Genomic DNA, 57,671 nt, shown 5'->3' with positions numbered 1-57,671 from the left:
CAGCCGCACCACGATTAAAGTGCACTGGTTTTACCGACTGATGAATCAATGCTTTTTATGGGGAACCTTGGCTTATCCCCTAGTGTACATTCCCTGCTATTGGCTCGCACGCGGGGAAAACAGTTCATCATCCTTGGGCTATGCCGCCCTGCCACTGCTCTTTTTAGCACTGCTATACCTGTGCTTTCGCTGGATGGATGTACCAACTAAAGACAAGCGCCTAGATAACGACAAAGATCCCGATTAGATCTTCAGCTGCCGTGCATATTTTTGTTTAAATGCCTTATGGTTAGCCTTCACCAGTTTCCAACGGTTACAGCCGTTAAAGCGCGCATACTCAGTGACTGCCGCCTCAAATGCTGCACAAAAGTCATCATCCATGCCATCGAATCCGGCTTCTAGGGTCAGCTGCTGTAATAGCAGTAAACCGCTTTGCCGCTCGGCTTTCACATCTACTCGACCAACGAAGCGGTCACGCCACAAAATTGCGAGGGAGTAATAGCCATATTGACGTTTTTCGGCGGGCACATAGACTTCAATTTGATAATCAAAATCAAACCATTGCTTTAATCGTTGCCGCTGAATTAATAGATTATCGAAGGGATTGAGTAGCCAGACTCGGTTGGGTAGCGCAGCGGTTATTTGCAGCTCGGGGCGATAAAAATACCATTGCCCTTCGGCCTTAAAGCTCGCTAATTCACCCTGAGACTGCATTGCGGCTAATTGCTTAGACACGTGCGTTTTTATACCTTTGCGCAGATACGCCATTTGCGCCGCCGAGCCAAAGGCATGGGCATCGAGATAACGCTCAATCAAATGGCTAGCAAATTCGCTCTCACCCGGTGCTTGGGTATTGATATGACTTGGGAGCACACGCTCGGTAAGATCATAACATTTTTGAAATTTCTCCCGCCGCACCACCATTAACTCACCGCGCATAAACAACTGCTCTAGCGCCTTTTTGGCGGGTTTCCAGTCCCACCAGGCGCCATTTTTACCTTCGATATGTTCAAAGTCACTGGCCTTGAGTGGCCCTTCGGCACGAATGCGGGCACGCACTTCCTGCATCACTTTATCGTCTGGCTCGAACCAATGTTTTCCGCCATTTTGTAGCAGCTGTTTACGCTGCAAACTAAAGCGGTAATCGGCAATGGGCAGATAGGCCGCCGCATGGGACCAATATTCAAAAATCTCCCCCTGCGCTAACGCAGTATCTAGCATCATGGTTTGATACTGCGGCATCCGGCTATGCAACACATGGTGATGTGCCCGCTCGACCACATTAATGGAGTCGATTTGCACATAACCAAGGCGACTAATCAGCTCGCTAACCGAAGCGTGAGGTTGCAGCAAACCTTGCTGCTGCATATTCAGCTGTAACCACTCGCGGGGTGAAAAAGGGCTCGACATGCACTCTCCAAAGGCCAATAACAGTGAATAACAACCTCAAATTGATGCCCTTATCGGCTTATTATCCAAGGGATGGTTGTCTCACTTTTGTCGGATATTTCGCAAACTTAGCGCCAATTCGCCAGCTCACGGGCAACTTGAGTTAACATAAGCCATTTCCTCGCTAAGGGCTATCGCTTTACCTTGAGACGAACGATGCGCTCATTCAAGGTTAGCCCGTCATTAAGGATTGATGAATGAATATCTATTACCGCGAAGCCAAACTCTGCGGCCGCAAAACTGGCAACGGCACTAAGCTGCCATTTTTGATGAATATGCTGTACTCACTCGCTGAAAAGAATGGCGATTTACAACCCTTTGCCATGGAGGATATTCAGGCCGTCCTGTTTAACCAGCATCAATCCATTGGCTGCTCCATTAAAGCAGCTTTGCCCATAGTATCTTGGCGTAGCGAAGCTATTTGGTACGAACTATTCAAAGGTGAAGCGCCCGTATATCTACCCCAATGCATTACTTTTACCAATGGCGCCGTCGACTTTGCGATTGTCGTGATTGGCGATGAGTATGAGTTACGAATTTGGCCTGACGCCAATAATCGTGAGCGTGAAAGACACCAATGGTTTTCACACCATGCTGCCGTCTACTCGGATGAAACCGAAATCTTTAAGGAATGTCTTGAGGTGCTACTCAAACATATCCGCAAGGAAGATGACTACGAGGCCAAGCACCCCAAATTTGGCAAAAAGCCCCAAGCCGAGACCTAGGATTTAGCTCGTATCTGGGCAATTGCCATAATTTTGCCACTATTGATCAGCAACTTGCCCGCAACTCCTGCGGGCAAATCTGTTTTAATACCCGCCGTGATATCGAGTTAGCACCACAGACTACCGTGGCGACTCGCGCGTATTTCATAGGGAATGAAATCCATGTTTAACATTATTTTCTGGGTGCTCACGTTACTGAGTTTGGCGCTATTTGGCGGCGCCATCTATTTAGTGGCACGTGCACTCCTTAAAAAACTCAATCGTGATCAAGGAACGGATATGTCAGCACTGGAACAGCCTGCCACAGCAAAGGGAGCCGCATTGAAAAACACCACGCTATTAAAAGCCTTAACCATTGGCATACTGTCGATTGTGGCCTTGCTGCCGCTCGGGATCATTATGGACATGACGTCCGATCGCGAAATGCTTTACAACAGTGTGGTCGATGAAATCGGCCGTTCATGGGGCGAGCAGCAGACCCTCTCAGGCCCAGCGTTGGTGATCCCCTACAGTTATTTTGTGATGCAGGAAGAAGTCAGTAACGACGGTAAAACCCGCCACGAAGTGAAGCGCACCTATCAGGATGAGCTGGTGATCCTGCCGAAAAAACTCAGCCTCGATTTAGACCTAAAACATGATTTCCGTACCCGCGGCATTTACCAATCTCTGGTGTATAACGCGGCGCTTAAGGGGCAGGCTGACTTTCGCTTAAACCGTTACGACATTCCTAACCTTATCGCCTTCGATAATCAAAATGCCCGTCTAGTCTTTGGGGTTTCATCGAATCAAGCAATTGATAAAGTGGAAAAAATTGAGGTTACGGGCGATTCAGTCATACTCTCTGGCTCGCTGATGTCGGGCACAGGTTTGACAACTGGCGGCCTAGAGAAAGGCTTTAACCAAGGGATCCAAGTCGGTGAAGCGAGTGATTTTAGCGTGAACTTTGCGATGACGCTGCGCGGCTCACAGTCGATTAGCGCCCTGCCATTAGGCGAGCAAACCCTGCTGAATATCCATGCCGACTGGCCGCACCCGAGTTTTAAGGGCTTACTCCCAGCAGAGCGTGAAATCACCGCCAATGGATTTACCGCCAGTTGGAATATCAGTCACTTAACCCGTAACTATCCGCAAGAGTTTATTAAGAGTAATCAGTCGACACTTACGGAAGTGGTGGCCAATGCCATGTTGTTTGAGCCTGTGACCCATTACGGCAAGATTGAGCGCTCAGTCAAATACGGTCTGCTGTTTATCGTACTGACTTTTATCATGTTATTTATCTTCGAGTTGGGTCAAAAGACCAGCCTGAGCACAGTGCAATATATGCTGGTTGGTAGCGCCATGGCCCTGTTCTACCTGCTATTACTGTCACTCTCGGAGCATCTTGCCTTCCTGCAAGCCTATCTGATCGCCGCCTGTATTCCAGTGCTGTCGGTCTCCGCCTATGTGGGCAGCGCCACCGCCAGCCTTAAACGTGGCGCGATTGTCGGCACTATGCTGGTGAGCTTGTATGCGGTGCTGTACTCGATACTGCAACTAGAAGATTACGCCCTGCTGATGGGCACCGGCTTGTTACTCGTCGTTTTACTGATTTTGATGTTCGTGACCCGCCATCAACCCAAGAACACGGTGCAATAGCACCTACCACTCCCCCCTTGAAGACCCCCGACAGCGCACTTTTTGCTGTCGGGATTTTTTTATTGGCAAGCCCAAATGTGGCATGTAGCCTATGTGGTTTACTCGGAGGCGAATATTTTGACTCATCCAGCCTATCTTCTACGTCGCTTAGTCCTTGTCTGGTTACTGCTGGCAACCATTCCAAGCTTACTGTTACTCACTCAAAATCAATTATTTCCGCTAATCGACCTGCAATCACCCTTAGCCAAAGCCCTGTACTGGCTTACCACCACAGGCACGGCGCCCTATGGGGTCGCGACCGTGTTAGTGGTACTAGCACTCGCCTATCGCTATATGCCAAAAGCGCTGTTTATTAGCCTGTTTTTAGCCATTAGCCTCAGTCAAGTCATCAGCCTGAGCACCAGTCATACCCTTAAAGCCTTTTTTAAAGAGCCAAGACCGAACCTAGTGTATCTGTCAGACCAAGGGCTCCCAGAGGAAGCACAACTCAACCCACAGACTTTTTATCAGTTAGCCAAACCTGAGCGTTCACAGGCCATCGCCGAGGCGCTAACCGAGCTACACACCATGGAGCCAGAGGTCAAACTCGCGCCTAATATTCACCAACATTGGGAAGATGAAATCGGCTATTCCTTCCCCTCGGGTCACACGATTTTCGCGGTCACCTTAGTGCTCACCGCCAGCTATTACTTGCTACTCGCGGGTTTGCCACTATTTGCCAATGCGTTATTTACTTGGGGATTATTGATGGGCCTCAGCCGTATGTTACTCGGCATGCACTGGCCGCAGGATGTGCTCTTCTCCACCGTACTCGCCGCCATCATTAGCAGCTTAAGTGTATTTTTAGTGGAAAAGTTCAGACCAAGAAGTAAAGAGCAACCCAACGGATAAAAAGCATAAAGCCAGCCAAAGGGCTAACTCAGTGCGACAGGCGGCATCTGCAACTTATGTCGATGCCGTTTTTGTTAGGATGAGCCTAAGCGACCAATCACTTCAGCCATGCGTCAATGCCACGACATCCGTCAACAGCAATGCGGCTAATACTACAGATATAAAAAGCGCCATCACCCCAATAATCAAATGACTGTATCTTGCGAGGAACTTGTGTTCGATAGCAGCTTCTGGTTGTTGAATTGGCACAGATAAGCTCACCTTATCACCTATTTTTGGCCCAAAGCGGTTGTAGGCATGCTCGTTGTAGTTCATCAACGCGCCACAGGTATAGCGCTGCCCTCGCCAAAAATATTCAATCACCGGATGAATAAACACTTGCAGATCCCTAAAATGCTCAGGTTCGTCGCTATATCGAGTATTCTCTTGCAGCGAAACAACCATCCCTTCAACCAGCTCATAAGTGAACAGCTGCTCTTGCCTAAATCTTAATATCCCACCAATCCCAATCAGCCCAAGCACCAAAGAAAACCAAGAGATTAACAGCAGCCCGCCAATATCCTCGAAGACAAATGCGCCAATAATCACAGCAGGAATGGATAAGATAAAAGCGAGAAACAACATTAACTTGTGCATTTAACACCAGAAAAAATAGAGCGAGAAACCATTAAGATTGAATTCTATTTCTCTGTTAATAACTTATAAAGGACTTATCGAAGAACACATATGCTTAGTCTTTTTTGACAAGGCATAAGTGGCGATTAATCACAGTCATTCCAGTGACACGCAGCAAGCACATCCCTGTGTGCTCGACGGCGGCATCTGCTGCACACGGAAGTGCGAATGCCGCGATCACAGAATGCGAAAGAGCGGCCATGCCGCCAACGATCACTAACATGCCAGAGCTTAATCTCACCAATCCCTTCAGTAATCTGAACCCTTCATACAAACATACACCCTAGAAATTTAACAACAGGTGGCTTATTAATTTCCCAATATCAAGAACAACTCGAAAGAGTGATTAATAACTCTGTCTGTTACCATCGAAAGCATATTTTCGAGATAACCATCGTTAAACAACAGAGTAATACCAGCATTGTCTGTAAGACATAAATGATCACCATTCCCAGCAAATTGACACAAGACTTTAAAGCAAATAGTGAAAATCAAGCATCAATCCCTTGTTAGCTTTCCAAGAGAAAATTTAAATCTTTATGGGCAAACGCTGATAATCCCCGTCGCAACTCTATCAGTAAGAAAACCTGAAAAGTAAAAATCTCGATTTGCAGGAGGCGCTGAAAACTCATAGAACCATTCAGCACTTTGAGTACTGACAGGAAACCGACCTAATAGCTGACAGCTAATTGCCGTTGTTGCCCCTTGATTATCATCTATCCCAGTGTAGCTTGCGCCAATGCAGTCTGATTTCGCAAGACACGCAGCAGTACAATCATCATAGCCATAATGGGTCACATTATTCAGATCTGTATAAATATGTGGATATGTCTTAACGGAAATAACATATCCATTATTTGCTGTAAGAGCAGCGTTTCCTAAACTATTTGTATTCCACTCCCAAACGCTACACGCATCTTGAAGAGGATCAATGACTTCACCATTAGGGAAGTTAGTATGACGAAAGACTTCCAAATATTCCGGCTCACCAACGGCATATGATGCATAATGCTGTCGGGTGGTACTAGGTACACCGCCATTGCCAATAATACAGTCATTAACATCAACACTTCCGCTCTGATTCGTATCTTCTGTATCTACGTCTTTAACGCCATTCTCATTTAAATCCCAACAACTAATCCCTGGCGAACCTTGCAGTCCAATCGGCCCTTGTATTCCAACAGAACCATCGCTTCCATCATTTCCATCTAATGGGCAACCTGAGAGTAATAAACAACCTCCAATGAGCGATAGCGCTAATTTAGTCATAAAACATTCCCTAGCTTTTAGATAATATAGCTAATCAGTATAGTCATTACTCGCTGACATACTTCAATTAAGTCAAAAAGACCTTGAAAACTCGTACTAAAAGCCTAGTTCATAGTTACTCTAGGCATTCAATGACATGTACAGACTGTTATAGAAATAGCGCTATTTGGATTACCATTTTTTGAGATAGCACGAGCGGAGCACAAAGGATGGCAATTGTTGAAGGGCCTATGACTGCAATAGAGAAACCTATAGTCCAACCACTTCTATATCAATAACAAAACCAAGCACAGCGGCTAACTCGAGTGGAAGAAACTCCTTCAATAGCAGGGAGAATACGTGGGAACAGAATGAACACAAAATCAGGCTAAGAAGACACTATCTACGTATTACAAATATCCTCATTCATATCAATAGTATATTTAAAATAATGATGCATCGTTCGGCCTATAATCTTCACACTTAAGGCATTCAATATAACCTTACTGAAACAACAGAATACACGAGAATATAAGTGGAATAATCGTTATGGGACAGCTAGAAATTTACTCCAATGCAAGAGGGTTAAAAACAATTAAACGTGGAGCATCGGTAGCATTATTTGAAAAGTGCTCATGCTCAAAGTCCCTTCCTTGGGCTTCAATTGTGTCTGCCGCTGAGGAGAGAAACTTTGCAATTTCTCGAAGATCACTCGGCGTAGCAGAAATAGTTACTTCAATGAGTGCCTTAGGTTGTGGCTCAGCAGCTTCAGTTAGCTCTTGTGTATATCCCCAAAATTTCATGCGAGCACTTGGTCCTTGTTATTGATAACGCCTAGTTTAACGAGCCTCACACTGCGAAATTATCGGAATGCCCTAATTGTAAATAACACTCTATCAGATATACCAAGGGCTTAACTGGATTAAGCACCGTCATGGAAGTGACCGTTGGCGGCATGGATGCCGCCGTCGAGCCTATAGGGACATATTTACGGCGTGTCACTGAAATGACAGTGCTTAATCAATACCACCCAAAGTAAAATACAACTTGGCCGATTACACACACTTCTCATCCGATTTATCATCGGAAGAAAGTGCTCGGCTAATACTGCCGAAGATCGCGGTTAAAATCCCAATGCCCACATCCATCTGCCGGGCATTGCTATCATCACCGCTGGCCTCGCGTTGACTCTGATTGCCTGCTGTACCTCGCACAAAATCACAACTGGTATTGTTCATATTGCTGGAGGCACAACCACTTAGGATCAGAATCAAACCGCCAATCAAAAAACGTGAACTCACTGAACGCAAACTCACTCTGCGTAACATCCTTATACGCGAAACTGACATATTAGTTCAGCACCTCTTCCAGAGCGCGCAAACAGAGCGCGACATTCTCACGACGGGCACCAAAGCCCATTAAACCGATGCGCCAAGCTTTGCCCGCTAGAGCACCAAGACCGGCACCGATTTCAAGGTTGTAATCCTTGAGAAGACGCGCGCGTACGGCGGCATCGTCAACGCCTTCGGGGATATAAATGGCATTAAGCTGTGGTAGGCGTGAAGCTTCGGCAACCACAAATTTCAGGCCGAGTTTTTCAAGCCCAGCGCGTAGCACTAAATGCATGTCTTTGTGGCGTTGCCAAGCCTGTTCTAAACCTTCTTCGGCCAATAAACGCAGCGATTCATGCAAGGCATAAAGCGCATTAACGGGCGCAGTGTGGTGATAACTGCGCTTACCGCCGGCGCTGGTCCAATAGGCCATGACCAGACTTTGATCGAGGAACCAGCTCTGTACCGGCGTTTTACGGTTTTTAAGCTTTTCCACCGCATTTGGTGAGAAAGACACAGGCGATAACCCTGGTACACAGGAGAGACATTTCTGGCTGCCAGAATAAATAGCATCAATTCCCCATTCATCGACTCTTAATTCCACACCGCCTAGGGATGTGACCGCATCGACAATCGATAAACAGCCGTATTGTTTTGCCAGCGCGCACAGGGTTTTAGCATCACTCAATGCGCCCGTTGAGGTTTCGGCATGCACAAAGGCGAGGAATTTAGCATCGGGGTTGGCCTTAAGCGCCGTTTCAACGGCAACAGGGTCGACTGGCGTGCCCCATTCGTTATCCACAACCACGGCAATCGCACCGACGCGCTCGACGTTTTGGCGCATACGCTCACCAAACACACCGTTACGGCACACAATCACCTTTTCGCCGGGTTCAACTAAGTTCACAAAACAGGTTTCCATGCCCGCGCTGCCGGGGGCCGACACAGCCATCGTCATTTCATTTTTGGTTTGAAACGCATATTGGATCAGGCTCTTAAGCTCATCCATCATACCAACAAATAATGGGTCTAGGTGACCAACGGTCGGCCTTGCCTGCGCGGCTAATACTTCAGGATAAACATCCGATGGACCTGGCCCCATCAAAATGCGGCGAGGCGGATTAAAGGCAGAAAAATGCGGTGCTGGTAACATCATGTCTCCTTAATGCGTAGGGTCGAGGTCTGATTACTAGAGCATTCACTCTTGATTTGTTAAACCAAACTACCACAAAAAGGGGCGCCTGTGCGCCCCTCCTTTAGCCTAAGTTGTAACCTAAAGCTAAGTGATTACAAAGGCAGGTTCTTTTTTCCTTTTCCGGCATTCAAAAACAGCTGATAAGCAGGGCTTTGCGTCTCTTCTTGATAGACAAATCCCAGCTCAGTTAAAAACTGCTGAAACGGCAAAGCATCGCCCTCGGGGACTTCAAAACCCGCCAGCACCCGTCCAAAGGCCGCGCCGTGATTACGGTAATGGAATAAACTGATATTCCACTTGCTCTGCAGGGTGGTTAAAAACTTCAGCAGCGCACCGGGATGCTCGGGAAACTCAAAGCTAAATAGGCGCTCCTCTAACGGCTCTGGCGGATGACCGCCGACCATATAACGCACATGCAATTTCGCGGTTTCATCACCTGATAAGTCCTGCACCTCGAAACCATTATCTTCCAAGGTATTGATGATCTGCTCTAATTCGCCATGGCCTTTGGTCAAACGAATACCCGCAAACACCACCGCCATATCGCGGCTGCTAAAGCGATAGTTAAATTCGGTCATCACCCGCTTTTCGAGCAACTCACAAAAACGCAGGAAGCTGCCGGGACGCTCGGGCACTTTAACCGCCAGCACGGCTTCTTTTTGTTCACCCAGCTCACAGCGCTCGGATACATAACGCAGGCTGTGGAAGTTCACATTCGCGCCACTTAAAATCGCCGCGACCTTCTCCCCCTTACCACTCTCGCCTGTGGCATTGGTGCTGACATATTTTTTAAGCCCAGCAAGGGATAAAGCGCCCGCAGGTTCGGCAATGGCGCGGGTATCTTCAAAAATATCTTTAACGGCGGCGCAAATTTCGTCGGACGTGACCGTCACTACTTCATCCACAAACAGCTTGGCTAAGCGAAATGGCTCAGTGCCGATACGTTTAACCGCAACCCCATCGGCAAACAAACCAACTTGCGGGAGTGTGACAGGCTCGCCTGCCTCCATCGCCGCTTTTAAGCAGGCCGCATCTTCAGGCTCAACGCCAACGATTTTAACCTGTGGCATCACCGCCTTGTAATAGGCGGCAATCCCAGCAATTAAGCCACCGCCGCCCACGGGCACAAATACCACCTCAAGATCGCGCTGCTGTTGCAACATTTCTTGGGCGATAGTGCCTTGGCCAGCGATAACGGCTTCGTCATCGAAGGGGGCGATATACACCCGACCTTCCTGCTGCGCCATCTCCATTGCAAAGCCATTGGCCTGATCAAAGGCTTGACCGTGCAACACCACATTGCCGCCTAAACGGCGCACCGCATCGACTTTAATATCCGGCGTAGTTTCGGGCATCACAATCACCGCATCCACACCACGACTGGCCGCCGACATGGCCACGCCTTGGGCATGGTTGCCCGCCGAGGCGCACACCACGCCGCGTTGACATTCGGCTTGGCTCAACTGGGCGATACGGTTATAGGCACCGCGCAGCTTGAAGGAATGCACAGGCTGCATATCCTCACGCTTTAAAAACACTTGGCAACCCAAACGCGCCGAGAGTTTATTAAGGCTGGAGAGTGGCGTCACTTTCGCAACGTCATAAACCGACGACAGCAGGATTTTTTGCAAGTAACTTTGCGCAAGCTGACTCTTTTCTAAGGCAGAAGTGGCCGACTGCGACTTATCGGACTGAACTTGAGAGGTCTGCACCTCAGCCTGCTCCGTTTGCGACGATGCGAGAGATAACATATCAGTCCTCCAACTTACTGCGATCGCGCACCGCGCCCTTATCGGCACTGGTGGCAAGCATGGCGTAGGCTTTAAGCGCCATCGACACATAACGCTGACGCGAAAGCGGTTTCCACGCCATTGGCCCACGGACGAGCATGGTTTCACGGCGCGCCGCTAACTCGGCATCACTCACCGCAAGCTTGATACTGCGCTTGGGAATATCGATTTCGATGCGATCGCCGTTTTCAATCAAGGCAATCGTGCCGCCCGCCGCCGCCTCGGGCGACACATGGCCGATAGATAAACCGGATGTTCCACCTGAGAAGCGGCCGTCGGTGATCAGCGCGCAGGCCTTGCCTAAGCCACGGGATTTTAAGTAACTGGTTGGGTACAACATTTCTTGCATACCCGGGCCGCCTTTTGGCCCTTCGTAACGAATCACCACCACATCACCCGCCACCACTTCGCCACCTAAGATGCCAGCGACTGCATCGTCTTGGCTTTCGTACACCCGAGCGCTGCCAGTAAAGATCAGGTTAGACTCATCCACACCCGCAGTTTTAACGATACAGCCATTGTCGGCCAGATTGCCCGACAACACGGCCAGACCGCCCTCTTGGCTGAAGGCAAACTCGCGGCTACGGATACAACCTTCACGCCTGTCATCGTCCAGCGATGGCCAGCGGCAGTCTTGGCTAAAGGCTTTAGTGGTGGGAATGCCCGCAGGCCCCGCCATAAAAAATTGTTTTACTTTGTCATCTTGGGTTTGCATCACATCGAACTTGGCGAGCACCGACTTGAGATTGCCACCCGCATCGGCGGCAACGTGTGGCACATCGGTATGCAGCAGTCCAGCGCGGTCGAGTTCGCCTAAGATACCCATTACGCCACCGGCGCGGTGCACATCTTCCATATGGTATTTAGCGGTCGACGGCGCCACCTTACACAGATGCGGCACTTGGCGCGACATACGGTCGATATCGTCCATAGTGAATGCCACGTCAGCTTCCTGCGCCGCAGCCAATAAGTGCAACACAGTATTGGACGAACCGCCCATGGCAATATCCAGCGCCATGGCGTTCTCAAAGGCTTTAAAGCTGGCGATATTGCGTGGCAGTGCAGAGGCATCATCTTGTTCGTAGTAACGTTTGGTCAGCGCCATCACGCGGCGGCCCGCTTCTAAAAACAGTTCGCGGCGGTCGCTATGGGTCGCGAGCATAGAGCCGTTGCCCGGCAGCGACAGACCTAAGGCTTCAGTTAAACAGTTCATCGAGTTAGCGGTAAACATGCCCGAACAGGAACCACATGTAGGGCAAGCACTGCGTTCGATTTTAGCGCTATCCTCATCGCTTACACTCGAGTCGGCCGCCGCCACCATGGCATCGACTAAATCGAGCTTAATAAGCTTGTCCGACAGCTTAGTTTTACCCGCTTCCATCGGCCCGCCCGACACAAATACCACGGGGATATTGAGGCGCAGCGCCGCCATCAACATGCCGGGGGTGATTTTGTCGCAGTTAGAGATACAAACCAGCGCATCGGCGCAGTGGGCATTGGCCATATACTCGACGCTATCGGCGATAAGCTCCCGCGAAGGTAGACTGTAGAGCATGCCACCGTGGCCCATGGCGATACCATCGTCGACGGCGATGGTATTGAATTCCTTAGCAATGCCTCCCGCTTCTTCGATGGCGCTCGCCACCAGAGAGCCCATATCTTTTAAGTGCACATGGCCGGGAACAAACTGAGTAAAGGAGTTGGCAATCGCAATAATCGGCTTACCAAAATCATTGTCTTTCACCCCTGTGGCGCGCCATAGCGCACGGGCACCCGCCATATTGCGGCCTTCGGTACTGGTTGCTGAACGTAACTTTGGCATTGACTCTATCCTTTATCTCAAATCGAAAATCGTGCCCTTAGGGCCTTACTGCAGTGCTAATACCGCAGCCACTGGATGCTTATGCGTGTACTTTTTGTTGTTGCAAGTTTAGCGGTAACAAGACCTTGCATTGGGTGACATCAATCAATTTATTCAGTTGATTACTGAGCAGCTCGATGGCGCGCTCGCTGTCCACTTCCATATCCAGCGATAGACTCGCATCGTCGTTCATCCGCATTTGCATTTGGGTGACCGTAAAACCACGGTGACGAGTCACACGTAGTACACGTTCTATCACTTCTGGGCGTTGTTGAACCGTTAATTCTAGGGAGTGGATCATGTTTGTTTCTCCATTTCGTCCATCATATCGCTGTTTGATGCGCCGGGGGGCACCAGTGGCCAAACGTTAAAAGCATCGTCGATTGCTACGTGTAACAAATAGGGTCCCTTAGCCGCTAACATTTCGGTTAAGGCCTCTTCCACTTCGTCGGAAGAGAAAATCGTGCGGCCGGGAATATCGAAGGCCGAAGCGAGTTGCACAAAATCAGGATTGTCTGACAGATCGGTTTCGCTGTAGCGCTCTTCAAAGAATAGCTGTTGCCACTGTTTCACCATCCCCAGTTTTTGGTTGTCGATCAGCAGGATCTTCACCGGTAATTTGCGGCGCTTGATGGTGGTGAGCTCCTGCACGTTCATCATAAAAGAGCCATCGCCAGACACTGTGACCACAGTTGCATCGGGGCGAGCCACTTGGGCGCCGATAGCGGCGGGTAAACCAAAGCCCATAGTGCCTAAACCTGCGCTGGATAAATGATCTTCAGGGCGACGGAACCACATATGTTGGGCAACCCACATTTGATGCTGGCCCACATCGCAGCATACGACGCTGTCTTCGGGCAGTTTATTGGCTAAACGGCGCAGCATGGCAGGGGCGTAGATTAAGCTGCCGGGATGTTGATAATCCCATTGATGTTTACGGGCAAGGTGTTCAACCTCTGCCTGCCAAGGCGTGATGTTCAGCGCCATAGTCAAAGCGGGGAAAATCTGGCGTAAATCACCGGCGATGGCCACATCGGGCTGGCGCAGTTTGCCTAGCTCGGCGGCATCGATATCTAAATGGATGACTTTGGCCTTGTTGGCAAAGGTTGCTAAACGTCCAGTCACCCTGTCATCGAAGCGCGCGCCAGCAACCACTAATAAATCACAATCCTGCACCGCGAGGTTGGCCGCCTTTCCGCCATGCATACCTAACATGCCCAAATAACCTGGGGTGCCATGTGCAATACTGCCTAAGCCTTTTAACGTGGCGACCGATGGCATCCCCGTGGCTTTGATAAATTCCCGCAGTTGGTCGACAGCGCCCGCCATCCCCACACCGCCACCCACGTACAACATAGGCTGCTTCGCCTCTGCTAACAGGGCGCGGGCCGCTTCAATCTCACAGACGCTCGCCTGTGGCTCATTAGTTACCGCCAGCAAGGGAGTGCGATATTCCAGTTGTGCGATTTGAATATCCTTAGGGATATCCACCAGCACTGGGCCGGGTCGGCCAGATGCGGCGATTTCGAAGGCTTGATACAGGGTCGGGATCAGATCGTTGACATCCGTCACCATAAAGCTGTGCTTAGTGCAGCTTAAGGACATGCCCAATACATCGATTTCTTGAAACGCATCTGTGCCAATCACGGCGGTTGAAACCTGACCCGTGATAGCGACAACAGGTACAGAATCCAATAACGCATCGGCAAGCGAAGTGATTAGGTTAGTCGCACCAGGGCCAGAGGTCGCAAAGCACACGCCGGTTTTACCACTGGCTCTGGCGTAACCTACTGCGGCAAAGGCTGCGCCTTGTTCGTGGCGGCTTAAGAGATGTTCGACAGGGCTTCCATAGAGGGCATCGTAGATTGGCATAATGGCACCACCGGGGTAACCAAATACTGTGGTAACACCATGTGCTGCCAACACTTTTATGACTGCGTCTGCGCCTCTAATCATCTGCCCTGGTTCCATATTTCTCTCGCTACCTTGATCCTGAAATGCCGAAAATCGACTCGTAATTTGTGCTATTTCGAAACCTCATTTCCAAAACCTAGGGCCTGAAAACGAAGAACCCCCCGGTCCTTTCGGAGCGGGGGGTTCTTTCGAAACTTTTAACCTTTTAGGTCTACCAGTTTGCCATGCGCCGCCCCCGCTGTGATTTAATAATCACTACGGTAATAATCACGAGAATGAGCTTGGCAGCTTGGTTAAACATCAATATGGGTTCCTAATCGGTGTTCTGTATGTGTATCGCTGAAATTCTTATCGCTACTCACTTTTAAGCCTGAGCGATGCTTGCCTTGGGAACCTTGTCCCGCCGCGAGTTATTAGCTTTACCATAAAGCGACAGCCAAACACAATAAAAAATTATCTAATGTCAAAAAAATTCAGCTTCCCTGCCGAGACAATGCAAAACAACAAAGTGAAACGTTAACAAACGCGCGTTAGTGAAACTGATCGCTTACTAACCCATGTCGGTTTTGCCCGCTCGACAACCTACGAAGCAGGAATAAATTTGCGCCGCCGAGCCCCACATCCTTAGGGGCTCGGCTTTTATCAATTAAGCTCCAACAATGCTTTTCATATCAGTCATATAACCACGAAGTTCCGCACCGATATACTCAACTGAGGTGTGGCGAATCGCATCATTGATGGCGATTAACTGCAGGTTATCGACGTTGTTAGAACTGTCCTTCAGACCCGCACCTAAATACTCAGACGACATGGCATTCACATAGTCACGCAGCATAGGCACGGCAGCATGGTTGAACAGATAACAACCGTATTCTGCGGTATCCGAGATCACCACGTTCATCTCGTACAGACGTTTACGGGCGATGGTGTTAGCGATCAACGGCGTTTCATGCAGTGATTCGTAATAGGCGGACTCTTCAACAATACCCGCCGACACCATAGTATCGAAGGCTAATTCGACACCGGCTTTGATCATCGCGACCAGGAAAATCCCCTTGTCGAAATAGGTTTGCTCGTCGATATGCTCGCTCGAAACAGGGGCATTTTCGAAGCCCGTTTCGGCGGTTTCGGCGCGCCAACGCAGCAGGTTAGCGTCGTCATTGGCCCAGTCTTGCATCATAGTGCGAGAAAACTCGCCGCTGATGATGTCATCCATATGTTTTTCGAATAAGGGTTGCAGGATTTCTTTTAAATCTTCTGCAATTTCAAACGCTTTAATCTTGGCTGGATTAGACAGTCTGTCCATCATGTTGGTGATACCGCCGTGCTTAAGCGCCTCGGTCACGGTTTCCCAACCTTGTTGGATTAACTTAGCGGCATAGCCAGGTTCAACACCATCGGCCACCATCTTGTCGTAACCTAAGATAGCGCCCGTCTGCAACATACCGCAGAGAATGGTTTGTTCGCCCATCAGATCCGATTTCACTTCGGCGATAAAGGAAGATTGCAACACGCCCGCGCGGTCACCACCTGTGGCACTCGCATAGGCTTTCGCAATGTCTAAACCATCACCATTAGGGTCGTTTTCAGGGTGCACTGCAATCAAGGTCGGCACACCAAAACCACGCTTGTATTCTTCACGCACTTCAGTACCTGGACACTTAGGCGCAACCATCACAACTGTGATATCGGGGCGGATCTGCATGCCTTCTTCTACGATGTTAAAACCGTGGGAATAGGACAGCGTTGCACCCTGCTTCATCAGCGGCATCACGGCACTAACCACATTGGAGTGCTGCTTATCTGGCGTTAAGTTCAGCACTAAATCCGCCGTTGGGATCAGCTCTTCAAAAGTACCGACTCTGAAGCCATTGTCTGTGGCTTTTTGCCATGAGGCACGCTTTTGAGCAATGGCCTCTGGGCGCAGGGCATAAGCAATATTCAGCCCCGAGTCACGCATGTTCAGACCTTGGTTAAGACCCTGAGCACCACAACCTAAAATAACAATATTCCAATCTTTGATGTAATTGCAGCCGTCGCTGAATTCAGAACGGTCCATGAAACGACATTGGCCAAGCTGTGCTAATTGTTGACGTAAATTCAGAGAGTTAAAATAGTTAGCCATCTGAGATACCACCTTTCAGTCGGGAATTTGGGACTCAACCAATATCAACTTTTTGTTAATGACTGGTTGTGATTAAAATCACTATAACCTATGGCTATCGTTGCTTAAAATGATATATTCGAAACCTCACATTGCGTTTTATGCAATGTCATTTTCGGTGACAACACCCTTGATAAGCGGCCAATAGGACGAGGTTATGGACATACGCACCCTCAAATTGTACCTACACTTATGTGACAGTTTGCACTTCGCCAAGACAGCGGAGCAGATGCACGTCAGTCCCTCGACCTTAAGTCGCGCCTTACAACGGCTCGAAGAAGAAGTGAACGCCAAATTATTCGAACGGGATAATCGCAGCGTGACCTTAACCCATGCAGGGCGCGAGTTTAAATTGTTCGCCGAGCAGACCTTGCACCATTGGCGCAACCTGCGGCATAGTATCGATCTCAAGCAGGATGTACTGCGCGGCACCTTAAATCTCTATTGCTCGGTGACCGCCGCCTACAGCCATTTACCGCAATTGCTGGAACGTTTTCGGCAGGACCATCCCTTTGTTGAGATTGCTCTGACCACGGGAGATGCCGCCAATGCACTGGCCGAAGTGCAACAAAATCGCGCCGACATTGCCATTGCCGCACTGCCGGATCCCTTTCCTGCCACTTTGCATTTCGCCAAGATTGACGATGTGCCCTTGTCATTAATCGCGCCGACCATGCGCTGCGCGGTGCAGCAACTGATAAGCCAAGTCCCCATAGATTGGTCGCGGGTGCCCTTTATCATTCCCGACCATGGCCCGGGGCGACGCCGTGCCGATAATTGGTTCAAACAGATGGGAATAAGCCCCAATATCTATGCGCAGGTGTCGGGACAAGAAGCGATAGCCTCCATGGTGGCGCTCGGATGTGGGGTGAGCATCACCCCTGAAGTGGTGATCAATAACAGCCCAGTGCGGGATAGGATCCAACTGTTAGCCTCCCCCGTGGGCATTGCGCCCTTTGAGCTGGGTTGTTGCTGCAAGGTCAAACGCTTGGACGATCCGATAGTGAATGCGTTTTTAGAAGCGATATAAATTTAGAAGCGATATAAAAAACGGGACTGAGTCCCGTTTTTTATGATGTTGATAAGATTAGGTATCTGGCGACATTAATTTATCGTTGCCATCAATGCGGGTCACCAGCAACTGGTCGACCTTGTAGGCGTCGATATCCACTACTTCAAACTTGTAACCGGCATAGTTAACAAAGTCGGTGCGCTTGGGGATCTTACGCAGCATGTACATCATAAAGCCGGCAATGGTTTCGTAGTTTTGGTTATGGGGGAACTCCTCAATATCGAAGGCACGCATCACGTCGGTAATCGGCGTCACTCCATCCACTAACCAGGAATTGCCATCGCGGGCAATAATCTGCTCTTCGCTCTCGTGCAGCGACCAAGCCCCCATCACTGCGCGTTGCAGATCGTTGGTGGTGACAATCCCCACAACCAGGGCATATTCGTTCATCACCACCGCGAAATCGGCGCGGCTATTTTTGAAGTATTCCATGGCCTCGGACAGGCTTAAGGTATCGGGAATAATCAGAGAAGTGTGCACAAGACTGTTGTCTTTTAAGGTAATTTTCTCACCGTTAATCACACGGATCAGCAGCTCTTTCGCATCTACAAACCCTTTGACCATATCCAATTGGCCATCGCAGACTAAAAACTTAGTATGGGGATCTTCGGCAATCTTACGCTTGATATCTTCCTCGCTGTCTTGCAGCAGGAAATACACTAAGCTCTCACGGGCCGTCATGGCGGACGTTACCGAAACGGTTTGCATTTCAAATACATTTTCGATCATTTGCTGCTCGCCCTTATCGAGCACGCCCGCTTCTGCCCCCGCGTTCATTACCGCATAAATATCGTCTGGGGTGATTTCATCGTTACGCACGGTTGGGATTTGCAGTAACTTGAAGATGGCGCTTGCCATGCCATTGAAAAACCACACCAATGGACGAAGGATCGCGATACAGAAACTCATAGGGCCAACCACCACTAAGGCAACAGGCTCTGGCATCGCCATCGCGATACGTTTGGGCATGAGATCCGCAACCAGAATAAAGGCGCTGGTCACCACGACGAAAGACAGTAAGAAGCTCACTTGGCCTAACCAAGGGTCGCTCATCCACGCACTTAAAAACTGGTAAAAATACGGACGAAACGCCGACTCACCCACAATACCGCCCATGATGGCGACGGCATTCAAGCCAATTTGCACCACAGTAAAAAAGCTACCGGGCTGAGCTTGGAGTTGCAGCACTTTTTCGGCACGGCTGTCCCCTTCTTCGGCTAGCTGACGTAAACGGATTTTGCGTGATGCAGCCAAGGAGATTTCTGACATAGAAAAGAAACAACTTGCGGCGATTAAGCCCAATATTATCATCACGTTATCAAAGAAATTCATGTAACACCTTTTGTTTCACACTAGACTTACTACACCAACCCGCGCAGTGATTTTCGCGAGTCAGTTGAAATTTTTACCTAAAGAATGGGTCGAGGAACAGACGATAAAAGAACCCAGTGCTGCCAAGAAAGCCTTTGCTACACTTAAAAAATCGTCTCTTCGCCTAAAAAGTATGATGCGTATATTATATCCGCTAATCGTCTTAGTATGCGTGATTCTACTCTCGCCAGTTGCCCACGGCGCCGATGAGCATTCCCCATTTAAGTTACGTTTTTGTGTCGAAGAGACTGAATATCCGCCGTTTAATTACTTTATTCGGCAAGATGGCATTAAGACTTCTACGCTTAGCGGCTATGATATCGACCTGCTAGAACAGACCTTCAAACCTATTGGAATTGATTATGAAGTGTTGGCTTTACCATGGTTACGTTGCTTAAAAGACGTACATAATGGCAGCATAGATGCCGCTATGAGCGCATCGCTCAATCGACAACGAGCCACTGATTATACCCCATCTGTTGCTTATTATTACCTCACTCCCAGTTATTTTTATTTGAAAGCTGAACTTGAACCACAGTTTCACATCAAGGATATCAACCAATTGGCTGATTTTGGCACCGTCTGCGGCATCAAGGGTTTCAACTACGATAACTTTGGCTGGCATCACGACACGCCAATTAGCGAGATAAATTCTCTACATCATCTACCGGAAATGCTGCTGAAACACAGGTGTAAATTCTTTATCGCCCGTAAGGAGATTTTGGCAGGCACACTCGCCTTAGCGCAGGCAGGCGAACTGCCGAAGACACTCACCTCACAACCGTCGCCGAATACTCAACAGGAACCCTTTTATATGCTGATTTCGAAGCGTTCAGCTCATAAAGACTTGATTGCTAGTGAGTTTAATCGGCAGGTCAAGGCGATGCGTGATAATCACCAACTCGAAGCCCTCTACCAATACCATATTCAAAAGCTTACTCACGGGGGCGATAAGGGCAGTAATTCGCCTTAGGGCCAATTTGTGGATGGTTACGGCAAGTCTCTGGACGTTGATGATAAATGGTGCAGCGGCGGGTTTTACTGTCTAAATACAAACAGTCATCGTTGGCCATACGAGCCAGAGTAAAGATCGCGGTTTTATGATTAAAGTTGTCGATAATGCGCGCTTTTTGCAGACGTTTGGCGATAGCTTTAAGATCGCCCTCGGCTTCAAACTCATCGACTAACGTCATGCGCACTAGGTCGCTCACAGTGACTTCAACAGGCAGCGTACAGCAGGTCGCGTGGCAAGTGTCGCACAAACCTTTACGGTATTTTTGCCAAGTCGACAAATCATCGATATTGAAAATCGCCACCGCATTAGCCGTATTTTTGCCCCGTTTCGACACGCCAGAACCTACAGATGGAAATTAAAGGGCGGCAATTATAGCAGCCCCAAAGCAGAAATAAATCTGCCGCCACGGCTAGGTTGCAAACACATCGAGGCGAACCTTAATCAACAGTAACTTAACAAGTCTTGAGGCAAAGTCTCGAGGCAGTTTACGATTCGATGACCACAGTATTGCGCCCTTGCTCTTTAGCGCGATACAAACAAATATCGGCACGGCGCAGCACCTCAGAGAGGGTAAACCCGCGAACGCTTGTATCTAAGGGGAGATACCCGCCACCAATGCTGAGGGTAATTTTGCCCTTGGGAGAGCTACGATGGGGAATATCCAAGGCGGCGACTTGATAGCAGAGCTGGTTGGCTATCGCCTCCAATTGGATAGGCGTTATCTGCTCAAGAATAATCGCAAACTCTTCGCCACCGATTCGAGCCAGCAAACTATCCTGCGGCAAGACATCACACTGTTTGAGCGCCTGCGCAACCAATCTAAGCGCCGCATCGCCTTCGAGGTGACCGTAAGTGTCGTTGTAACTCTTAAAGTAATCGACATCCAACATCAGCAACCCCACGGGTTTAGCTTGTTGGAGCAAGGTTTCCAAAGTATGAGTAAAAGGGCGACGATTGCTTAAACCAGTCAACTCATCGGTTTCGGCCATCACACGTAGTTGAGCATTCACCGACACTAAAGCCTGTTGCAGGCTGAGCATCTGTCGCTCTTTTTCCTCACGCAGTAATAATTCGTTCAGAGCCGCCGCAAATTGAGTCAGCATCACCTTCTTTTGTGGATTCCAATTTAATGGACGGCTCACCATGGAAAGCGAGAGTAAACCGAGTAATTCATTGGCATTTTTAATTGCAAATGCGGCGATAGAACAAATCCCAACCGAGCGCAGCGCTTGGTATTCCGTAGGAGACTCATGCTCTAAAAAATCTATCGATTCGATGACTAACGTCGACTCAGACACAAACTTTTGTGCCAGCACAGCAACACTATCGACGGAGATATCTTGGATCTGATTTGCCTGCGACTCACAGCTCCAAAAGCTACGGTAATTGGCGTAGCGCTGGGTAAACTCAATAATACTGACCCGTTCAACATCGAATAACAGTCCAATGCGATGGCAGGCATCGGCGAGGCATTCATCCAGTTGCGAGGTATCTGTGGTTAAAAACTGCAGTGACATCTCGGCTAATAACTGATTCGCCTGGGATTGCCAATTAAGCTCTTGAGTTCGCTCGTCGACTAAACGCGCCAACTGATTCTGCTGCTGTTGTAATTCGCGTCCCTGACGCTTGTTAATGGCTAAGTCATTGCGAATGCGCTGATACATGGCCTGTAGCGATTGCGCCACATGGCCAATTTCATCTTGGCTGGTCACTACACTGATGGGCACTTTCAGTTTGGGTAATGAATTCAAATTGATTTGATTGGCAAACCGCTCCAGTGCCGACAATCGGTTGGTCACCAATAAACGCACCATAGTGAGGATCAGGTAAATCATCAGCAGGGTTTTAAGGCCATTGCCGAGGACGATGATAATCAACTGCTGCCATAATTCGTAATACAGCTTATTGGTGTCCAGACCAACGGTGAGTGACCCAATCAGCTGCTCTTGATACATTATCGGATAATGAAACGAAGTTTGGTTGTCCTCCTGCGCACCTAAGGACTTACCTAGCTGCATGGTCACACCATCGACACTTTCGAGATTGACACTCGAAACCATGGGCATCATCCCTAAACCCGACAACAGATCGGATAACAGGCTATGGTCGACATCCCAGAGCGACTTAGCAATGCTAGGCAAGATAGACTCGGAATACTCACGAATATCCGCCGTAGCCTTATCTATGCTCTCCTGATAATTCCATACCAACTGCACCAACATAGTCAGGACGGCAAAAAACGAGCTCACCCCAATAATAGTGAGCGTCATCCTGTGGCTGATGGAATGATTACGATGCTTCATGGATACCTATTCGTTATTATTGCGGTGGCAACTTATCCAAAATTTGGGATTGAAAAATTGCCGACCAATCCCTTGCCACTAACATGCGATAAAACTCTGAGCCCGGCTCAAGCACGCTAAATAACTGGACCTTGTCGTAGGGATAATATTGCCCTGTCGCCTGATAATGTTGCAGTTGCACTAACCCCAATGCGCCCGCTAAAAAATGCCCACCACCGAGTACACTGAGTTGTTGCTCTTGGCGAAGCCGTAAAATCTCGGCTGACGTATTTACAGAGCTCACCAACACATCTCGCCTTGGGTTGAGCCCTTTTTCCTTCAATGCCTTAATTACCCCCATCGCCATTCTGTCACTTGCGGTCCAAATCAACTTTAAATCGGGATAACGGGTCAGCAGCGTCAATGCTTGCCCATAGGCAATATCCTCACTCCATTGGCCATAAACCGTTTGTGTGACTGTCACATTGGGTTGCATAAAGAAATAATCGTTGGCGCCCTGAGTCCGCAGAACAGATGCGGGCGTGGACTTATCGCCCGAGATCAATAAAACCTTAGCTTTTTTAACGTCTAACCCCGTTAACAAAGCTTTAGCGGTCTCGGCTCCGATAGCATAATTATCGGGCATAATGGCGGGCAATAAATAGGTCTGCCAATGGGGATCTTGCAATAGCATTTCCCGTTCGGCCACGGAAATATCATTCAAAATAAGCTGCACATAAATGGGATGGTGATAAAGCATCTGCAACATTTTTAATGCTGATTGCTTCTCATTAACCAAAATAACCTGATTGGGAAGGGATTGTTGCGATTTTAATAAAGAGTCTAACTGGCTAATCATTTTAAAATGATTGCGATCTGAATGGATAATTTGCAAATTAATGTCGAGTTTTGCTGAGGCCACCCACATTAATTTGTCGACATCACCCCAAAAGCTATCGGCCTCGGCACCGGGATTGAAAAACGCCACATCGAGTTTGGCCCATGCTGGCATAGTAGAAAACAATATGCCAATAAATAAACAGGTTAAGCACCATAGACGCAAAGGCGAGTACTCCTCGACCATGTTTCCCCACATGTGATCCGTCACCAGAGGTCACTTTCTTATTATCGATTCACAACCGTGTTACCGCATAAAGATTTATGCCCGATACAGGCAATCACTCATTCGATTAAACCACAAAAACTTACAAAGTGTACGTTATTAATAACGAATGATGATTTTCTCTATCGTTTACTTCTAGGATTGAAACACATTTATTTTAATATGAATAAGATAAGGAGAAATATGCCCCAAGGGCAATTTAGCCCATAAGACTGAAATAAATCTTCAATTCGTCGCAAAACCCTCACATAACCGCACCCACCGAGCAACTCAGCCCAAGATTGCCTTACGCTTATACTCTGTTAGTATATGTATAAATTCACAGTGATTGAGCGCTAACGACTTGCAGCAATTGGATCTTGTTCCGATCACCGACCTCAAAGGCGTCGCCAAAAGGGTGGCGGAAAAACTCGCAAAGCTCGGCATCACAACAGTACAAGATCTGCTGTTTCACTTACCCCTGCGCTACGAAGACCGCACTCAAATTTATCCTATTGCCGCCTTAATGCCGGGTAATTACGGCACCATTGAAGCCGAAATCCAGTCGACACAAATCATTCAAGGCCGCAAACGCATGCTGGTGTGCAATGTGCGGGATAATACCGGCAGCATGAGCCTGCGCTTCTTTAACTTTTCGATGGCGCAACGCAATGCGATGCAAAATGGCTTAATGATCCGCGCCTATGGCGAAATTCGCCGGGGTAATCATCAGGCCGAAATCGTCCATCCCGAGTACAAAATTGTCTATCCCGGTGAAGATATTCATTTAAGTGATACCCTCACGCCGATTTATCCCACCACGGAAGGGCTCAAACAGGCGAGCTGGATTAAGCTCACCGAGCAAGCCCTCGAATTATTAGAAGACGGTGGTTTGACCGAGTTATTACCCGCCAATTTGCAGCCCAATAGCATGAGCTTGAAACAGGCACTGCAAACCCTGCATCGTCCCCACGCGGGGATATCGCAATTTGACTTAGAGCTCGGCCAGCATCCGGCGCAGCAACGACTGGTGCAGGAAGAACTGCTCGCCCATAACCTCAGCATGCTCCGCCTCAGGCAGCGCAGCAATCTCGACGCTGCCGTGACCATGCACGCCAGCGGCCAGCTTTTGAATCCCTTTCTCGCCTCATTACCCTTTAAACCGACGGGCGCCCAGCAAAGGGTCGTCGCCGAGATAGGTAAAGATTTAGCACAGCCACACCCCATGATGCGCTTAGTTCAAGGTGATGTAGGTTCGGGTAAAACCTTGGTCGCCGCCCTCGCCGCATTGCAAGCCATCGAAAATGGCTACCAAGTGGCCATGATGGCGCCCACCGAATTACTCGCCGAGCAGCATGCGACTAACTTTGCCGCGTGGTTTGAATCCCTCGGGTTAAAAGTCGGTTGGCTAGCGGGCAAGCTTAAAGGCAAGGCACGAGCGCAATCCTTAGCCGATATTGAATCGGGCGCGGCGCAAATGGTGATAGGCACCCATGCCATCTTCCAACAGCAGGTGACCTTTAACAAACTCGCCTTGATCATCATTGACGAGCAGCACAGGTTCGGGGTTCACCAACGGATGGGACTCAGGGAAAAAGGCATTAGCCAAGGCTTTCATCCCCACCAGTTAATTATGACGGCAACGCCGATCCCACGAACCTTAGCCATGACGGCCTACGCCGATTTGGATACCTCGATTATCGATGAGTTGCCGCCTGGCCGCACGCCCGTGACCACAGTCGCCATTCCCGATTCGCGTCGCAATGAAGTGCTGGAACGCGTCCGCAACAGCGTAGTCACGGATAAACGCCAAGCCTATTGGGTATGTACCTTGATTGAAGAATCCGAAGTCCTCGAGTGCCAAGCGGCGGAAGATACCGCCGAAGAGTTGCGCCAAGCACTGCCGGAACTGAGCATAGGTTTAGTCCACGGCCGGATGAAAAGCGCTGAAAAGCAAAAAATTATGGCCGACTTCAAGGCGGGAACTATTCATTTATTGGTGGCAACCACAGTGATTGAAGTCGGCGTCGACGTCCCCAACTCCAGCTTAATGATTATCGAAAACCCAGAGCGACTAGGCCTTGCACAGTTGCACCAGCTGCGGGGCCGTGTAGGGCGCGGTGCCGTGGCAAGCCATTGTGTGTTACTCTACAAGGCGCCATTGAGCCAAACTGCGAGCCAGCGGTTAAATGTGCTCAGGCAAAGTAATGATGGTTTTGTGATTGCACAGAAAGACTTAGAGATCCGTGGGCCGGGCGAAGTACTGGGCACTAAGCAAACGGGGCTGGCCGAGCTGAAAATCGCCGACCTTGTCCGCGATCAGGCGCTTATCCCACATATCCAAAAACTGGCGAGCCATGTGATGTCACAGGCGCCAGAGTCGGTCGATGCCATTATTCATCGTTGGCTTGGACACAGGCAGCAATACGTTCAAGCCTAAACCTTAAGCTAACCCCTTCAAGGTAAAATAAATTCAGCCTGTTCAGCTCACCGCTATGGACAAGCGCGTGGAAACTTGCACAATGAACCTGCCACCGACAACTCGTTGGCACTTGCACTTTAAATGTTAGCTGCATGTATTCACCCCGTTACCTTGACACTTAAGCGAAGGATGTAAAATGCAAGTTAATCAAGATGATAGAATTACACCTCAAGAAACCTCCTCAAGCAGTAATCGCTTTGCTTTGATTGCGATTGTGCTCGTCCTACTGCTCTCTGCGGGAGGTTATTATTACTACACCAAAGATGACTCACCCAAGCTCATCCCCAATGCGCCCATAGTGCTGCCTGAGCCGCCTTCATCTGAACCAATGACGCTCGAAACGGGCACTGAGCCTGAAACCGCACCGGTGGAAAATGAAACCCCAGCGGCGACCACGACGGAAACCGAAACCGTTGTCACGCCAACCGAGCCTGCGATTCCTGAAGAAGTCGTCCCCAGCCTGCCTGAGAGCGATGCCTTCGTGCATCAAAAAGCGCTGGCGATCATCAATAACAACGTGGTCGGCTCCTCCTTAGTGAACCAAGATTTGGCCCGTCAGTTTGTGGTGTTCGTGGACAACTTGGCCCAAGGCGATCTCGCCCGCAAAGTCAGCCCAGTCAAAGGCCCAGAAAAGCTGTTCGCTGTGTCTGAAATCACGAGCAAAGTGTATTTAAATCCAGAGAGTTACCACAGATATGACGCCTATGCGACTGTGATTGCCAACATGGATGAGCAAACCTTAATGCACACCTACAAACAGCTCACGCCGCTGTTTGACGAGGCCTTTGCCGAATTGGGTTACAGCAACGCCAAGTTCAATGACAGAATGCTGCAAGCCATTAAGATCATGCTCGCAGCTCCTATCATCGAAGAGCCTATTGAGCTGAGTTCTATCAGCGTGAACTACCGCTTTGTAGATCCTAATTTAGAGGCCTTACCGAGCGCGCAAAAACTGATGATCCGCATGGGGCCAGAAAACACCCGTAAAGTGAAAGCGGCGCTGCGTAAACTGGAAAACCAACTCGCCCAGTAATGCTCCAAACTTGTCTAAAAAGGCGCCTAGTGCGCCTTTTTTTACATCCACACTTTCAGCTCCATTTCAGCGTATAAACCCAGCTTGCTAGTCGTTCAACTCTGGTTCAGTAAGACAGTTTATAGTGCTCTTCCCCCAACTGTTCTGCTGCAACTTATGTTGCTTAACAGTGATAAATCGAATCTTGATTGCATTTTGTTAACCGTCATGATGCAAATGGCTTCATTAAAACTAAGGACTTAGTGTAGAATAAGCCGCACATTCATCGGGGAATTGGCGCGATTTATCCAACGCGTAGACAAGCTATAGGCCTATCAATTCATTAATATTTTTCGCTTAGTTAGGGATAACTAAGACAGCTTTAAATAGTGTCGAGGCAAAGTAGTGCAACTCAGATTCAGCATCCATTCTTGGGGCGCATGGGCGCCAAAGTATCCACAGCGTGATGACTGGCAAACTTGGTGCAAGCACTCGGCTGACACAAGCAAAGAAAATGACCTCGAGGGGATTTCCCCTGCACTTTCGCAAGTTCCCGCCATGCAGCGCAGACGTTTTAGCCGTTTAACCAAGATGATGCTGGATGTCAGCTTCCAATGTGAGGCAGCACCTAACTGTCGCTCGATATTTGCTTCTCGCCACGGCGAGCTGCACCGCACCATTGGCCTGCTCGAAGATATTATTGAAAAACAACCGCTTTCCCCCTTAGGTTTTAGTCAGTCGGTGCATAACACTGGCAGTGGTATTTTTGGTATTTTAACCAACAATACCGCCCCTTCGACCTCGATTGCCGCGGGAACAGAAACCCTTTCCCAAGCCATGGTGGAAGCGTTCGCCCAGCTGTACCAATCGCCTGAGCCACTGCTGTTGGTGTTTGGCGATGACCCCGTCCCGCCGGTCTATGATGAATTTACCCAAGAGTTTGAGTTGCCCTTAGCCCTAGGATTGACCCTAGCGCCTGCAGATGAGAGTGCGACCGTTACTCTCACCCTAAGCCAACTGACAACGGAGCAGCAACAGCAGGCCACGCCGCTGTCCTACGGCAAGTTGATCCACGCGCTGGCGACCTCACAGGATATTGCCGGCTGCTTGTCGCACTGGCACTGGAGCCTAACGCATGCCTAATCCAGTACCACACAATGCCGAATTTAATGTCGCTTATACGCTGCCTGAAAAACGCCGCGCGGGAATCAACTATATTCCCCGTTGGCTCGGCGGCGTCAGTTGCTACATCGCCTTTGGCCTCGGTGGACTGTTAAGCTCGCTAACCATCTTGCCTCTGCTGCGTTTTTGGCCGGGCACGCCCGAGGCGCGGATTATCCGCGTACAAAAGGCCGTGCACACTATGTTTAAAGGCTTTGTGGCCATGTTAACTTGGGCGGGAGTGATCCGAGTCAGTACCCATAATGCCGAACTGCTGCGAGATGCTAAGGGTGTGATAGTGATTGCCAATCACCCGAGTCTGGTCGATGTGGTGGTATTAATCAGTTTGATGCCCAATGCGGGCTGTATCGTTAAACAGGGGCTGTGGCGCAATCCCTTCTTACGCGGGGTCGTCTCCTGCGCGGGATATATTCCCAATCGCGGTGCCGAGCTGATGCTCGAAGATTGCCGCGGAGTGCTCGCCAGAGGCACTAATTTAATTATATTCCCTGAAGGTACGCGCACAGTATTTGGCTCAATAATCAATGAGTTTGCCCGCGGTGCCGCCAATATTGCGATTCGCACCCAAGCCGATATTTTACCTGTGGTTTTGCGCACCAATGTGCGTGGTTTGACAAAGGAACAACCTTGGTATGAGATCCCAAGGCAGACCATGGGAATGGCCGTCGAAATCGGCAACACAATTTCTCACCAAGGCTACCAAGCCCCTTTGGGTGAGCATGCGAAAATGGCTCGGCAATTAACCCGAGACCTTGAACAATACTATCAACAACAACTCGAAAATAATTATGACTTTACATAACGAAATTAAACAGTTGATCATCGACTGCCTCGACTTAGAAGACGTCAGTATTGATGATATCGACACAGATGCACCGCTCTTTGGTGAGGGACTTGGACTCGACTCGATCGACGCGCTCGAGCTGGGTTTAGCCATCAAGAAAAAATTTGATGTGAAAATCGAAGCCAACTCGGATAGCACTAAGGCGCATTTTTACAGCGTCGCCAGCCTAGCTAACTTCATCGAATCACAACGTCCGTAGGAGAGGAAGATGCAAAACCGCGAACAAATCCTCGCTATGTTGACCACGATTTTGGTGGATGAGTTTGAAATCGATGCCGATGCCATTACCCCAGAGGCGAATCTCTACCAAGAGTTAGATCTGGACAGCATAGATGCCGTCGACTTAGTGATTAAGCTGCAGCAACTCACGGGCAAGAAAATTCAGCCCGACGAGTTTAAATCTGTACGCACAGTCAACGATGTGGTTAATGCCATTGAAGGCTTAGTTAAAGACTAATGCGTGTCCTGCTACAAGTACTAACCGCACTCGCGCTGATTGCTTATCCAGTCGCCGTGTATTTAGGACTGAATTATCTGCCAGCAGGCACCATAGCCCTAGTGCTATGCCTCTTGTTGGTAGTGCGTTTAATGCTGCAAAAGCAAAAGGTTAAAACCTTAGTTTTGCCTTTGCTTGTGGGGATTGCACTCACAGCGGGCAGTTTTGTCGCCAAACGCAGCGACTGGCTCTTGTATTACCCCGTGGTGATAAACCTCACCATGTTAGCCCTGTTTAGCTACTCGCTATACCAAGGCCCGAGCATGATTGAACGGCTCGCACGGCTCAAAGAGCCCGATTTGCCGGATGAAGCCATAGGTTATCTTAAAAAAGTCACCCTGCTTTGGTGTGGCTTATTTATCCTAAACGGCACTGTGGCGGCCTATACCGCCGCGTTTACCAGCCTAGCAACTTGGACCTTGTATAACGGTTTGATTGCATACGTACTCATGGGACTGCTCCTCGGTGGGGAATGGTTATATCGCAGCTTTTGGTTGAAGAAGACATGACACAACTACTCAAAAACTGGTTAACCCAAGGGCCATTCGCCCAACAACTGATCAGCTTTAATCACCATGACATAGTCACAGGTGCCCTGTTTACCAATCAGGTTGCGCATTTTTACGAGCAGCTGCGCCAAGCGCCTGAACAAAAATGGTTACTGGCGAGTGATACCAGCGATCTGTTTGCCGTGGGTTTATGTGCCGCACTCTTGGCGGGCAAGGAAATTATTCTGCCGCCCAACACCCAAACTGGCACCCTGAGTGAACTGACCCATCAGTTTGAAGGCATATTGTCAGACAAACCACTGTGCGAGAGTCACGCCTTTATCCTGCTGAATAAAGAGCTGAGTCTGCCCACCAAACCTTGGCCAGAGAGCGACAGCTTTGGTGAACTGCTGCTCTTTACCTCGGGCAGCAGTGGCGAGCCCAAGGCGATTCGCAAAAGCTTAAGGCAGCTCGATGCCGAAGTGACAGTGCTCGAGCACACCTTCGCCGAGCATTTGCCCCATTGCAGTGTGGTATCGACCGTTTCCCATCAGCATATCTACGGCTTGTTGTTTAAGATCCTCTGGCCCTTAGCCGCCAGTCGCCCTTTTTTAAGCGAGCAGATCGAATACCCTGAGACCTTAAGCTACTACACCGCACTGTTGCCGAATTTGTGCCTCATCAGTAGCCCAGCGCAATTATCCCGTTTGCCTAAGGCGCTAGAACACGAACGCCAACTTCGCTCACCCAGCTTAGTCTTTAGCTCCGGCGGGCCATTAAGTTTCACCGCCGCCCAAGGGGTTGCCCAGTGCTACGGCCATTTACCTATCGAGATATTCGGCAGCACCGAAACCGGCGGTATCGCCTATCGTCGCCAACACGAGGCCGACGAACCTTGGCAAGTGTTTGAACAAATTACCATAGACCAAGACGCTGACGATGGCGCCCTGCTGCTGAAGTCACCCTATTTGGCTGACGATCAGTGGTTACGTTGCGAAGATAAAATCGAGCCGACGGCCAATGGCCAATTCAGGCTCAAGGGAAGACTCGATCGCATAGTTAAGATTGAAGAAAAACGTCTTTCACTGGCGCAAATGGAGACCTTGCTCTGTAGCCACGCCTATGTCGAGCATGCCGCCTTGGTCGTATTACCCCAGTTTAAATCCCAGTTAGGGGCGGTGATCACCCTGTCGCCATTGGGCCGAAGCGTGCACCAAGAGCAGGGAAAACTCAGTATCAACAACGCGTTAAAAGCGCATCTACTGACTCAGTTCGAGCGCGTGACCTTGCCGCGCCGCTGGCGTTACCCCGAAACCTTACCGTTAAACACTCAGGGCAAGCGCGTCGTCGCCCAGCTAGTTGAGTTATTTGACCATGATTAAGTCGAGTTTACCGCCGATCCTCGCATCAGAGATCGGCCCTGAGAGTATTGAACTGCGCCTTTTTGTCGCCGCCGATCTCGAATATTTTAACGGCCATTTTCCCGAGCAAGCCGTGCTCCCCGGCGTAACCCAACTCGATTGGGCCGTGCGCTTAGGTTGCAAGCATTTTGGTTACAACGCTGCGGTCGCTAATTTAGAAGTGCTAAAGTTTCAACAGCTTATTCTGCCAGGGCAGGAAGTCACCTTAGCCATTAGCCATAATGCCGCCAAAGAGAAGTTAACCTTTGCCTACAGCGATGGCGACCACCGCTATGCCTCAGGGCGTATCAGCTTTGCTAGTCAGCAAGATGATGGAGCGTCCCTGTGAGCGACGGTATGAGCGACACAATGCTAGTACCGCCGAGTGATTTAATGGGCACGGCGCTAATCAAGCTGGCACTGGTGATCCCCAATTATAATCATAGCGCCGCGATCGCCCAGACCTTGGCCGAGCTTGCCGCCCTCAATCTGCCCTGCTATTTAATTGACGATGGCAGCAACGATGAGACCCGCTATCTGCTGCAATCCTTGGCGGAGCAACACGACTGGGTGACGCTACTGCAACACCCCTATAACCGTGGTAAAGGCGCGGCTGTGATGACGGGGCTTCGCCGCGCCTATCGCGATGGCTTTACCCATGCGCTACAGATCGATGCCGATGGCCAGCATAATTTGAGCGATATCCCCGCCATGCTCGCCAAGGCGCAGTCCAAGCCGGATGCGCTGATCTCGGGCAAGCCCGAGTACGACGAGTCCGTCCCCAAGGGGCGACTCTACGGTCGTTACCTCACCCACTTTTGGGTATGGGTCGAAACCTTAAGCTTTGATATTCAAGATTCTATGTGCGGATTTAGGGTGTATCCCTTAGCCGCCACCGAGCGTCTCTTAAGCCAGCACGCCCTCACGGAGCGGATGGATTTTGATATCGAAATCCTAGTCAAACTCTACTGGCAAGGGGTGGAAATTCTGTTTCACCCCACTAAGGTCATTTATCCCGAAAACGGCGTCAGCCACTTTCAAGGTGTGGCCGACAATGTGCGCATCACTAAGCTGCACACCCGATTATTTTTCGGCATGTTAAAGCGCCTGCCACAACTGCTGCGCCGTAAACAGAAAGCGCAATCGCTCCAGCCCGATAAAGCATCAACCCATTGGTCAGGGATGAAGGAGCGCGGTAGTTATTGGGGCATAAAACTGTTAGTCGAAAGCTACCGATTCGGCGGCCATTGGTTGTGCCGCGCCATTATGTATCCGGTAATTTGCTATTTCTTCCTGACGGGCAAAGTCAGCCGCGAGGCCTCGTTGGATTTTCTGCGCCGCGTGCAACGCCTCGAGCCGCAACATCCGCAATTGAATCGCCCCATTCGCTGGCGCGATAGCCTGAACCACTTTCTCGCCTTTGGTAATGCGGCGCTCGATAGAATCGATGCCTGGTGCGACCGTATTCAATTAAGCCAAGTGGATTTTCCCGACCGCCAGGTGCTAGCCGATCAGCTAGAAAGTGGCAAAGGTGCCGTGCTGCTGGTCTCCCACTTGGGTAATCTCGAACTGTGCCGCGCGATTTCAATCCACCAGCGCAAGGTCAAAGTGAATGTCATGGTGTTAACCAGCCATGCCGAAAACTTTAATAATGTCCTCAAGCAATTAAACCCCGATAGCACGCTGAATTTGATCCAAGTAACCGAGCTTAATCCCGCCACCTCTATGCTGCTACAGCAAAAGATTGAAGACGGTGAGCTAGTAGTGATTGCTGGCGATAGAACCTCATCCCACTCCCAAGGACGCGTGGTATATGCGCCATTTATGGGTGAAGAGGCAGCCTTCCCGCAGGGGCCATTTATTCTAGCCGGCCTCTTGGATTGCCCAGTGTATCTGATGTTTTGCCTGCGCGAACAAGGGCGATATCGCGTGCATTTGGAGCACTTTAGCAACAGCCTCAAGGGCCCGCGTGCAGGGCGAATGGAACGACTACAACAGGCGGTGCATAACTACAGCGAGCGCCTCGAACACTATGCAAGGCGTGAGCCCTTGCAATGGTTTAACTTTTTTGATTTTTGGCGGGACGATAGCAAGGTTAACCGCGCGACATCCGCCCCACAAACGACAGCAGCACTCCCGGAGCTGGAGCGCACTACAGACAGGACAGAGCATTTATGAGCCACGCAGTTACTCACACGACAACCACTGAGCAGCCAATCGAATTTGGCCGTCAGTTACTCACATTAGAGCAAGTCGTCGCCGTTGCTAAGGGTGCTAAAGTCAAACTTTGTGATGATGCCGATTACCAAGCTTATATCCAAAAGGGCGCCCGCTTTATCGACAGCCTGCTACACGAAGAAGGTGTGGTCTATGGCGTCACCACCGGCTATGGCGACTCTTGCACAGTCAACGTAAGTCTCGATTTAGTCCACGAATTGCCACTGCACTTATCCCGCTTCCATGGCTGTGGCCTCGGCGAAGTCTTGAGCGTGATGCAGGCGCGCGCCGTGATGGTTTGCCGTTTAAACTCCCTCGCCATTGGTAAATCCGGCGTGACCTATGAGCTCTTAAAGCGCATCGAAACCTTGCTTAATCTCAATATAGTGCCGGTGATCCCAGAGGAAGGTTCGGTCGGTGCCAGCGGTGACTTAACGCCATTGTCTTACTTGGCCGCCGCGCTAGTTGGCGAGCGCGAAGTGATTTATAACGGCGAGCGCAGAGCCACCCAAGAGGTTTACCGTGAGCTGAACATCACGCCCCATGTGCTGCGCCCCAAGGAAGGTTTAGCCCTGATGAATGGCACGGCAGTGATGACGGCATTAGCCTGTTTAGCCTTTGATCGCGCACAATATTTAGCGCGTTTAGCCAGCCGCATTACCGCCATGGCGTCGTTAACCCTCAAAGGTAACTCGAACCATTTCGACGATATTCTGTTTGCCGCCAAACCCCATCCGGGACAAAACCAAATCGCGACCTGGATTAGGGAAGATTTGAACCACCATGTTCACCCGCGCAATTCCGACAGATTGCAGGACAGATATTCCATCCGCTGCGCGCCGCACATCATTGGCGTATTGCAGGATGCACTGCCCTTTATGCGCCAATTTATCGAAACCGAAGTCAACAGCGCCAACGACAACCCCATAGTCGATGGTGAAGGCGAGCATATTCTCCACGGCGGCCATTTTTACGGTGGACACATTGCCTTTGCGATGGATTCCTTAAAAAACACTGTGGCCAACATCGCCGATCTTATCGACCGCCAAATGGCACTAGTGATGGATCCTAAGTTTAACAACGGTTTACCCGCTAACCTTTCGGGTTCTACTGGCGCGCGCCGTGCCATCAACCATGGCTTTAAGGCGGTACAGATCGGGGTTTCGGCATGGACCGCAGAGGCGCTCAAACACACTATGCCTGCGAGCGTGTTCTCTCGCTCAACCGAATGCCATAACCAAGATAAAGTCAGCATGGGTACTATCGCCGCCCGTGACTGTATGCGCGTGTTGCAGCTGACAGAACAAGTCGCCGCGGCTGCCCTGCTCGCCATGACCCAAGGCATTGGTCTGCGCATCACACAGAACGAGTTAGACGAAGCCTCGCTGACGCCATCGCTAGCAACCACGCTCGCCCAAGTGCGCGCTGACTTTGAGCCATTAGTCGAAGACAGACCGCTCGAAGCCGTATTGCGCCAAACCGTTGCGAAAATCCAAGCGGGCGAATGGGAAGTGTGCCGATGAAATCCTTGCTCAGCATAGAAATGGACATGCAGATCCCCTTCCACGATGTGGATTCGATGGGGATCACTTGGCATGGTAATTACCTACGTTATTTCGAGATTGCCCGCTGCAAATTGCTCGACGAGTTAGGCTACAACTATCGCCAAATGCAGGCGTCGAACTACGCTTGGCCAATTATTGATTTGCAGATCAAATACGTAAAGGCCAGCACCTTCGAGCAACACATTACCGTGCGCGCCGAGTTGGTCGAGTGGGAAAATCGTTTAAAAATCAATTATCAAATCCGTGATACGGCAAGCGGCGAGCGCATTACTAAGGGCTATACCATTCAGGCGGCAGTGGATATGACGAGCCAAGAAATGTGCTTTGTGACGCCAGAGATATTCCGCAGCAAAATCGCCCCGCTACTTGCAAAGGCGGATAGCGAATGATTGCCCTCTTTACAAATTGGCCACGAGCTAAGTGGTCGCAATGGTTCTGCCAAAGCCTACTATTAAGCTGCACACTGCTGCTTGGTTCAGTACAGGCGCAGAGCCTTGCCGATTCTAATCTCAATGGTGCAAACCTCACTGACTCAACCCTCAGAGGTGCGAGCCAGTACCAAACACTATTCGCCCAAGGCGCAGATAACGCCGCATTACTCGCCCTCAGCCAAAAGCTCAATCTTGGCGAGACGGTTCGCGGTCACTTTGTGCAATCACGCCAACTTAAAGTGCTGAAAAAGCCCCTAGTGAGCCAAGGCCAGTTTGTGTTCGACAAGGCACAAGGACTGATCTGGCAACAACTAAGCCCCTTCGAATCTTTGCTGATTTTAAAGGATAAGCAACTGATCCAAAAAGATAGCCAAGGGCGAGTGCAAATCAGCCAAGCCGATGCTTCGGCAAGCGCAGCGGCCATGGGTGATTTGTTACCGAGTCTAGTGAATGCCATGCTGGGCGGCGATATTTCGGGCTTAAGTGCAAACTTCGAACTGCACTTTTTCGCCCAAGAGCCCTTAGCGCAAGGCAAGTCGCCACAAGAAGACTCAAGTTCAGGCAGCGCAAACTGGCAGTTGGGATTAACCCCTAAAGATCCGCTGATGAAGAAGGCCATCGCCCATATGGTGCTCGAAGGCAGCGATACGCTACACGCCTTAGTGCTGCTCAGTGCCGCACCCAACGTGAGTCCGCAGGATATCACCCGTATCGATTTTAGCGAGCTGCGCCAAGGTCCACTGAGTGAGGCTGAGTTAGCCCAATATGCCATCAGCCAGACAACGCCTAAAGACACTGGTCCGAGAGAATAAGGCAGAATCATGGCGCCCAAGATTGCCACACGTATTGGCCACAGCCTGATGCAAACCTCGACTAAATGGCGCTTCGCGATTTGGCTGAGCCTGATGCTGGCGGCGAGCCTGTGGACGCTACAGCTGTGGCAAAATGGGGCAAAGGTTCAAAGCGATATTCTCGCCATGTTGCCCCATCTTCAGCAGGACGCACTCACGGCGCGCGCCCTCGAACAAGTGGAATCGACACTCGCCGATCAAGTGTATCTCGCTCTAATTGCCGAGGATGAACCTCAGGCGGTTGCGGCGGCCACACTCCTGATGGAGCAGCTTAAGACTCAAAATACCGCCTTTACCGATATTCGCAGCGCCGATCTGCAGATGGGTGAAGCCCTAGGGCAATTTTATTTCCCCTATCGCTTTAAACTGCTCACGCCTGAACAAACCGAAGCCTTAAGCCATAATGGCCTCGAGCACTTAATTGCCTCAGCCACTCAGCAGCTCTACAATGCCTTTAGTTATGCCAATAGCCAACTCTTGACCCAAGATCCTTTGCTATTGTTCCCCGCCAATTTGCTCGCCCTTGCGCCTAGTTCGAAGCTGAGCGCCAGCCAAGGGATTTTACTTGCTCATCCACAAGGTGTTGATACCAAACAAGGTGTTGATAATAGTGAAGGCGTGGCCGCCATTGTGATGGCAAAGGGCACCGAAAGCGCCTTTAACCCTAATGCGCAATTACGCCAGCAAGCGGCACTGACTCAGGCGCTGAATGCCGTCAGCGCCCAATATGCCGGCATTAAAGTGTTACAGGCGGGCGCGCTGTTCCATGCCATAGAAGCTACCAATACCGCTAAGAGTGAAATCTCTGTCCTCGGCCTCGCCTCTTTGCTTGGCGTAGTGTCATTGGTTTGGCTGGCCTTTCGCTCCGTGATGCCACTCTTGCTAGCGATGGTGACAATCGGCAGCGGCCTGCTGCTGGCGGTGACTTTTACCTTAAGCGTGTTCGGGGAGCTACATTTACTCACTCTCGTCTTTGGCACTAGCCTGATAGGGATTGCCATCGACTACAGCTTTCATTTTTACTGCGAGCGCTTAAGCGATCATCAGCGTAGCGCGCAGGCGACCGTGGCCTATATCTTCCCCACAGTTTCACTCGCCTTTATCACCAGTGCCTTAGCCTATGTCGGTATCGGTTTAGCGCCGTTTCCTGGCATGCAGCAGGTAGCGATTTTCTGCGCCTCAGGCTTACTCGGCGCCTACCTGACGTTAGTGCTCGCCTATCCATTATTGGCGGGCAGCAAGTTACCTTCGGGGGAGCGTCCGTTAACCCTCGCACAAGCTTATCTTGCGAAACTCACCGGATTCTCCAATAAACTGATCTCGCCATGGGGATTGAGTCTGTTTGCCTTAGTGCTCGTGGGAATCTGCCTGTTGGGGATCAGCAAGCTTAACGTCGACGATGATATTCGCCATTTACAGCAAAGCCCTGCGAGTGTGACTGAGCCTGAAGACAAGCTCAGAAAATTACTCAGTGGCGGCACGGATAACCAGTTTTTATTGGTGCGCGCCCCCAGCGAAGAATCCTTACTGCAACGGCTCGAAACCCTAAGTCCGCAGCTCGATGCCGCCATTAAACAGCAAGAGCTGGGCAACTATGTCAGCCTCAGCCGTTATCTGCCGAGCAAGCAAAAGCAGGATGCGGCGTATCAATTGCAGGGCAAGATTTACCAGTCGCAATTAACCACAGTGCTATACAGCATTGGCCTCGATGACAGCCTAGCACCTGAGCTTTCTGCCGCCTATCTTGCCGCCAAGGATAGCTATATCACCCCGACGGATTTTTTCGAACTGGGCCTAGGCAAACAGTTAGCCCCTCTCTGGCTTGCACCACAGGGATTAGCGCCGATTGGGCACTCAACAGAGTCAGCGACCAGCCCCGATAATGCCAACCTAGGGAATGAAAGCCACGGCGCCATAGTGCTGCTCGGTGGTATTGAAGATATTACGGCCCTCAAGGCACGCTTTGCCGAGGACCCGCAGGTGCAGCTTATTGATAAAGTCGCGGATATCTCCACGATAATGGGGCATTATCGCCTGCTTACGCTCAAGTTATTGGGGCTGGCGCTCGTTATCGCCCTCTTGCTATTTAGCCTGAGCTTTGGCGTTAAAAGAGCCGCCCTAGTGGTCGCCGTGCCTGCACTGGCTGCGGTACTCACCTTGGCCATTTTAGGCTTAGTCGGCTCGCCCTTAAGCTTGTTTCATACGCTGGCGCTGATTTTAGTCTTCGGGATTGGGATAGATTACAGTTTGTTCTTTGCCTCTGCAGCGCAACATGGCAAGGCTGTGATGATGGCGGTATTTATGTCCGCCTGCTCGACCCTATTGGCCTTTGGCTTACTCGCCTTTAGCCAAACCCAAGCTATTCATTATTTTGGATTGACCCTATCCCTCGGCATAGGGTTTACCTTTGTACTTTCGCCATTGATTTTGACCACCAGTCAGGTTTTAACCACCAACAAGGTCTCGATACCTACAAGGAATGTTATTTAAATGTCCACATCTACCGCTGCAAGCTCCACACAGTCTCACTCCCTTTCCGTCGATGTGGCCATTATTGGTGCAGGCCCCTCGGGCTCGATTGCCGCTAGCCTGTTGCATAAGCAAGGCAAACGCGTATTAGTGCTAGAAAAACAACACTTTCCACGCTTTTCTATCGGCGAGAGCCTGCTGCCCTGCTGCATGCAATTTATTGAAGAAGCAGGCATGTTAGAGGCGCTGAATGCGGCGGGATTCCAATATAAAAATGGTGCCGCCTTCCGCCGCGATGGGGTATATACCACCTTCGACTTTACCGACAAATTTACCCCAGGGCCGGGCACAACCTTCCAAGTGCAACGGGCAAACTTCGACAAATTGCTCGCTGATACCGCAGCAAGCTTTGGGGTGGAGATCCGTTACGGTGAAACCGTTGAGGCAATCGATTTAAGCGCCAATCCACGCTTAAGCGTGCGTAACGAGCAGGGCGAGCTGTACCAAGTTGAAGCGCAATATGTGCTCGATGCCAGTGGTTTTGGCCGAGTATTGCCACGCCTACTCGACCTCGAAACGCCGTCTTCACTGCCGACCCGTAGCGCTATCTTCACCCATGTTGAAGATAACATCAGCGATCCCGACTTCGACCGGAACAAGATTTTAATTAGCGTACACCCGCAGCATCAGGATATTTGGTACTGGTTAATTCCCTTCAGCAACGGCCGCTGCTCACTCGGCGTCGTGGCTGAGCCACAATTACTCGCGCGTCTCGAAGGTGATTTAGAGCAGCAGCTACTGACCATAGTCAAAGAAGAACCCGGCCTGAAAGCATTGCTGGCCAATGCCAAGGTCGCTCAGCCCTGTGCGACACTCAAAGGCTATTCCGCCAACGTATCGCGCCTCGCCACCGACAAATTTGCCCTGCTGGGCAATGCGGGCGAGTTCCTCGATCCAGTATTCTCATCGGGTGTGACTATCGCTATGCAGTCGGCATCCATGGCGGCGAAATGCGTGCTTAAACAACTTAATGGCGATACAGTCGATTGGCCAGCCGAGTACTCGGCGCCGTTAATGCAAGGGGTGAACACCTTCCGCACTTATGTGCAGGCTTGGTACGATGGTCGCTTCCAAGATGTGATTTTTTACGAAAATCCGAATCCTAAAATCAAACAGATGATCTGCTCGATTTTGGCGGGCTATGCTTGGGATGTGCAAAATCCCTTTGTAAAAGATTCCGAGCGACGTCTGAATATGGTGGTCGAGCTATGTCGGCAAGAAGCCGAACTCAGCGCCGAGCCCGCCGTTAGCGAATTAGCCGAGGTGTAATTCGATGCGCTTAAGCCTTAACGCCAAAAGTCGCAAAACTATTGCGACGTGTAGCCTGCTCCTTATCAGCCTAGGTTTGATGGGATGCAGCGAGCTGCTCTATCGGCAAACCTGTGTCGGTTTGGCGAAAGATATGCGTTACTGCTTAGCACCACTGCCCCATGATTTTGGCCCTGCAACGAATAAACCGCTCAATAAGCCGCAGACGAATGACCCTAAAATTCAAGGTAATAGTCAGCAAGGTGACAGCAAAGCTGGGGTATCCTCGCCCCAGTCCTTTAGTCAGAAGGTGAGTATTAAGGTGGGCGATAACACCCACGAGCTACTCACCCAGCTCGAACTCGAAGGGGAACGGATGACGCTGGTCGGGCTCGCGCCCCTTGGGCAGGCATTGTTTACCTTGGTTTACGATGGGAATACACTCAGCAGTGAACAGAGTCTCTTGCTAGGGGATGAGTTTAAGGCTGAATACCTGATGGCGATGATGCAACTCATCTATTGGCCGGAGCAGAGTATTAAAAGCCATTTAGAGGGCGGCGAGTTAGTGACAGGACTGTGTGACACTCTTCCCTGTCGCCAGTTTTATAGCCAAGACACGCTGATCAGTCGCAGCGATAGCCAGACTCAAGTGATACAAATTCGTTATCAGCAACAGACCGACGATGCCCTCTGGCAAGCACACATTAATTTGACCATGCCACAGGCAAAGTTTGAGTTAGAGATACAACCCATTTAATCGTCTTTTGACAATGCCATAGGCACCCGTTAACAGCCTATTGATATGAGCCTTTAGCCTTGCTCAGATCAAAGGCCATAGGTATAGCAAGCAGCAATGAACAACAGAGTCGCCATTACACAAATTGGATTGTGTACCCCGTTAGGGCAAACGCCCGAGCAGGTGTTAGCCCGCTTGATTGCAGGCGATACCAGTGCCATGCAAACCAGTGATACTCTGCTATTTGGGGAGTCGACACTGGTTGCGCCCGTCACTGAGTCGTTACCGACCATTCCTGCCGCGCTGGCGCAATTCGATTGTCGCAATAATCAATTACTCCTTGCTGCCGCACTGCAAATTCGCGATGCCGTAGAGCAAGCCAAAGGTGAGTTTGGCGCCGACCGCATCGGCGTTGTCTTAGGCACCAGCACCTCGGGGATTTCGAAGGGCGAAGCCGCCTTGGCCTATCGCAATCAACACGGCCACTTCCCCGCCGATTACCATTATTTCCAGCAGGAACTCGGCAGCACCAGCGATTTTTTACGCCAGTTATTTGAGCTCCAAGGCCCTTGCTACACCATTTCGACCGCCTGCTCCTCCAGCGCTAAGGTGTTTGCCAGCGCCAAACGCCTACTCGAGGCCAAGCTGTGCGATATGGTGATCGTCGGCGGTATCGACAGCCTGTGCCAACTGACAGTTAACGGGTTTCACGCCCTAGAATCGGTTTCCAAGGGACATTGCAATCCCTTCAGCGCCAATCGCGATGGCATCAATATCGGTGAAGGCGCCGCGCTATTTACCCTGACCTTAGCGACAGACAACACTGCAAATGAAGCCTGCGTTTTGCTTGCAGGTATCGGTGAGTCGAGCGATGCGCACCATATGTCGGCGCCACATCCCGAAGGCGCTGGGGCGATTGCCGCCATGCAGGCCGCGCTTGATGATGCACAAATATCGGCGCAACAGATTGATTATATAAACCTACATGGCACAGCAACGCCTAAAAATGATGCGATGGAAAGCCGCGCCGTAGCCTCGGTATTTGGCGATACACCGCCACCCGCAAGCTCAACCAAACCGCTGGTCGGCCATACCTTAGGTGCCGCGGGCGCGATTGAAGCCGCATTTTGTTATTTACTGCTCTCACCCCATAATCACCATCTTGCCCTGCCTCCCCACAGGTTTGATGGGCAGCCAGATCCACAGGATCCCAACATAGCTTTAGTCGCGCCCAAGCAATGCGCCGAGCATGGCAGGCTTAACTATGTGATGAGCAACTCCTTCGCCTTTGGCGGCAGCAATGCCAGCCTGATTTTTTGCCGTAAAGGGGCTTAAGATTTATGTCCAGTTCTACTGACACTGCAATGGCACCCGCCGAGCCGATGTGGCTGCAACAATTAGCCGAGCAGAATATTGCCGATTTTATTCCGCACCGCGCGCCGATGATCTTGATTGATAAGATTATTCACCATCTGCTGGATGCGCTCGAAACCGAAGTGCAGATCACTCCTCAGAGTGCTTATTTTGACGAGCAACGTCAGGCCGTTCCCAATTATGTGGGTATCGAGTATATGGCGCAGAGCATCGCTGCCCTCGCCGGTGTTGAGGCCAAACTGCGCCACGATAAAATCCGAGTGGGTTTTTTATTGGGATCGCGTAAATTAGCCTTACACACAGCGCAGTACGAACTCAATCGCCGCTACCGCACTCGGGTTAAACGCCTCTATCAAGAAGAGTCGGGACTGGCGGTATTCGATTGCCAGATTTATCTGTTGCCGGAGGCGGGAGCGGAGCAAACACCACAACTCGTGGCCGAGGCCAATGTGAACGTGTTCCAACCCCAGGACACCCAAGCGTATATCGCCTCCAGTCAGGCTTAATGTCTGGCCTAGCGCTCACAAGCGCCAAGCTTTAAACCGACGCAACGTCAGTCGCACTACAAAAGGATTTAGCCCTTTGATGCATAAACAACTCATCATCAAGCATCACGGGTGGAGAAATAAAGATGAATAACAGAGTATTAGTCACAGGTTCGAGCCGCGGTATTGGCAAAGCCATCGCCCTTAAACTGGCCGCGGCGGGCTACGATATCGCCCTGCATTATCACAGCAATCAGGCCGCAGCCGATGCCAGCGCCGCAGAGCTTAGCGCCCTTGGGGTGAACGTCAGCCTATTGAAGTTTGATGTTGCCGACCGCGCCGCGGTAAAAGCCGCCATTGAGGCCGATATCGAGGCCAATGGCGCCTACTATGGCGTGATACTCAATGCAGGCATCAATCGTGACAATGCTTTCCCAGCGATGAGCGAAGCCGAGTGGGACAGCGTAATCCACACTAACCTCGATGGTTTTTACAATGTCATTCACCCCTGCGTAATGCCCATGGTACAAGGCCGCAAGGGTGGCCGTATCATCACCCTAGCCTCAGTGTCAGGCATTGCGGGTAACCGTGGCCAGGTCAACTACAGCGCCTCCAAGGCCGGGTTGATTGGCGCCACTAAGGCACTGTCCTTAGAGCTGGCCAAACGTAAGATCACCGTCAACTGCATCGCACCAGGTTTGATCGAAACCGATATGGTGGCGGATATTCCTAAGGATATGGTCGAGCAGTTAGTGCCGATGCGCCGCATGGGTAAACCGAATGAAATCGCCGCCTTAGCCGCCTTTTTAATGTCGGACGATGCTGCCTATATCACGCGCCAAGTGATTTCGGTGAATGGAGGCATGATCTAAATGACGCAGCGCAATCCCTTAGGCAGACGAGTCGTCGTTACCGGTATCGGCGGTATCAGCGCCCTAGGCCATGACTGGCCAAGTATCGCAAGCAGCCTTAAGGCACAAAAAAACTGTGTCGTGACGATGGCGGAATGGGATAAATACGACGGACTAAACACTCGCCTCGCCGCCCCTATTACAGACTTTGAGGTGCCGAGCCACTATTCCCGTAAAAAGATCCGCTCCATGGGACGCGTCTCGATTATGGCAACTCGCGCCAGCGAGCTTGCACTGATGGATGCAGGACTCTTGGACGACCCTATCGTCACCTCGGGGGAAATGGGGATTGCCTATGGTTCTTCCACCGGCAGCACCGATCCGCTGATCGCCTTTGGCGATATGCTCAAACATGGCGATATGTCAGGCGTCACCGCCACCAGCTATATCCGCATGATGGCTCACACCACTGCGGTAAACGTGGGGGTTTTCTTTGGCCTTAAGGGACGCATTCATACCACCAGCAGCGCCTGTACTTCGGGTAGCCAAGGCATAGGCTATGCCTATGAAGCCATCAAATACGGTCAGCAGACCTTAATGCTCGCGGGTGGCGGTGAAGAACTCTGCCCCACCGAGGCGGTAGTATTCGACACCCTATTTGCCACCAGCACCAAAAATGCCACGCCAGAGCTAACGCCTCGCCCCTTCGATGCCAATCGCGACGGTTTAGTGATTGGCGAAGGCGCTTGTACACTAGTGCTCGAAGAGTTAGAGCATGCCTTAGCGCGCGGCGCGAAAATTTATGCTGAGATCGTCGGTTTTGGCACTAATTCCGATGGTCAGCATGTGACTCAGCCCAATAGCGATACTATGGAAATCGCCATTCGTTTAGCCCTTAAAGATGCGGCGCTCACGCCAGATGCCATTGGTTATGTGAATGCCCACGGCACTGCGACCGATCGCGGTGACGTTGCCGAAACCCATGCAACGCACGCCGTCTTCGGTGCGGATATGCCGATTTCATCCCTTAAAAGCTACACAGGCCATACCTTAGGTGCCTGCGGCGCGCTAGAAGCTTGGGTCAGTATCGAAATGATGAATGCGGGCTGGTTTGCCCCTACGCTTAATCTCGACAATATCGACCCAGAATGTGCAGCACTCGATTACATTCGCGGCGAGCCACGTACACTCGACACTGACTATGTGATGAGCAATAACTTCGCCTTTGGCGGCATCAACACTTCACTGATTTTTAAACGCTGGAAAACGACATAAGGACATATCAATGAAACCATTAGTAGCAAGCATTTTACTCGGCATTAGTTTACTGGGCTCACCTGTGTGGGCGCAGGAATATACGGTTGAAACCTATCAAGAAATTTTTAAAGGCGACAATCAATTTAAGCAAAAACAAGCCATCGAAGCACTGACGATTGCCGGATTATCCGATCCCGCCATTTACGATGTGTTAGAGGCCAAACTGATCGAATCCCTGCCCCTTGCCACCGAGAAAAACGCCATCGACTACAGCGCTTGGTTAGTCAAAGGCTTAGCTTACTCGGGTAATGACAAATACAGCGCGACCATCAGCAACATAGTTAATGGCAGCTACCATAAGAAGCTAAAGAAGTACGCATCACAAGCCCTTGAAAATCTAGCGCAATACAAGAAGTGGAACGCCATTTTAGCGGATAAGAGCCAATATGTAGCCGAGCAAAGCCCTAAGAACAATGCCTTTGCCAACGCCTTGAAAAGCGATGATTTAGAGCTGATGCGCCTCGCCGCTAAACGCATAATGGACGATCAAAACTACGATGATTTTCTATTAGAGCGCCTTAGCGTTGAGCTGAAAAATCCACGCCTAATGAGCAACGACAAGTTAGCCATCGACACCTACGCCAATATGGCCAAGGCCCTCGCCGCATCGGGTAATACGCAATACCGCGAAGTGATTGAAAATATTGCCAACAACAACCCAAACAAAAAGCTGAAAAGCTACGCCGAAAGCTATCTGAAGAAGTACTACTAATCCCTTTGGATTCGTAAAAGCGTTAATAAAAAGCCGAGAAGCATCTCGGCTTTTTGATCTCATTTGTAGACCAACCATGGTACTGACTCGACGACACGGTGAATAGAAACCTAGGGTTTCTAAGCTTATGAACGAGAGCCATTAAACACGGATGTTTTTCAAGTCCATCTCTAGATGCTCGACTGCCCCGTCTGATGTAATGAATTCACAAATGCCGCGATTGCATGGATGCCCAAAAGCGGCAATGGGGCGGACGTCTTGCCAATCACCATGCATCGGTAACTTCTACGACTTAAAGAGCTCTCTACATAAATACCAATACAGGGTGTAAGCAAGCAACAAATGCTAACACTTCAACTCACCCTAATGTGATTTTCAACTCCCGATTCATAATTTCATTAAACAGTTATAGTACTGGATACTGAATCTGAACCATCTATTAATGCTAGAACATGGTCAAGGTACCTTTGCGCCTCCGACGAATCAGTTGACTGTCTTAAATATTGTGGAATCCGCTCGACAAATTCAGAACGAGATAAAGGCTGATGTTCCAAAAGCGCTTCAATCATTGCAGGTCGCAGCAATCGACAATCGTCCTCTGTATGAGGGCTGCCCTGCTCGATAACATGCTGCGCAAAATGTCTTAGTTTTTCTTTTAAACTCATCTCTGCTGATTGATTCAAGACGACTGATGTAACTGCAGGTCGAACTACGGTTTCTTCTGTTTCATCAACATCCAAATTCGGCACAGTCACTTTTATTGCTGACTTCAGCTCATGAAGTTCTCGAATAATTGGTGCTAACACCTCTTCTGGGTTGCCAAACCAATCAGTTGACCAAATACGGTTGATCTTCCAGCCTAAACGCTCCAATACTTCCTGTCTTAATCTGTCGCGATCCCGAGCAGACTTCGCCGAATGATAAGCTGCTCCATCACATTCAATCCCCATTAAATAGCGTCCAGGACTACCAGGATCCTTAACAGCTATATCAATAAAGAATCCTGCAACCCCCACCTGAGGCTCACATTCAAATCCCTCTTTTGTTAAAGCTTCAATTACCGCAATTTCAAAATCACTATCCGGCCCCTTCCCTGTAGAAGTCGAAATTGAATCCAACATGCCTTTTTCAGCAAATTGCAGGAAACCTTTAAGCGCGATAACACCTCGCTTACTAGTCTCACTCGTTAGCACATCTTCAGCACGCATAGAGCTAAACACATGCATTCGCTTTTTGGAGCGAGTAAACAGTACGTTTAATCGTCTCCAGCCCACATCCGAGTTTATCGGTCCAAAGCGTTGATAAACTTTACCTCCAACCTCGGCAGGGCCATATGTGAAAGAGATATAAATGACATCACGTTCATCCCCCTGCACGTTTTCTAAGTTTTTGATAAACAAAGGCTCATCATGGACACGAAGCTTACTAATTGCTGCTTCTGCTGAAGCATCTGAGCGGCAAAGCTCATCCAAAGCACGTTCAATTTGGTCCCGCTGTTTAGAACTCATAGCTACGATGCCAATTGATTCTTCAGGACGAGTTTGTGCGTGCTTTACTACTGCCCGCGCAACAACATTTGCCTCTTCGATATTGTGTTGATTCGTAAACCGTCCACCAGCCACATAGCTAAATTTGATACCGTAATCGGGGGAATCCGCATTTGGAGAGGGGAAAATAACCAAATCGCTGTTGTAGAAATGACGGTTAGAATAAGCGATTAACTTTTCATGTTGAGAGCGATAATGCCACCGTAAACGACGCATCGGAAATAGGGGCAGTGAAGCATCTAGAATACTATCGGTATCTCCTAATGCTGCAACTTCCTCATCATCATCACTTTCAATTGAACGATCGAAAAAGCTCGTGGGCGGTAACTGTTTGGGGTCACCCACAACCACAATTTGCTTGCCTCTAGCAATCACACCAAGCGCATCTTCGGGTTTGACCTGCGAAGCTTCATCCATCACTACAAGGTCAAACTCTAATCTGCCTGGTGCAAGGTAATGAGCTGCAGACATTGGCCCCATCATAAAACAAGGTTTCAACGCTAACAGTGCTTCTCCTGCACGGTTAACCAATTGCCGAATTGGGATATGCTTAGTCTTCTTACCCAACTCATTTCTTATCAGAGCAAAGTCGGTATATTCACTTTTACGGCCACCGGAGTTACCTTCTGGCACTGAGCGAGATGCAATTTTGGCTGCAATACGTTCACGTTGAAGCTTGAATAGTTTTTTATCGTAGATTTTAAATTTGGTTTGGATCGCGTTTCGTTGCGTACCTGAAACTCTAGCCAAATCTGGGTTTTGATTGATAATGTCCCTCGATAACTGATCATTCAACGCCAAATCCAAGGCCAAATCAGCTTGCCCGATATCCAAAGCACCACTAAATACCGCTTCCCAGATCCGCTCTAATCCCAGCTCATGCATCTGCATTCGATTACGAGTGAAATTAACCCAACCATTCAACCATCGAGGTTGCGAAATTGCGCGCTGATTACGAATGACTAATCCTTGAAGTGAATCATCAACAGGTCTAAACCACATCTCGACATCTAGCTCGGTTTCAGACTCAAACACCGACAATTTGTCAGCCTGATTGTTTCTTAGTGCCTTAAGTCTTGCTCCTTCTCCAAGCAATTCTTCATAGTTTTGTGCATTCTCAAGCTGCCTTATACAAGCAGCAAAAGAAGTGCAGCTCACTTGCTTTAAAAGATGCTCAGCTAAATCTAAGGTGGAGCTGATAATACCAATAGACGAACGATTATCTTTATGCACCCCAAAAGACAATGGCATAGTCTTATCTGCAAATGGTTCTAATAGGGGCCGTTTGTTAGCTAACTCTTGATGCCATTGCTGCATTTGCTTAATAGCATTAACTAATATTCCTGCTTCACTGAGCAAAGTGTCATCACTCAAGTACCAGCTTTGCAGTTGTTCTAAAGCTTGCCTCACTTCCAGACTGAGACTATCCAGCAAAGAACCTTCACCAACCCATACAAGTTGTTGCTGCTGATTTAGATTTACTGATTTTTTGGGTAGACGCTGTAATAAACTATCGATCATAGATATTGTTTCAAGCAATACCGATGAAAGCTTTTGCTTTTCTAGCTGGTGGACACCCCTAATTAATGTTGAATCCAACCCTAAAACGCTCGTACCAATAGCGACTTTGGGACCAAAACCTACACCGTAGGTTTCTCTTACTCTGATATACCACTGACGTAAGGCGGTTAGCTGTTCATAGTCAGTCTCAATACCTCTAAAAGCATTGCCTAACGAACGAGCATGATCGCATGCATCAAATTGTTTCAGCTCGGAGCGGTATTTAACTAACTCGTCAAATTGATTCTTGGCTTTAGCGAATTTAATGGCTGGATTAATGACTGACTTGAGTAATGTGCGTGCTTGTCGCCAATTGCTGTTAAACCAAGACAGTATTCCACCCTGTTGTAACACCAAAACGGCCTGACTCAGCTCTTCGGCTGTGGGTAATTGTTCCAGTAAAAAGGTTTTAGAAAGGCTCTCTTTTAAAGGCCTAAGTACGGCACATTGTTTAGATAGCGTTTTTAACGTGGTATCAACAACATCGTCATCAAATACCGAATCACGAAGAGATATTAATTCTGTCGGTAAACCAGCAATAACCTGAAGTAACTGAGCCGTAAATTGCAAGCCATTACGACTATCATCCATTGCATTAGAAATCGCCGAAGGGAGAGCTTGCTTAAAGTCACTTAACTCATTAGTCAGCATACCAAGTGTAAGTGAGGCCTTATTTAACGACTCGTACCACTTCACTAGGTCGCGAATCGTTATCCCATTTGGAATAACGAAAGTATCTAATCCCGTTTTAGGCATATCCTGCGGTTGGATATGTTCAATTGAATTGAGTTTGTCAGGATGAATCTTCTCGCTTAATTGCTGATAATGTTTTTGTAAGTCCTCAAAAACCGAAAGATAGCTTCTTACACTCTCGATAGCACCTTCAGCTTCAAAAGAACGTAGAGCTTCAAATACCTCTCCACCAGCGAGAGGCTTTAAAGAATTAAGGTCCTGTAATACCGTGTTTATCTGTTTAAGAGAGTCCATTCCATCAACATCAATGTTCCAATCACTAATAAACTGCTGGAACTCTTGAGCAAAAATCTCAAGAGACTGTTGCCACTGAGCTAAACATTCGACAATACGATCACTATCAAATATCTGAATCTCAGTATTTCTGACACCACTCCAAGGGTGTTGGTAGATTTCAACTTCATGCCCAAGTTGCTCCCGAATTTCACGGTATATCTGCTGGAATGTCGCAACCTGATCTTGTAAACGTAACTGCTTCACTTTATTCAGAGATTGACCACTGACATCTTTGACATGAAGTGAAGTTGCATCTATCTCAAGTTTGCTTCGATAACGGGTCGCAGCACTCAAAATTTGGTGGATACTTTTGCCCGTCTGCTCCCACTCTTTATTGATTAAAGCGGCATACTCGTTCAGTTGCTGCTTGAGCTCTTCGTAACGCAAAATTTGCGCATTGATTTCCATCTGACTCGGCATCGTTGCATTTAAAGTCACACGCGCCTGAATATCGTCCAGCACTTTACGCTTATGTGTTTTATGGCTATGCAGCTCTAAACAAAACTCACCAAGGCCAGCCCTATCAAGACGACTTTTAACCACTTCTAGCGCCGCCATCTTTTCAGCAACAAACAGTACCTTTTTACCATTCATTAAAGCTGCTGCGATTAGGTTAGTAATCGTCTGAGACTTACCACTGCCTGGGGGACCTTCAATCACTAAATCACGGCCCTGAATAGCGTCAATTAAAGCACTGTGCTGGGAACTATCGGCATCATCAATAAGCGGCACTTTATTATGAATATCAGTGTAAGCATCAATATCATGTTCACCAGAACTATCCCCACCAGCTGGGACTGACTCCCCTTTTTGGCTAACAAAGAAACGACGAATTACGTCATGGGAAGTGATGTTACTATCTCCCTGTGGCCATCGCTCAGGGTCTAGATCCAGATACATCATCATTTTGCCAAAGTTCAACAATCCCAAGCATCCAAAACGCTGTAGGGACCAGTTAGGCTTATTCTTTTTGATAAGCTTGTTAACTGCTGAAAAGTAATCATCAGGAGTTTGATCGTCTTCGAAATCAGGCAGAGCCAACGCAAAGTCAGTTTGTAGCTTTGCCTTCAAAGAAAGATTAGGCAGAATATCTTCGCCGGTATAAACCAGCTGATATTTATATAGGCCATCTTTGGGATCTAACTTACCGCGCTCAAGACGGACGGGAATGCTAAACAAGGGCGCAAGGCGAGCTTTATCTGAAATATCGGCTTCATACCACTCCAGGAAGCCTAGAGCGAGATACAAGATATTCGCGCCACTTTCTTCTAACGCAGTCTGGGCTTTATTATAAATGGCTCTTAGTCTGGCCTCTAATTCACCAGGGAATAGCAATACTTGGATCTTATTATCGGTATGCTTCGAATGTACTTGGGCAATTTGAACACCATTACCCGATTTGATTTGGCGTTCAAAATCCCCAAGGTCTTTGTATCCAGCTTGATGACAAGCCGTAGTCAATAGGGCTAAATCTATCCCCTGTTCAGCATAATTGGAGCGGATACCTGTTAATTTATCATTGTGTGCTAATGCATAATCAGTAATAAACTCACTTGCTTGCTCTAATAGGTGCTTATTAACTTGTGGTGATTCTTCTATAAAATCGCCGCCAGGCAAAGTGTAAGACGTATTAATCCCTAGTACTTTGGCCCACTCAATTGCAGTAGGAAAAGGCTTTAACTGCACATCCTTTTTATCTTTTCCGACTTGTAGATATCCATGCTCAATTAACTGTTCACGGGTCGGTTCGTCGACGGGGCCAAACTCCATAGTAAAATCAGAACATAAAGTATTGGAAAGCTGGTCGGGTAACTCGTCGACGATTCGCAGGGCAGAGGTTTTGTTCGTAATTGGGAAATTTAGAAGGCGATTTCTAGCGGATAAGTCAAGAAGCTTCTTGCGCATCATTTCAAGTGATGAACTAATAAAAAGGTCTGCTTTTATATCAGATGTATTTTTCGCGATTACCATTGCGCCTCCTTTGCATTAAGCAAATTCCATTCAAACAATAATTTTATAGTATTTATTGTTCTCTTAGAGTCAAACATACACTATTGAATCAATAACCTAGCCGTGTTAAACCGGTTAAACAACACTAACTTGATTGTTATCAAGCGTACTATTTAAGTTATTTAATTATCAGCTCTCAATGATGCTAAATATTAACAGATTTCCATTCAAAAAAGAGAAGTGTCTTTTCAATTTGGTAGTATATACAGCTCCAAATTTATAGCTCCGTCCATTTAGCCAGATGAAAATCGAGGATTTAGGAAGCTATAGCAAATTTGGCTATGAGCACAAGGGGCTTTCAACTCCGTTGGGGGCGCCTTGGCTGATGTGAAATCAATAGGACGAGCTGCCCTCCTTGGTCGACTCTTGATTAAAAATCAGGGGGTGAACCCCACTACTTTGACTTTGATTCTGCGTTTAGCTTTAGCTAAAGACTCTTGGCCTACCCTTTGCTTATACACCGCGGCGTTTTAACCCTAAAAACAACCAAACGCGATAACGCTATGATGGATAAGCGACAACACAGGGAATTTTAATCTTGAGAGCAACAATGAAAATAATACTAGATGATCTAAAAGGGCCTGAAATTGCAGCACTTTTAACTGAGCACCTCGAGGATATGCGAGCAACCTCGCCGCCGGAAAGTGTGCACGCATTAGACCTTGACGGCCTGCGCCAACCCAATATTCGCTTTTGGACACTATGGGATGGCCGTAATCTGGCGGGCTGCGGTGCACTAAAATGGTTAGATGCCGAGCACGCCGAGATCAAATCGATGCGGACCGCCGCCACCTATAAACAACAGGGGATTGCTTCTAAGGTATTGCAGCATTTGATCAATGATGCCAAAGCCGCAGGTGTGCAGCGCCTCAGTTTAGAAACTGGCTCAATGGCCTTTTTCCTGCCCGCCCGTAACCTGTATGCCAAATTTGGCTTCGAGCTGTGCGGCCCCTTTGCCGATTACGTGCTCGACCCCAATAGCCTGTTTATGACCAAAAAGCTCTAGGCCTCAACATACATCAATCCACTAAGGTGGCGAACCACAATCTAGACCTAACCACAGCTAAGCTTTTGCCTGTTTAGCTGTGGTCAAGGCGCGATGCTTGTGCCAGTAATGCATTAAAAATCCGATTAATAATCCCCAGAAGGCGCTGCCGATCCCCAATATACTCACGCCTGAGGCGGTGACGAGAAACGTAATCACCGCCACTTCTCGCTCGTCGTTATCCGCGAGCGCAGCGGTCAGACTGTTACCTATGGTGCCAAGCAGGGCTAATCCTGCAATCGCCAGCACCAGTTCCTCCGGAAATGCGGCGAAGAGCCCCACCACAGTTGCGCCGAGTAGACCTGTTATCAAATAAAAGACTCCGCCCCACACAGCCGCCCAATAACGAGTTGCGGGGTTAGGGTCCGCCTCTTTACCCATGCAAATGGCCGCCGTAATGGCGGATAGGTTAAAGGCAAAGCCACCAAAGGGTGCAAACAGTACGCCCATCAGACCCGTCACGGTAATTAATGGCGAGATAGGCGGGCGATAACCATGGCCGTGGAGTGCGGCCACTCCAGGCATATTCTGCGAAGCCATAGTCACCACAAATAAGGGTAGCGCCACTCCCACCACGCTGGCGATAGAAAACGTAGGCGCTATCCATACTGGGGCAGCAAATTGCAGCTCAAACTTATCGAGTTGCAATAAATTCAATTGATAACTCATCCCTATCCCCGCAACGAGGGTGAGTAACATAATGTAGCGCGGCGCCCAGGGCTTAAGCACAACAAAGACTAGTAACATCAAGAGGATTAGACTCAGCTGAGTCTGCATGGCTTGAAATAACCCTAAGCCAAACTGCAGTAAAATCCCCGCTAACATGGCCGCCGCCACCGAGGGTGGCATGATACGAATAAGCTTATCCATCCAGCCTGCCAAACCGCAGAGGGTGATCAACAAAGAGCTAATCAGGAAGGCACCAACGGCTTCGTGGATACTCAAACCCGCAAGGCTGCTGACCATCAGAGCCGCTCCGGGGGTCGACCATGCCGTAAGCACCGGATTTTTATAGTAGAGTGACAGGCCAATACTGGTGAGTCCCATGCCAACACCTAAGGCCCACAGCCATGAACTCATCTGTGCCGATGTCGCGCCAACGGCATCTGCCGCCTGCAGAATAATCACCGCCGAACTGCTGTAGCCCACCAGCACGGCAATAAAGCCCGCCGATATTTTTGATAGTCCTAAAGCCTCGCGCCACATCATCCCTACTCCTCCGCCTACCATTGTCTCGATCATCGAACCACTCACCGTGCGCTATAACGCACGAGATGGACAAGATAGCACTTGTGCGTTATAACGTACAAATAATTTTTTAAGCGTCAGAACCCAATGCAGACCATCAACAGTTATCTTGCCGCGACCCTAAAACAACTGCGCAGCCAAAAGGGTTGGAGTTTAGATAAAGCGGCACTCGAGACAGGCGTAAGTAAGGCCATGATAGGCCAGATTGAACGCGGCGAATCTAGCCCCACCATTGCTACCCTGTGGAAAATCGCCAGCGGTTTTAATACCTCACTCTCGACTTTTCTGGAGCCAACGCCCGAGAGCCAAGGCGCCGTCTTTCGTAACGCCGATGCATTACGCCAAAAGCCAGCAACCGACGGCATGTTAGTGGCGTCGCTATTTCCCTTTGAGCCACGCTTTGGTTTTGAGATGTTTGAACTCACCCTATTGCCCCACTATGAACGCCTCTCCGAGCCCCATGAGGCGGGAGTGACCGAGCATGTGATCGTGCTGAGCGGTACTATGGAAGTGTTAGTCGATGGCCAGTGGCAGCCATTACAGCAGGGTGAAGCCGTGCGCTTTGCCGCCGATAAACCCCATGGTTACCGTAACTTAAGCAACCAACCCGTAGTATTTCATGATCTAATCCACTACCACAGGGAACTGCCTGCCACCGAGTAGCGCCGACAAGCCAAGCGCCCAACAGATTGCCACTTGCACCTGTCAATTCATTAGAATAAACTTATTGAAAATTTTCTAATCATAGAGGCAAAGCTATGTTTCAATCTTTACTGGCTAAATTATCTGGTAGCAGCAACGGTGAAAAGTGTTGGCAATTGATTGATCAAGGTGCGCGCGTTATCGATGTGCGTTCACCGGAGGAGTTTGCCTCGGGTCATTTGCCTCAGGCCATCAACGTGCCGCTGCCTACGCTAGACCAATGGTTACATCAGGTTGAAAATAAACAACATCCCTTTGTGCTTTACTGCGGCGCAGGCATTCGTGCCCAAAAGGGCTGCGATATTTTAAGGGCCAATGGTTTTGAATGTGTGGTTAACGGTGGCTCGCTAAAAGATTTAGTCTGCTGCCAGCCAAGCTAGGCCTAAGCCAAGCAAAGCAAAGCAAACCAACTATGCGTGAGGAGGTGCGGATGACAACAAAGTGCCCACGCCCAACTAGCGGCGAACAACTGCCGGAGCCCAAAGTGGTTCGCGAAGCCCGCTACAGCGTGAGCCGCAACCGTGGCCAAGCTAGCACTAAGGTGCGCTATATCGAAACCAGCGCTATGTCCCTCGGTTGCAAGCTGTGCGAATAATCGCTTGCTGTAGAAACAAAAATGCCAGCATTTACGCTGGCATTTTTTATAATCTTTACGATTAAACGGTTAACGCATCGAGGCTTTGTTTCGCTTCGCTGATACCTTTTTGGTTAGCTTCTGGGCCCATGTTCAGCGCTTCGCCATAAACTACTTCCACGTCGGTGATACCGATAAAGCCGAGGAAGGTTTTTAAGAAAGGTACGATGTGATCCGTTGGACCATCTTTATGGGCGCCACCACGGGTGGTGATCAACACGGCGCGTTTACCTTCCACTAAGCCTTTAGGACCGTTTTCGGTATAAGTGAAAGTCACACCTGCACGGGCCACAAAATCAATCCAGTTTTTCAGCTGGGTTGGAATGTTGAAGTTGTACATAGGCGCGGTGATCACAATAGTGTCGTTCGCTTTTAACTCTTCAACTAAGGCGTTAGACAGGTCGAGCATCTCTTGCTGACGTGCAGTTAACTCAGCACCGCCACGTAGGCCAGAGGCAATTTCACCATCAACCATTGGCAACACATCTTTACCCGCTAAATCGCGAACTGTGATGGTCGCGCCTTGGTCTTCCCATTTACCGATCAGGTGGTCAACTAACAAGGCAGATTGTGAATAACCGCCAAGAATACTGGATTTTAACACTAGGACTTTAGACATAATCTGCTCCGAAAATTGAAATTCTTGAGAGTCTTTCAACTTGCTCTCGACTCTATGGGCTTAGTTTATTAGCCCATAAAAAAGAAAAAAAGCGGATAAAACTTGAGATTAATTTCGATTTTTTAGAAAGGTTTTACATTTTAGGCACACTGACATACAAGCCATCGAATTGGGCGCAGAGTTTGTCGTCACAAAAGAGTTGTACTTCGAGTTTGACTTTGGCTTTACGCCCCCGTTGCAACGGGCTTAAATCCGTTTCAGGCCAACGCACTTTGACCTCGGGCGCACAGGTCACGGGCGCCATGTAGCGGATATGGGCATCGGCTAACACTATGTCGCCATCCACCTGTTGAAGCAGCTGTTGCAGCCACACCATGCCCCAGCCAGTGAGGGTCATAAGGGTATAAATGCTACCCGCAAACATAGTGTTATGCAGGTTGATATTCGGCGCCAGTGGCGCACTCACGCGCAGCTCTCCTTCGACAAAGGAAACTGGCGCTATCTGCATAAACTCGCTAACGGGAATGGTGCTGTGCCAGGTTTGGCGCAATTGGTTTAATAATTCATCCATGTTCATATTCTTACTGCCGTTGGCACACTGTCTTGGGGTTATACCTGCAAATTGAAAGTAACTGGGCCATCGTTGACTAGCTCGACCTTCATGTCGGCACCAAATTGTCCCGTTTCAGTGGTCACGCCCTGCGCACGGCAAAAGGCGACAAAGTCTTCATACAGGCCAAGCGCTTGCTCAGGAGTACCCGCCCCCGAAAAGCTCGGGCGCAGGCCACGGCCAGTGTCGGCGGCCAAGGTAAATTGCGAAACCACTAAAAGCGAGCCACCCGCCTGAGTCAAATTGAGGTTCATCTTGCCATTTTCATCGGAAAACACTCGATAACTCATTACCTTAGTGGCTAATTTTTCCATCTTTTCGCGGTTATCTTCCCGCTCAACCCCAAGTAAAACTAACAAGCCTTTATCGATTGCACCTATGGTTTGATTGTCCACCACCACGCTGGCGCGGCTCACTCTTTGAATTAACGCGATCACAACTTTTCCTTTAAATTAAGACTTAACGAGGGGCATCAAGGGGATAGGACGCAGATACTGCTCCACACCTTCGGGTAATGACTGGGCAATTTCCGCTAAACCGCCATCGGTCCACAGCATAAAGCGGCGAAGTTCCTCGATTTCGACCTTATCGGCAAAGGTCACAGTGCCTTGGATTTGGATCACCGCGCCCTGCTCACGTAGCACGAATTTAGCAAAATTGAGCTTGGCATTCAGCTCGCCAATCACCGCTGGCAACTCAGGATTGGCCTGCAACTGCGGATGCACCG

52 protein-coding genes (2 of these 52 cut by a window edge) are annotated in these 57,671 nt (G+C 49.4%); 31 read left to right on the top strand and 21 right to left on the bottom strand.

Going from position 1 to position 57,671, the window contains the following annotated elements; genetic code table 11:
* Positions 1-247 carry the 3' portion of a hypothetical protein gene (locus tag K0H60_RS02140; protein ID WP_220057112.1) on the top strand. The gene continues 119 nt to the left of window position 1, outside the view, so 247 of the gene's 366 nt are visible here — the last part of the coding sequence; its start codon lies off the left edge, out of view; its stop codon occupies positions 245-247.
* Here the strand turns inward: K0H60_RS02140 and K0H60_RS02135 are convergent.
* Complete coding sequence (locus K0H60_RS02135; RefSeq protein WP_220057111.1) at positions 244-1,410, bottom strand: winged helix-turn-helix domain-containing protein; 1,167 nt, start codon at positions 1,408-1,410, stop codon at positions 244-246. The two genes, K0H60_RS02140 and K0H60_RS02135, sit on opposite strands and share 4 nt — an antisense overlap.
* A gap of 236 nt (positions 1,411-1,646) precedes the next feature.
* On the opposite strand from K0H60_RS02135, the gene K0H60_RS02130 reads away from it, so the two are divergent.
* The 3 genes from K0H60_RS02130 (at position 1,647) to K0H60_RS02120 (ending at position 4,700) form a co-directional block, all read left to right on the top strand.
* A complete protein-coding gene (locus K0H60_RS02130; RefSeq protein ID WP_220057110.1) occupies positions 1,647-2,174 on the top strand; it encodes a hypothetical protein in 528 nt (175 codons plus the stop codon).
* Positions 2,175-2,336: 162 nt separating this feature from the next.
* The gene (gene creD, locus K0H60_RS02125; protein WP_220057109.1) at positions 2,337-3,809 is read left to right on the top strand and encodes a cell envelope integrity protein CreD; all 1,473 of its coding nucleotides are present in this window, start codon (positions 2,337-2,339) and stop codon (positions 3,807-3,809) included.
* Positions 3,810-3,884: 75 nt separating this feature from the next.
* On the top strand, positions 3,885-4,700 hold the full coding sequence (locus K0H60_RS02120; protein ID WP_220057108.1) for a phosphatase PAP2 family protein: 816 nt from the start codon (positions 3,885-3,887) through the stop codon (positions 4,698-4,700).
* Positions 4,701-4,802: 102 nt separating this feature from the next.
* Here K0H60_RS02120 and K0H60_RS02115 read toward each other — a convergent pair whose 3' ends face one another.
* From K0H60_RS02115 to ilvC, 10 genes are all read right to left on the bottom strand, one after another.
* Positions 4,803-5,336, bottom strand: a complete 534-nt coding sequence (locus K0H60_RS02115) for a hypothetical protein (RefSeq protein WP_220057107.1) — start codon at positions 5,334-5,336, stop codon at positions 4,803-4,805.
* Between the two features lie 576 nt (positions 5,337-5,912).
* The gene (locus K0H60_RS02110) at positions 5,913-6,644 is read right to left on the bottom strand and encodes a hypothetical protein (protein WP_220057106.1); all 732 of its coding nucleotides are present in this window, start codon (positions 6,642-6,644) and stop codon (positions 5,913-5,915) included.
* A 545-nt stretch (positions 6,645-7,189) separates the two neighbouring features.
* Positions 7,190-7,426: an Imm32 family immunity protein gene (locus K0H60_RS02105; RefSeq protein ID WP_220057105.1), complete on the bottom strand. Its 237-nt coding sequence runs from the start codon at positions 7,424-7,426 to the stop codon at positions 7,190-7,192.
* A 252-nt stretch (positions 7,427-7,678) separates the two neighbouring features.
* Positions 7,679-7,939 carry a hypothetical protein gene (locus K0H60_RS02100; RefSeq protein ID WP_258405783.1) on the bottom strand — a complete coding sequence of 87 codons (261 nt, stop codon included), beginning with the start codon at positions 7,937-7,939 and terminating at the stop codon, positions 7,679-7,681.
* Between the two features lie 34 nt (positions 7,940-7,973).
* On the bottom strand, positions 7,974-9,107 hold the full coding sequence (locus K0H60_RS02095; RefSeq protein WP_220058101.1) for a pyridoxal-phosphate-dependent aminotransferase family protein: 1,134 nt from the start codon (positions 9,105-9,107) through the stop codon (positions 7,974-7,976).
* Positions 9,108-9,241: 134 nt separating this feature from the next.
* On the bottom strand, positions 9,242-10,900 hold the full coding sequence (ilvA, locus tag K0H60_RS02090; RefSeq protein WP_220057103.1) for a threonine ammonia-lyase, biosynthetic: 1,659 nt from the start codon (positions 10,898-10,900) through the stop codon (positions 9,242-9,244).
* Position 10,901: 1 nt separating this feature from the next.
* The gene (gene ilvD / locus K0H60_RS02085) at positions 10,902-12,761 is read right to left on the bottom strand and encodes a dihydroxy-acid dehydratase (RefSeq protein ID WP_220057102.1); all 1,860 of its coding nucleotides are present in this window, start codon (positions 12,759-12,761) and stop codon (positions 10,902-10,904) included.
* 79 nt (positions 12,762-12,840) lie between these two features.
* Positions 12,841-13,101, bottom strand: coding sequence for an acetolactate synthase 2 small subunit (gene ilvM / locus K0H60_RS02080; protein WP_011621169.1), 261 nt, complete (start codon positions 13,099-13,101; stop codon positions 12,841-12,843).
* A complete protein-coding gene (gene ilvG / locus K0H60_RS02075; RefSeq protein ID WP_220057101.1) occupies positions 13,098-14,771 on the bottom strand; it encodes an acetolactate synthase 2 catalytic subunit in 1,674 nt (557 codons plus the stop codon). Before ilvG ends, ilvM begins: the two co-directional genes overlap by 4 nt.
* Before the next feature lie 589 nt (positions 14,772-15,360).
* On the bottom strand, positions 15,361-16,839 hold the full coding sequence (gene ilvC, locus K0H60_RS02070) for a ketol-acid reductoisomerase (RefSeq protein ID WP_220057100.1): 1,479 nt from the start codon (positions 16,837-16,839) through the stop codon (positions 15,361-15,363).
* Between the two features lie 196 nt (positions 16,840-17,035).
* Here ilvC and ilvY point away from each other — a divergent pair, with 196 nt between their 5' ends.
* The gene (gene ilvY / locus K0H60_RS02065; RefSeq protein WP_220057099.1) at positions 17,036-17,908 is read left to right on the top strand and encodes an HTH-type transcriptional activator IlvY; all 873 of its coding nucleotides are present in this window, start codon (positions 17,036-17,038) and stop codon (positions 17,906-17,908) included.
* A 57-nt stretch (positions 17,909-17,965) separates the two neighbouring features.
* Here ilvY and paeA read toward each other — a convergent pair whose 3' ends face one another.
* Positions 17,966-19,282 carry a polyamine export protein PaeA gene (gene paeA, locus K0H60_RS02060; RefSeq protein WP_088212612.1) on the bottom strand — a complete coding sequence of 439 codons (1,317 nt, stop codon included), beginning with the start codon at positions 19,280-19,282 and terminating at the stop codon, positions 17,966-17,968.
* A 64-nt stretch (positions 19,283-19,346) separates the two neighbouring features.
* Between paeA and K0H60_RS02055 the strand changes: the two genes are divergently transcribed.
* Positions 19,347-20,294 carry a substrate-binding periplasmic protein gene (locus K0H60_RS02055; RefSeq protein WP_258405782.1) on the top strand — a complete coding sequence of 316 codons (948 nt, stop codon included), beginning with the start codon at positions 19,347-19,349 and terminating at the stop codon, positions 20,292-20,294.
* On the opposite strand, the gene K0H60_RS02050 is transcribed toward K0H60_RS02055, so the two are convergent.
* From K0H60_RS02050 to K0H60_RS02040, 3 genes are all read right to left on the bottom strand, one after another.
* Complete coding sequence (locus K0H60_RS02050) at positions 20,257-20,670, bottom strand: YkgJ family cysteine cluster protein (protein ID WP_011715581.1); 414 nt, start codon at positions 20,668-20,670, stop codon at positions 20,257-20,259. The two genes, K0H60_RS02055 and K0H60_RS02050, sit on opposite strands and share 38 nt — an antisense overlap.
* 151 nt (positions 20,671-20,821) lie before the next feature.
* A complete protein-coding gene (locus tag K0H60_RS02045) occupies positions 20,822-22,639 on the bottom strand; it encodes a GGDEF domain-containing protein (protein WP_220057098.1) in 1,818 nt (605 codons plus the stop codon).
* A gap of 16 nt (positions 22,640-22,655) precedes the next feature.
* A complete protein-coding gene (locus K0H60_RS02040) occupies positions 22,656-23,681 on the bottom strand; it encodes an ABC transporter substrate-binding protein (RefSeq protein ID WP_434086665.1) in 1,026 nt (341 codons plus the stop codon).
* A 403-nt stretch (positions 23,682-24,084) separates the two neighbouring features.
* Here K0H60_RS02040 and recG point away from each other — a divergent pair, with 403 nt between their 5' ends.
* The 21 genes from recG to K0H60_RS01935 all read left to right on the top strand — a co-directional run bounded on the left by recG (position 24,085) and on the right by K0H60_RS01935 (position 45,940).
* Entirely contained in the window at positions 24,085-26,160 is a 2,076-nt protein-coding gene (recG, locus tag K0H60_RS02035; protein WP_220057096.1) for an ATP-dependent DNA helicase RecG, read from the top strand.
* A gap of 178 nt (positions 26,161-26,338) precedes the next feature.
* Positions 26,339-27,235 carry a DUF3014 domain-containing protein gene (locus K0H60_RS02030; protein ID WP_220057095.1) on the top strand — a complete coding sequence of 299 codons (897 nt, stop codon included), beginning with the start codon at positions 26,339-26,341 and terminating at the stop codon, positions 27,233-27,235.
* Between the two features lie 384 nt (positions 27,236-27,619).
* Positions 27,620-28,357 (top strand): beta-ketoacyl synthase chain length factor, encoded by a 738-nt coding sequence (locus K0H60_RS02025; protein WP_220057094.1) that lies wholly within the window; start codon positions 27,620-27,622, stop codon positions 28,355-28,357.
* On the top strand, positions 28,350-29,198 hold the full coding sequence (locus K0H60_RS02020; protein ID WP_220057093.1) for a lysophospholipid acyltransferase family protein: 849 nt from the start codon (positions 28,350-28,352) through the stop codon (positions 29,196-29,198). The genes K0H60_RS02025 and K0H60_RS02020 overlap by 8 nt, the downstream gene beginning before the upstream one ends.
* Positions 29,185-29,439 carry a phosphopantetheine-binding protein gene (locus K0H60_RS02015; RefSeq protein WP_011621156.1) on the top strand — a complete coding sequence of 85 codons (255 nt, stop codon included), beginning with the start codon at positions 29,185-29,187 and terminating at the stop codon, positions 29,437-29,439. Before K0H60_RS02020 ends, K0H60_RS02015 begins: the two co-directional genes overlap by 14 nt.
* Positions 29,440-29,448: 9 nt before the next feature.
* Positions 29,449-29,697 carry an acyl carrier protein gene (locus K0H60_RS02010; RefSeq protein ID WP_011621155.1) on the top strand — a complete coding sequence of 83 codons (249 nt, stop codon included), beginning with the start codon at positions 29,449-29,451 and terminating at the stop codon, positions 29,695-29,697.
* The gene (locus K0H60_RS02005; RefSeq protein ID WP_011627439.1) at positions 29,697-30,245 is read left to right on the top strand and encodes a COG4648 family protein; all 549 of its coding nucleotides are present in this window, start codon (positions 29,697-29,699) and stop codon (positions 30,243-30,245) included. Before K0H60_RS02010 ends, K0H60_RS02005 begins: the two co-directional genes overlap by 1 nt.
* Positions 30,242-31,606 carry an AMP-binding protein gene (locus K0H60_RS02000; protein WP_220057092.1) on the top strand — a complete coding sequence of 455 codons (1,365 nt, stop codon included), beginning with the start codon at positions 30,242-30,244 and terminating at the stop codon, positions 31,604-31,606. The genes K0H60_RS02005 and K0H60_RS02000 overlap by 4 nt, the downstream gene beginning before the upstream one ends.
* The gene (locus K0H60_RS01995) at positions 31,599-31,973 is read left to right on the top strand and encodes an ApeI family dehydratase (RefSeq protein WP_220057091.1); all 375 of its coding nucleotides are present in this window, start codon (positions 31,599-31,601) and stop codon (positions 31,971-31,973) included. The genes K0H60_RS02000 and K0H60_RS01995 overlap by 8 nt, the downstream gene beginning before the upstream one ends.
* Before the next feature lie 20 nt (positions 31,974-31,993).
* On the top strand, positions 31,994-33,802 hold the full coding sequence (locus K0H60_RS01990; protein WP_220058100.1) for a glycosyltransferase family 2 protein: 1,809 nt from the start codon (positions 31,994-31,996) through the stop codon (positions 33,800-33,802).
* On the top strand, positions 33,799-35,364 hold the full coding sequence (locus tag K0H60_RS01985; RefSeq protein ID WP_220057090.1) for an HAL/PAL/TAL family ammonia-lyase: 1,566 nt from the start codon (positions 33,799-33,801) through the stop codon (positions 35,362-35,364). The genes K0H60_RS01990 and K0H60_RS01985 overlap by 4 nt, the downstream gene beginning before the upstream one ends.
* Positions 35,361-35,795, top strand: coding sequence for an acyl-CoA thioesterase (locus K0H60_RS01980; RefSeq protein WP_088212604.1), 435 nt, complete (start codon positions 35,361-35,363; stop codon positions 35,793-35,795). The genes K0H60_RS01985 and K0H60_RS01980 overlap by 4 nt, the downstream gene beginning before the upstream one ends.
* A complete protein-coding gene (locus tag K0H60_RS01975; protein ID WP_220057089.1) occupies positions 35,792-36,649 on the top strand; it encodes an outer membrane lipoprotein carrier protein LolA in 858 nt (285 codons plus the stop codon). Before K0H60_RS01980 ends, K0H60_RS01975 begins: the two co-directional genes overlap by 4 nt.
* A 9-nt stretch (positions 36,650-36,658) precedes the next feature.
* Positions 36,659-39,178 carry an MMPL family transporter gene (locus K0H60_RS01970; protein WP_220057088.1) on the top strand — a complete coding sequence of 840 codons (2,520 nt, stop codon included), beginning with the start codon at positions 36,659-36,661 and terminating at the stop codon, positions 39,176-39,178.
* The gene (locus tag K0H60_RS01965; RefSeq protein WP_220057087.1) at positions 39,179-40,486 is read left to right on the top strand and encodes an NAD(P)/FAD-dependent oxidoreductase; all 1,308 of its coding nucleotides are present in this window, start codon (positions 39,179-39,181) and stop codon (positions 40,484-40,486) included.
* Positions 40,487-40,490: 4 nt separating this feature from the next.
* The gene (locus tag K0H60_RS01960) at positions 40,491-41,222 is read left to right on the top strand and encodes a DUF3261 domain-containing protein (RefSeq protein ID WP_220057086.1); all 732 of its coding nucleotides are present in this window, start codon (positions 40,491-40,493) and stop codon (positions 41,220-41,222) included.
* A gap of 96 nt (positions 41,223-41,318) precedes the next feature.
* Positions 41,319-42,536, top strand: coding sequence for a beta-ketoacyl-[acyl-carrier-protein] synthase family protein (locus K0H60_RS01955; protein ID WP_220057085.1), 1,218 nt, complete (start codon positions 41,319-41,321; stop codon positions 42,534-42,536).
* 5 nt (positions 42,537-42,541) lie between these two features.
* On the top strand, positions 42,542-43,081 hold the full coding sequence (locus tag K0H60_RS01950; protein ID WP_220057084.1) for a hotdog family protein: 540 nt from the start codon (positions 42,542-42,544) through the stop codon (positions 43,079-43,081).
* 125 nt (positions 43,082-43,206) lie between these two features.
* Positions 43,207-43,932 (top strand): 3-ketoacyl-ACP reductase FabG2, encoded by a 726-nt coding sequence (locus tag K0H60_RS01945; RefSeq protein ID WP_011715558.1) that lies wholly within the window; start codon positions 43,207-43,209, stop codon positions 43,930-43,932.
* Complete coding sequence (locus K0H60_RS01940; protein WP_220057083.1) at positions 43,933-45,186, top strand: beta-ketoacyl-ACP synthase; 1,254 nt, start codon at positions 43,933-43,935, stop codon at positions 45,184-45,186.
* A 10-nt stretch (positions 45,187-45,196) separates the two neighbouring features.
* A complete protein-coding gene (locus K0H60_RS01935; protein WP_220057082.1) occupies positions 45,197-45,940 on the top strand; it encodes a hypothetical protein in 744 nt (247 codons plus the stop codon).
* A gap of 398 nt (positions 45,941-46,338) precedes the next feature.
* Here K0H60_RS01935 and hhe read toward each other — a convergent pair whose 3' ends face one another.
* Positions 46,339-52,047, bottom strand: coding sequence for a DUF4011 domain-containing anti-phage protein Hhe (gene hhe, locus K0H60_RS01930; protein ID WP_220057081.1), 5,709 nt, complete (start codon positions 52,045-52,047; stop codon positions 46,339-46,341).
* Between the two features lie 589 nt (positions 52,048-52,636).
* Here hhe and K0H60_RS01925 point away from each other — a divergent pair.
* The gene (locus K0H60_RS01925; RefSeq protein ID WP_220057080.1) at positions 52,637-53,092 is read left to right on the top strand and encodes a GNAT family N-acetyltransferase; all 456 of its coding nucleotides are present in this window, start codon (positions 52,637-52,639) and stop codon (positions 53,090-53,092) included.
* Positions 53,093-53,149: 57 nt separating this feature from the next.
* On the opposite strand, the gene K0H60_RS01920 is transcribed toward K0H60_RS01925, so the two are convergent.
* Positions 53,150-54,337, bottom strand: a complete 1,188-nt coding sequence (locus tag K0H60_RS01920) for a benzoate/H(+) symporter BenE family transporter (RefSeq protein ID WP_220058099.1) — start codon at positions 54,335-54,337, stop codon at positions 53,150-53,152.
* Between the two features lie 129 nt (positions 54,338-54,466).
* Between K0H60_RS01920 and K0H60_RS01915 the strand changes: the two genes are divergently transcribed.
* From K0H60_RS01915 to K0H60_RS01905, 3 genes are all read left to right on the top strand, one after another.
* Positions 54,467-55,042 (top strand): helix-turn-helix domain-containing protein, encoded by a 576-nt coding sequence (locus tag K0H60_RS01915; RefSeq protein WP_220057079.1) that lies wholly within the window; start codon positions 54,467-54,469, stop codon positions 55,040-55,042.
* A 95-nt stretch (positions 55,043-55,137) separates the two neighbouring features.
* Positions 55,138-55,461, top strand: a complete 324-nt coding sequence (locus tag K0H60_RS01910; protein ID WP_011627458.1) for a rhodanese-like domain-containing protein — start codon at positions 55,138-55,140, stop codon at positions 55,459-55,461.
* A gap of 50 nt (positions 55,462-55,511) precedes the next feature.
* Entirely contained in the window at positions 55,512-55,676 is a 165-nt protein-coding gene (locus K0H60_RS01905; RefSeq protein WP_240520044.1) for a hypothetical protein, read from the top strand.
* A 61-nt stretch (positions 55,677-55,737) separates the two neighbouring features.
* Here K0H60_RS01905 and azoR read toward each other — a convergent pair whose 3' ends face one another.
* The 4 genes from azoR to K0H60_RS01885 form a co-directional block, all read right to left on the bottom strand.
* On the bottom strand, positions 55,738-56,334 hold the full coding sequence (azoR, locus tag K0H60_RS01900; RefSeq protein ID WP_011715548.1) for an FMN-dependent NADH-azoreductase: 597 nt from the start codon (positions 56,332-56,334) through the stop codon (positions 55,738-55,740).
* Between the two features lie 133 nt (positions 56,335-56,467).
* Complete coding sequence (locus K0H60_RS01895) at positions 56,468-56,905, bottom strand: thioesterase domain-containing protein (protein ID WP_220057078.1); 438 nt, start codon at positions 56,903-56,905, stop codon at positions 56,468-56,470.
* A gap of 38 nt (positions 56,906-56,943) precedes the next feature.
* Positions 56,944-57,381, bottom strand: coding sequence for a D-aminoacyl-tRNA deacylase (gene dtd / locus K0H60_RS01890; RefSeq protein ID WP_109287122.1), 438 nt, complete (start codon positions 57,379-57,381; stop codon positions 56,944-56,946).
* Between the two features lie 15 nt (positions 57,382-57,396).
* A protein-coding gene (locus tag K0H60_RS01885; RefSeq protein WP_220057077.1) for a hypothetical protein crosses the window boundary here: on the bottom strand, positions 57,397-57,671 show its 3' end. Its footprint extends 328 nt past the window's final position; 275 of the gene's 603 nt are visible here — the last part of the coding sequence; its start codon lies off the right edge, out of view; its stop codon occupies positions 57,397-57,399.

The organism is Shewanella mangrovisoli (assembly GCF_019457635.1).
Classification (GTDB): domain Bacteria; phylum Pseudomonadota; class Gammaproteobacteria; order Enterobacterales; family Shewanellaceae; genus Shewanella; species Shewanella mangrovisoli.
This window is presented reverse-complemented; position numbering and strand designations above follow the sequence as displayed.

Coding starts and splice junctions, on each gene's coding strand:
- K0H60_RS02110 (WP_220057106.1), bottom strand. CDS start 6,644: ATGACTAAATTAGCGCTATCGCTCATTGGAGGTTGTTTATTACTCTCA.
- ilvY (WP_220057099.1), top strand. CDS start 17,036: ATGGACATACGCACCCTCAAATTGTACCTACACTTATGTGACAGTTTG.
- ilvA (WP_220057103.1), bottom strand. CDS start 10,900: ATGTTATCTCTCGCATCGTCGCAAACGGAGCAGGCTGAGGTGCAGACC.
- K0H60_RS02095 (WP_220058101.1), bottom strand. CDS start 9,107: ATGTTACCAGCACCGCATTTTTCTGCCTTTAATCCGCCTCGCCGCATT.
- K0H60_RS02030 (WP_220057095.1), top strand. CDS start 26,339: ATGCAAGTTAATCAAGATGATAGAATTACACCTCAAGAAACCTCCTCA.
- K0H60_RS01935 (WP_220057082.1), top strand. CDS start 45,197: ATGAAACCATTAGTAGCAAGCATTTTACTCGGCATTAGTTTACTGGGC.
- K0H60_RS01970 (WP_220057088.1), top strand. CDS start 36,659: ATGGCGCCCAAGATTGCCACACGTATTGGCCACAGCCTGATGCAAACC.
- K0H60_RS01915 (WP_220057079.1), top strand. CDS start 54,467: ATGCAGACCATCAACAGTTATCTTGCCGCGACCCTAAAACAACTGCGC.
- K0H60_RS01945 (WP_011715558.1), top strand. CDS start 43,207: ATGAATAACAGAGTATTAGTCACAGGTTCGAGCCGCGGTATTGGCAAA.
- K0H60_RS02020 (WP_220057093.1), top strand. CDS start 28,350: ATGCCTAATCCAGTACCACACAATGCCGAATTTAATGTCGCTTATACG.
- K0H60_RS01925 (WP_220057080.1), top strand. CDS start 52,637: ATGAAAATAATACTAGATGATCTAAAAGGGCCTGAAATTGCAGCACTT.
- K0H60_RS02010 (WP_011621155.1), top strand. CDS start 29,449: ATGCAAAACCGCGAACAAATCCTCGCTATGTTGACCACGATTTTGGTG.
- K0H60_RS01965 (WP_220057087.1), top strand. CDS start 39,179: ATGTCCACATCTACCGCTGCAAGCTCCACACAGTCTCACTCCCTTTCC.
- K0H60_RS01975 (WP_220057089.1), top strand. CDS start 35,792: ATGATTGCCCTCTTTACAAATTGGCCACGAGCTAAGTGGTCGCAATGG.
- K0H60_RS02130 (WP_220057110.1), top strand. CDS start 1,647: ATGAATATCTATTACCGCGAAGCCAAACTCTGCGGCCGCAAAACTGGC.
- paeA (WP_088212612.1), bottom strand. CDS start 19,282: ATGAATTTCTTTGATAACGTGATGATAATATTGGGCTTAATCGCCGCA.
- K0H60_RS01895 (WP_220057078.1), bottom strand. CDS start 56,905: ATGGATGAATTATTAAACCAATTGCGCCAAACCTGGCACAGCACCATT.
- ilvC (WP_220057100.1), bottom strand. CDS start 16,839: ATGGCTAACTATTTTAACTCTCTGAATTTACGTCAACAATTAGCACAG.
- azoR (WP_011715548.1), bottom strand. CDS start 56,334: ATGTCTAAAGTCCTAGTGTTAAAATCCAGTATTCTTGGCGGTTATTCA.
- K0H60_RS02105 (WP_220057105.1), bottom strand. CDS start 7,426: ATGAAATTTTGGGGATATACACAAGAGCTAACTGAAGCTGCTGAGCCA.
- ilvM (WP_011621169.1), bottom strand. CDS start 13,101: ATGATCCACTCCCTAGAATTAACGGTTCAACAACGCCCAGAAGTGATA.
- ilvG (WP_220057101.1), bottom strand. CDS start 14,771: ATGGAACCAGGGCAGATGATTAGAGGCGCAGACGCAGTCATAAAAGTG.
- K0H60_RS02000 (WP_220057092.1), top strand. CDS start 30,242: ATGACACAACTACTCAAAAACTGGTTAACCCAAGGGCCATTCGCCCAA.
- K0H60_RS01985 (WP_220057090.1), top strand. CDS start 33,799: ATGAGCCACGCAGTTACTCACACGACAACCACTGAGCAGCCAATCGAA.
- K0H60_RS02135 (WP_220057111.1), bottom strand. CDS start 1,410: ATGTCGAGCCCTTTTTCACCCCGCGAGTGGTTACAGCTGAATATGCAG.
- K0H60_RS02045 (WP_220057098.1), bottom strand. CDS start 22,639: ATGAAGCATCGTAATCATTCCATCAGCCACAGGATGACGCTCACTATT.
- ilvD (WP_220057102.1), bottom strand. CDS start 12,761: ATGCCAAAGTTACGTTCAGCAACCAGTACCGAAGGCCGCAATATGGCG.
- K0H60_RS01990 (WP_220058100.1), top strand. CDS start 31,994: ATGCTAGTACCGCCGAGTGATTTAATGGGCACGGCGCTAATCAAGCTG.
- K0H60_RS01980 (WP_088212604.1), top strand. CDS start 35,361: ATGAAATCCTTGCTCAGCATAGAAATGGACATGCAGATCCCCTTCCAC.
- K0H60_RS01905 (WP_240520044.1), top strand. CDS start 55,512: ATGACAACAAAGTGCCCACGCCCAACTAGCGGCGAACAACTGCCGGAG.
- K0H60_RS01920 (WP_220058099.1), bottom strand. CDS start 54,337: ATGTGGCGCGAGGCTTTAGGACTATCAAAAATATCGGCGGGCTTTATT.
- K0H60_RS02005 (WP_011627439.1), top strand. CDS start 29,697: ATGCGTGTCCTGCTACAAGTACTAACCGCACTCGCGCTGATTGCTTAT.
- K0H60_RS02115 (WP_220057107.1), bottom strand. CDS start 5,336: ATGCACAAGTTAATGTTGTTTCTCGCTTTTATCTTATCCATTCCTGCT.
- K0H60_RS02120 (WP_220057108.1), top strand. CDS start 3,885: ATGTGGCATGTAGCCTATGTGGTTTACTCGGAGGCGAATATTTTGACT.
- creD (WP_220057109.1), top strand. CDS start 2,337: ATGTTTAACATTATTTTCTGGGTGCTCACGTTACTGAGTTTGGCGCTA.
- K0H60_RS01955 (WP_220057085.1), top strand. CDS start 41,319: ATGAACAACAGAGTCGCCATTACACAAATTGGATTGTGTACCCCGTTA.
- hhe (WP_220057081.1), bottom strand. CDS start 52,047: ATGGTAATCGCGAAAAATACATCTGATATAAAAGCAGACCTTTTTATT.
- K0H60_RS01960 (WP_220057086.1), top strand. CDS start 40,491: ATGCGCTTAAGCCTTAACGCCAAAAGTCGCAAAACTATTGCGACGTGT.
- K0H60_RS01910 (WP_011627458.1), top strand. CDS start 55,138: ATGTTTCAATCTTTACTGGCTAAATTATCTGGTAGCAGCAACGGTGAA.
- K0H60_RS01950 (WP_220057084.1), top strand. CDS start 42,542: ATGTCCAGTTCTACTGACACTGCAATGGCACCCGCCGAGCCGATGTGG.
- K0H60_RS01940 (WP_220057083.1), top strand. CDS start 43,933: ATGACGCAGCGCAATCCCTTAGGCAGACGAGTCGTCGTTACCGGTATC.
- K0H60_RS01995 (WP_220057091.1), top strand. CDS start 31,599: ATGATTAAGTCGAGTTTACCGCCGATCCTCGCATCAGAGATCGGCCCT.
- K0H60_RS02015 (WP_011621156.1), top strand. CDS start 29,185: ATGACTTTACATAACGAAATTAAACAGTTGATCATCGACTGCCTCGAC.